The organism is Roseburia sp. MSJ-14 (assembly GCF_018918225.1).
GTDB lineage: Bacteria > Bacillota > Clostridia > Lachnospirales > Lachnospiraceae > Petralouisia.
Window position 1 is genome coordinate 1 of record NZ_JAHLQD010000032.1, and the last position, 57,671, is coordinate 57,671.

48 protein-coding genes and 1 other annotated feature (1 of these 49 running past the window's edge) are annotated in these 57,671 nt (G+C 37.6%); of the genes, 6 read left to right on the top strand and 42 right to left on the bottom strand.

Annotation, left to right across the window (positions count from 1 at the left end):
* Nucleotides 1-205 precede the first annotated feature (205 nt).
* The gene (locus tag KQI83_RS11285; protein WP_216557944.1) at nucleotides 206-1,795 is read right to left on the bottom strand and encodes a DEAD/DEAH box helicase; all 1,590 of its coding nucleotides are present in this window, start codon (nucleotides 1,793-1,795) and stop codon (nucleotides 206-208) included.
* A gap of 209 nt (nucleotides 1,796-2,004) precedes the next feature.
* Here KQI83_RS11285 and trhA point away from each other — a divergent pair, with 209 nt between their 5' ends.
* Complete coding sequence (gene trhA / locus KQI83_RS11290) at nucleotides 2,005-2,670, top strand: PAQR family membrane homeostasis protein TrhA (protein ID WP_216557947.1); 666 nt, start codon at nucleotides 2,005-2,007, stop codon at nucleotides 2,668-2,670.
* Here the strand turns inward: trhA and KQI83_RS11295 are convergent.
* The 3 genes from KQI83_RS11295 to KQI83_RS11305 all read right to left on the bottom strand — a co-directional run bounded on the left by KQI83_RS11295 (nucleotide 2,665) and on the right by KQI83_RS11305 (nucleotide 4,941).
* The gene (locus KQI83_RS11295) at nucleotides 2,665-2,937 is read right to left on the bottom strand and encodes a GIY-YIG nuclease family protein (protein WP_216558360.1); all 273 of its coding nucleotides are present in this window, start codon (nucleotides 2,935-2,937) and stop codon (nucleotides 2,665-2,667) included. The two genes, trhA and KQI83_RS11295, sit on opposite strands and share 6 nt — an antisense overlap.
* A 245-nt stretch (nucleotides 2,938-3,182) precedes the next feature.
* Nucleotides 3,183-3,950: a M23 family metallopeptidase gene (locus KQI83_RS11300; RefSeq protein WP_253295599.1), complete on the bottom strand. Its 768-nt coding sequence runs from the start codon at nucleotides 3,948-3,950 to the stop codon at nucleotides 3,183-3,185.
* A gap of 67 nt (nucleotides 3,951-4,017) precedes the next feature.
* A complete protein-coding gene (locus KQI83_RS11305; protein ID WP_216557949.1) occupies nucleotides 4,018-4,941 on the bottom strand; it encodes a SpoIID/LytB domain-containing protein in 924 nt (307 codons plus the stop codon).
* Between the two features lie 138 nt (nucleotides 4,942-5,079).
* On the opposite strand from KQI83_RS11305, the gene KQI83_RS11310 reads away from it, so the two are divergent.
* Both KQI83_RS11310 and KQI83_RS11315 read left to right on the top strand, forming a co-directional pair.
* Nucleotides 5,080-6,432 (top strand): putative DNA modification/repair radical SAM protein, encoded by a 1,353-nt coding sequence (locus KQI83_RS11310; protein ID WP_216557952.1) that lies wholly within the window; start codon nucleotides 5,080-5,082, stop codon nucleotides 6,430-6,432.
* Nucleotides 6,433-6,456: 24 nt separating this feature from the next.
* Entirely contained in the window at nucleotides 6,457-7,251 is a 795-nt protein-coding gene (locus tag KQI83_RS11315; protein ID WP_216557955.1) for a TIGR03915 family putative DNA repair protein, read from the top strand.
* On the opposite strand, the gene KQI83_RS11320 is transcribed toward KQI83_RS11315, so the two are convergent.
* The 11 genes from KQI83_RS11320 to KQI83_RS11370 form a co-directional block, all read right to left on the bottom strand.
* Nucleotides 7,246-9,333: a methyl-accepting chemotaxis protein gene (locus tag KQI83_RS11320; protein ID WP_216557958.1), complete on the bottom strand. Its 2,088-nt coding sequence runs from the start codon at nucleotides 9,331-9,333 to the stop codon at nucleotides 7,246-7,248. The two genes, KQI83_RS11315 and KQI83_RS11320, sit on opposite strands and share 6 nt — an antisense overlap.
* 72 nt (nucleotides 9,334-9,405) lie before the next feature.
* The gene (gene rsmA, locus KQI83_RS11325; RefSeq protein ID WP_216557961.1) at nucleotides 9,406-10,275 is read right to left on the bottom strand and encodes a 16S rRNA (adenine(1518)-N(6)/adenine(1519)-N(6))-dimethyltransferase RsmA; all 870 of its coding nucleotides are present in this window, start codon (nucleotides 10,273-10,275) and stop codon (nucleotides 9,406-9,408) included.
* A gap of 21 nt (nucleotides 10,276-10,296) precedes the next feature.
* A complete protein-coding gene (locus KQI83_RS11330) occupies nucleotides 10,297-11,082 on the bottom strand; it encodes a TatD family hydrolase (protein WP_216557964.1) in 786 nt (261 codons plus the stop codon).
* Nucleotides 11,072-12,733: a diguanylate cyclase gene (locus KQI83_RS11335; RefSeq protein WP_216557967.1), complete on the bottom strand. Its 1,662-nt coding sequence runs from the start codon at nucleotides 12,731-12,733 to the stop codon at nucleotides 11,072-11,074. The genes KQI83_RS11330 and KQI83_RS11335 overlap by 11 nt, the downstream gene beginning before the upstream one ends.
* Before the next feature lie 98 nt (nucleotides 12,734-12,831).
* Nucleotides 12,832-14,799: a methionine--tRNA ligase gene (gene metG, locus KQI83_RS11340; protein ID WP_216557970.1), complete on the bottom strand. Its 1,968-nt coding sequence runs from the start codon at nucleotides 14,797-14,799 to the stop codon at nucleotides 12,832-12,834.
* Nucleotides 14,800-15,200: 401 nt separating this feature from the next.
* On the bottom strand, nucleotides 15,201-16,127 hold the full coding sequence (locus KQI83_RS11345) for a calcium/sodium antiporter (protein ID WP_216557974.1): 927 nt from the start codon (nucleotides 16,125-16,127) through the stop codon (nucleotides 15,201-15,203).
* Between the two features lie 41 nt (nucleotides 16,128-16,168).
* Complete coding sequence (locus KQI83_RS11350; protein ID WP_216557977.1) at nucleotides 16,169-16,747, bottom strand: manganese efflux pump MntP; 579 nt, start codon at nucleotides 16,745-16,747, stop codon at nucleotides 16,169-16,171.
* 225 nt (nucleotides 16,748-16,972) lie between these two features.
* Entirely contained in the window at nucleotides 16,973-18,289 is a 1,317-nt protein-coding gene (locus KQI83_RS11355) for a sensor histidine kinase (RefSeq protein WP_216557980.1), read from the bottom strand.
* Nucleotides 18,290-18,300: 11 nt separating this feature from the next.
* The gene (locus tag KQI83_RS11360; RefSeq protein WP_216557983.1) at nucleotides 18,301-18,978 is read right to left on the bottom strand and encodes a response regulator transcription factor; all 678 of its coding nucleotides are present in this window, start codon (nucleotides 18,976-18,978) and stop codon (nucleotides 18,301-18,303) included.
* Between the two features lie 26 nt (nucleotides 18,979-19,004).
* A complete protein-coding gene (locus tag KQI83_RS11365; protein WP_216557986.1) occupies nucleotides 19,005-20,774 on the bottom strand; it encodes a Na/Pi cotransporter family protein in 1,770 nt (589 codons plus the stop codon).
* A 133-nt stretch (nucleotides 20,775-20,907) separates the two neighbouring features.
* Entirely contained in the window at nucleotides 20,908-22,056 is a 1,149-nt protein-coding gene (locus tag KQI83_RS11370; protein ID WP_216557989.1) for an AI-2E family transporter, read from the bottom strand.
* Between the two features lie 133 nt (nucleotides 22,057-22,189).
* Nucleotides 22,190-22,448, top strand: a binding site (T-box leader).
* Between the two features lie 188 nt (nucleotides 22,449-22,636).
* Between KQI83_RS11370 and tyrS the strand changes: the two genes are divergently transcribed.
* A complete protein-coding gene (gene tyrS, locus KQI83_RS11375; RefSeq protein WP_216557992.1) occupies nucleotides 22,637-23,854 on the top strand; it encodes a tyrosine--tRNA ligase in 1,218 nt (405 codons plus the stop codon).
* Between the two features lie 132 nt (nucleotides 23,855-23,986).
* On the opposite strand, the gene glgB is transcribed toward tyrS, so the two are convergent.
* The 16 genes from glgB to KQI83_RS11455 form a co-directional block, all read right to left on the bottom strand.
* Entirely contained in the window at nucleotides 23,987-25,879 is a 1,893-nt protein-coding gene (glgB, locus tag KQI83_RS11380; protein ID WP_216557995.1) for a 1,4-alpha-glucan branching protein GlgB, read from the bottom strand.
* A 21-nt stretch (nucleotides 25,880-25,900) separates the two neighbouring features.
* Nucleotides 25,901-28,291 carry a tetratricopeptide repeat protein gene (locus KQI83_RS11385; RefSeq protein ID WP_216557999.1) on the bottom strand — a complete coding sequence of 797 codons (2,391 nt, stop codon included), beginning with the start codon at nucleotides 28,289-28,291 and terminating at the stop codon, nucleotides 25,901-25,903.
* Between the two features lie 173 nt (nucleotides 28,292-28,464).
* On the bottom strand, nucleotides 28,465-29,811 hold the full coding sequence (locus KQI83_RS11390; RefSeq protein WP_216558002.1) for an AI-2E family transporter: 1,347 nt from the start codon (nucleotides 29,809-29,811) through the stop codon (nucleotides 28,465-28,467).
* A gap of 41 nt (nucleotides 29,812-29,852) precedes the next feature.
* Entirely contained in the window at nucleotides 29,853-32,141 is a 2,289-nt protein-coding gene (locus KQI83_RS11395; RefSeq protein ID WP_216558005.1) for a hydratase, read from the bottom strand.
* A 222-nt stretch (nucleotides 32,142-32,363) separates the two neighbouring features.
* Nucleotides 32,364-33,101: a hypothetical protein gene (locus KQI83_RS11400; RefSeq protein WP_216558008.1), complete on the bottom strand. Its 738-nt coding sequence runs from the start codon at nucleotides 33,099-33,101 to the stop codon at nucleotides 32,364-32,366.
* A 15-nt stretch (nucleotides 33,102-33,116) separates the two neighbouring features.
* A complete protein-coding gene (locus KQI83_RS11405; protein WP_216558011.1) occupies nucleotides 33,117-33,854 on the bottom strand; it encodes a hypothetical protein in 738 nt (245 codons plus the stop codon).
* Complete coding sequence (locus KQI83_RS11410) at nucleotides 33,847-35,355, bottom strand: hypothetical protein (protein WP_216558013.1); 1,509 nt, start codon at nucleotides 35,353-35,355, stop codon at nucleotides 33,847-33,849. Before KQI83_RS11410 ends, KQI83_RS11405 begins: the two co-directional genes overlap by 8 nt.
* Nucleotides 35,356-35,640, bottom strand: coding sequence for a hypothetical protein (locus KQI83_RS11415; protein ID WP_216558016.1), 285 nt, complete (start codon nucleotides 35,638-35,640; stop codon nucleotides 35,356-35,358).
* An 11-nt stretch (nucleotides 35,641-35,651) separates the two neighbouring features.
* The gene (locus tag KQI83_RS11420) at nucleotides 35,652-35,954 is read right to left on the bottom strand and encodes a hypothetical protein (protein ID WP_216558019.1); all 303 of its coding nucleotides are present in this window, start codon (nucleotides 35,952-35,954) and stop codon (nucleotides 35,652-35,654) included.
* On the bottom strand, nucleotides 35,955-36,398 hold the full coding sequence (locus tag KQI83_RS11425; protein ID WP_216558022.1) for a hypothetical protein: 444 nt from the start codon (nucleotides 36,396-36,398) through the stop codon (nucleotides 35,955-35,957).
* A 319-nt stretch (nucleotides 36,399-36,717) separates the two neighbouring features.
* Nucleotides 36,718-37,437 carry a hypothetical protein gene (locus KQI83_RS11430; RefSeq protein WP_216558025.1) on the bottom strand — a complete coding sequence of 240 codons (720 nt, stop codon included), beginning with the start codon at nucleotides 37,435-37,437 and terminating at the stop codon, nucleotides 36,718-36,720.
* A 96-nt stretch (nucleotides 37,438-37,533) separates the two neighbouring features.
* A complete protein-coding gene (locus KQI83_RS11435; RefSeq protein WP_216558028.1) occupies nucleotides 37,534-38,292 on the bottom strand; it encodes a ParA family protein in 759 nt (252 codons plus the stop codon).
* A gap of 35 nt (nucleotides 38,293-38,327) precedes the next feature.
* Nucleotides 38,328-38,582: a DUF6465 family protein gene (locus KQI83_RS11440; RefSeq protein WP_216558031.1), complete on the bottom strand. Its 255-nt coding sequence runs from the start codon at nucleotides 38,580-38,582 to the stop codon at nucleotides 38,328-38,330.
* Nucleotides 38,583-38,609: 27 nt separating this feature from the next.
* Nucleotides 38,610-41,315 carry a sensor histidine kinase gene (locus tag KQI83_RS11445; RefSeq protein WP_216558034.1) on the bottom strand — a complete coding sequence of 902 codons (2,706 nt, stop codon included), beginning with the start codon at nucleotides 41,313-41,315 and terminating at the stop codon, nucleotides 38,610-38,612.
* A gap of 12 nt (nucleotides 41,316-41,327) precedes the next feature.
* Complete coding sequence (locus KQI83_RS11450) at nucleotides 41,328-42,023, bottom strand: response regulator transcription factor (RefSeq protein ID WP_216558036.1); 696 nt, start codon at nucleotides 42,021-42,023, stop codon at nucleotides 41,328-41,330.
* Nucleotides 42,024-42,097: 74 nt separating this feature from the next.
* Entirely contained in the window at nucleotides 42,098-42,976 is an 879-nt protein-coding gene (locus KQI83_RS11455) for a hypothetical protein (RefSeq protein ID WP_216558039.1), read from the bottom strand.
* A gap of 168 nt (nucleotides 42,977-43,144) precedes the next feature.
* Between KQI83_RS11455 and KQI83_RS11460 the strand changes: the two genes are divergently transcribed.
* Nucleotides 43,145-43,624, top strand: coding sequence for a PH domain-containing protein (locus tag KQI83_RS11460; RefSeq protein WP_216558042.1), 480 nt, complete (start codon nucleotides 43,145-43,147; stop codon nucleotides 43,622-43,624).
* Nucleotides 43,611-45,101, top strand: coding sequence for a PH domain-containing protein (locus KQI83_RS11465; RefSeq protein WP_216558045.1), 1,491 nt, complete (start codon nucleotides 43,611-43,613; stop codon nucleotides 45,099-45,101). Before KQI83_RS11460 ends, KQI83_RS11465 begins: the two co-directional genes overlap by 14 nt.
* A gap of 19 nt (nucleotides 45,102-45,120) precedes the next feature.
* Here KQI83_RS11465 and KQI83_RS11470 read toward each other — a convergent pair whose 3' ends face one another.
* From KQI83_RS11470 to KQI83_RS11520, 11 genes are all read right to left on the bottom strand, one after another.
* On the bottom strand, nucleotides 45,121-47,004 hold the full coding sequence (locus tag KQI83_RS11470) for an HD-GYP domain-containing protein (protein ID WP_216558048.1): 1,884 nt from the start codon (nucleotides 47,002-47,004) through the stop codon (nucleotides 45,121-45,123).
* A gap of 209 nt (nucleotides 47,005-47,213) precedes the next feature.
* The gene (gene hydG / locus KQI83_RS11475) at nucleotides 47,214-48,632 is read right to left on the bottom strand and encodes a [FeFe] hydrogenase H-cluster radical SAM maturase HydG (protein ID WP_216558051.1); all 1,419 of its coding nucleotides are present in this window, start codon (nucleotides 48,630-48,632) and stop codon (nucleotides 47,214-47,216) included.
* A gap of 13 nt (nucleotides 48,633-48,645) precedes the next feature.
* Complete coding sequence (gene hydE, locus KQI83_RS11480; RefSeq protein ID WP_216558364.1) at nucleotides 48,646-49,701, bottom strand: [FeFe] hydrogenase H-cluster radical SAM maturase HydE; 1,056 nt, start codon at nucleotides 49,699-49,701, stop codon at nucleotides 48,646-48,648.
* A 245-nt stretch (nucleotides 49,702-49,946) separates the two neighbouring features.
* A complete protein-coding gene (locus KQI83_RS11485) occupies nucleotides 49,947-51,815 on the bottom strand; it encodes a bifunctional metallophosphatase/5'-nucleotidase (RefSeq protein ID WP_216558054.1) in 1,869 nt (622 codons plus the stop codon).
* A 306-nt stretch (nucleotides 51,816-52,121) separates the two neighbouring features.
* Nucleotides 52,122-53,291, bottom strand: a complete 1,170-nt coding sequence (locus KQI83_RS11490; protein ID WP_216558058.1) for an amidohydrolase — start codon at nucleotides 53,289-53,291, stop codon at nucleotides 52,122-52,124.
* A 427-nt stretch (nucleotides 53,292-53,718) separates the two neighbouring features.
* Nucleotides 53,719-53,925 carry a hypothetical protein gene (locus tag KQI83_RS11495; RefSeq protein ID WP_216558061.1) on the bottom strand — a complete coding sequence of 69 codons (207 nt, stop codon included), beginning with the start codon at nucleotides 53,923-53,925 and terminating at the stop codon, nucleotides 53,719-53,721.
* Nucleotides 53,926-54,093: 168 nt separating this feature from the next.
* The gene (locus tag KQI83_RS11500; RefSeq protein ID WP_216558065.1) at nucleotides 54,094-54,987 is read right to left on the bottom strand and encodes an ABC transporter ATP-binding protein; all 894 of its coding nucleotides are present in this window, start codon (nucleotides 54,985-54,987) and stop codon (nucleotides 54,094-54,096) included.
* 2 nt (nucleotides 54,988-54,989) lie between these two features.
* Nucleotides 54,990-55,664, bottom strand: coding sequence for an ABC transporter permease (locus KQI83_RS11505; protein ID WP_216558068.1), 675 nt, complete (start codon nucleotides 55,662-55,664; stop codon nucleotides 54,990-54,992).
* Nucleotides 55,642-56,322, bottom strand: a complete 681-nt coding sequence (locus KQI83_RS11510; RefSeq protein ID WP_216558071.1) for a hypothetical protein — start codon at nucleotides 56,320-56,322, stop codon at nucleotides 55,642-55,644. Before KQI83_RS11510 ends, KQI83_RS11505 begins: the two co-directional genes overlap by 23 nt.
* A 124-nt stretch (nucleotides 56,323-56,446) precedes the next feature.
* Nucleotides 56,447-57,145 (bottom strand): LytR/AlgR family response regulator transcription factor, encoded by a 699-nt coding sequence (locus KQI83_RS11515; RefSeq protein WP_216558073.1) that lies wholly within the window; start codon nucleotides 57,143-57,145, stop codon nucleotides 56,447-56,449.
* 465 nt (nucleotides 57,146-57,610) lie between these two features.
* Nucleotides 57,611-57,671: the end of a sensor histidine kinase gene (locus KQI83_RS11520; RefSeq protein ID WP_216558076.1), read on the bottom strand. 1,256 nt of this gene lie beyond the right edge of the window; only the last 61 of its 1,317 coding nucleotides appear in the window; its start codon lies off the right edge, out of view; the stop codon is at nucleotides 57,611-57,613.

Sequence of the window (57,671 nt, forward strand, 5' to 3'; positions counted from 1 at the left end):
CTTTGGTATGAAAACTATATGGTACTGGCATTTCCAGCGAACATGTGATAAACTTTGATTGTCCATTAAGGACCGCCTCCTTTGTTTTGAGATTGGCTTGCGATACCTTTCTCATTGTAGCACAGGAGGCTTTTTATCGTTATCCTACACGCTACTGCTTACTCCATTCACCCCAGCATAGCTGGGGGATTAGGTTTTTCATTTATTATTTTTGATTTGCAGGCTCAATACTGATGCTCTTACCCTTAATCTTAGCTCCTGCCAATGCTAAAAGAACCTCGCGGCCATATTCTCTCGGAACCTCTACAAAGGTATACTTATCAAACATATCGATAGCACCTACTAATTTTCCCGGCATTCCGGATTCTCCGGCAATTGCTCCTAAAATATCTCCAGGCTTTACTTTCTGTTTCTTTCCGATATTAATAAACAGACGAACCATTCCTTCTTCTGCTCCGGTATCACCAAAGTCAAAATTGTCTTTTTCGGAATTTTGTTCTTCGTTTCCACCCATTGCCATTTTCAAGAAAGCTGCTGCAATATCCATGGCTGTGTAATCGGATTCGTTTACCTGATTTTCAATCATATCAAGCATTGGTGTCAAATCTTCTTCCTCAATCACTGTGGACACCTTATCCATAATTTTTTCTAATTTTACCTGGGCTACATCCTGCATGGTTGGAATCTTCTGTGCAAGAATCTTTGTCTTACAGTAACGCTGAATATCCTTTAACTTATAGACTTCTTTTCCTTTTACAAAGGTAAAGGAACGTCCGGTTCTTCCGGCACGTCCGGTTCTTCCGATACGATGTACATAATACTCATCATCCTGTGGAACATCAAAGTTAAAAACGGCTTCTACATCATCCACATCAATTCCTCGTGCTGCCACATCGGTAGCTACCAGTATCTCTGTTTTTCCATTTCTGAAGTTATTCATTACACGGTCACGTTGCTGCTGCTTCATGTCTCCATGAAGTCCTTCTGCAAAATAACCTCTGCCTTGCAATGCAGTTACCAGCTCGTCTACCATACGCTTGGTATTACAGAATACCAAAGAAAGCTTTGGATTGTATACATCTAAAAGACGACTTAATACTTCTACTTTATCCTTACGCTTTACATCATAATAATACTGCTCGATATTTGGTACTGTCAGTTCCTTTTTTACCACCTTAATTGTTGTGGCATTCTTCTGATACTTTCTGGTAATATCTAAAATTGCCTTTGGCATAGTTGCGGAAAAGAGCACCACCTGTCGGTCTTCCTTCAGATATCCCAATACGGTCTCAATATCCTCACGGAATCCCATATTCAGCATTTCGTCTGCTTCATCCAATACAATGGTATTAATGAAATCACACTTAATGGTCTTTCTTCTCAAGTGATCCATAACACGTCCCGGAGTTCCTACGATAATCTGCGCTCCGCCCTTTAAGGAACGAATCTGCTTACTAATCTCCTGTCCTCCGTATACCGGAAGCACTTTTACTCCATGCATGTATTTCGCCAGATTACGAATCTCATCGGCTACCTGAATGGCTAATTCTCTGGTAGGGCACAATACAATCGCCTGTGTCTTTTTATTCTGCGGATCTGCCTTCATTAATAAAGGGATTCCGAAGGCAGCAGTCTTTCCGGTTCCCGTCTGTGCCTGACCAATTACATCGCCACCGGCTAACACTACCGGGATTGCCTTTCCCTGAATTGGACTCGCTTCTTCAAATCCCATTTCCTTAATTCCTCTTAATATTTGAGGAGATAAATCTAATTCATCAAATCTTACTGTTTCCATATATTTCCTTTCGTTGGCTAGTTTTAAAGCCTGTTGCTTATCATAACAGAGATTACCTTGATTGTCAAACTTCTAAAAATTTTTCAAGCGCTCCTATTGACTTTGTTTTCTATAAGTAGTAGTATTTGTTTATCGTTAATATGGTTTTTAATACTACATGTTATATTTTTCAATTCTATGCATATAATAATTCTAGAGGAGATGATTATATGAAATTTAAATTAAAAGAACCAGGTAGTTCTATTACTCATTTTATTGGTATGCTGATGGCACTTTTTGCTGCTACGCCTCTTTTGATACGAGCTTCTACCAATCCAGACAAAGTGCATGTCATATCCCTTGCTATTTTTATCATTAGCATGATTTTACTTTATGCAGCCAGTGCTACTTATCACGGATTAGATTTGTCTGAGCATACTAACCGCATTTTACGAAAACTAGACCATATGATGATTTTCGTATTAATTGCCGGCAGCTATACACCGGTATGTGTAATTGTGCTTGGGGGAAAATTAGGCTATACACTTTTAGCTCTTGTATGGGGAATTGCCCTTGCCGGAATTCTAATTAAGGGTTTTTGGATTACTTGTCCAAAATGGTTTTCTTCTGTACTTTATATTGCTATGGGTTGGATTTGCGTACTGGCATTTACTCAGATTATCAATTCCTTATCCCCACAGGCATTCGGATGGCTCCTGGCAGGCGGCATCATCTACACCATTGGCGGTATTATTTATGCATTGAAGCTACCAATCTTCAATGCAAAACACAAGAACTTCGGTTCCCACGAAATCTTCCATTTGTTCGTTATGGGTGGAAGCATCTGTCACTTTATCATGATGTACTGTTTCGTGGCAAAAATGCCGATTTTATAATCCATGTTTCTGTTGGCTTTGATACTGTTGTATCAGAGCCTCTTTTTCTTTACGGGAAAGTTTTTTTATTCCTGCTTCCCGTTGCATTGCCTCCTGCTTCGTCTCATGCACTTCAAGGTAAACTAACTTCACCGGAGTCCTTCCTCTGGTATACTTGGCACCTTGTCCACAATTATGTGCTTCTAATCGCTTTTCCATATCGTTTGTCCATCCGGTATATAAAGTTTTATCACTACATTCTAATATATACGTTACATTCTGTTTCATATCTGTTCCTTCTATGTAAAGAGACTGCCTTGCAGTCTCCTGTATGCAAAGCAGTCGTTCCCATTGTACTTCACTCAAATTCACACTACCTGTTAAAATTATACGACTGCGTTTTTTCTATCTATACTTCATTTTATGCTTTTTTCAGGCTCTTGTGCCTGTATTTTCCAGCCATCTAAATGCAGTCATATTTATCTTTTATTATACTTTCTTTTCCAAAACCTGTAAAGAATGCTTTCCTTTGGCTACTCCAAATATTCCATAGGATTTATGGGTGCTCCGTCCTTTTGTAACGCAAAATACAAATTTGCTCCTTCTACAGAAAAATATTTGGTAGGTTCACTGACATAACCAATCACATCGCCCTCTGTCACCTTGTCTCCTGTTTGAAAGGCTATTTCTTTCAACTGTCCGTATACTGCGCTGTAACCGTCTCCCATATCTATTGTAACGGTTGCGCCTGTTTCTGCATTATTTTCCACTGCCGTTACTTTTCCTGCGGCAACCGCCTCTACCGGTGTGTTCACTTCCGCCTGTATGATAACTGCAGGATTATACTTATATTGGTCTAATGTAGCAAAATACACCGTCTGATCCATACTGTAATTCATTATTACATTTCCTTGCAGTGGCCATCCGATATTTTCTGCGTCAAAGTGCGGCTCTACTTCCTGCATCACAGGTTCTTTTTCCACAACTGTTTCCGGCGCATCTAAGAAATCACTATTCTGCGCATTATTCTGCGGTTGGATTATTCCGGATACGGCTTCTGTCTGTTGTTTTGCCTCTTCTTCCAGTTTAGCCTGCTGTTCTTTTTTCTGGGTTTCCTGCTTTTCCTTTGCTACCTCTTGCTTTTCTAATAATTCCTGCTCTTTTGCCAGCTTGGCTTCTTGCTTCTTCGTCTGTTGGGAATAATAAACACCAGTCATTCCAAACGCTGCCGCTAACATAATTACCGCTGCAATGATATAAGACTTTTGTTTCCATCCTGTTGTTGTTTTTCTTCCTCTCATCCTATCACCTTCCTGTTTTTATTTTCCTTGTTAGTCTTGCCGAAAAAAACAGGTTTATGCAGTGGTTTTAATATATTTTTAATGCTAACTCTTTATAGTAGTATGTCAAAATTTCTTTATAGGTTTTTCCTTGTTTTGCCATGTCGTTTGCTCCATACTGGCTCATTCCCAGTCCATGTCCTAACCCTTTCGTAAGAATTCGTACCTGTCCTTCTACTTCTTTTATGTAAAAACAGGCTGAGTTTAATCCCACATATTGCCGGAACTGCTCGCCGGACAACGTAATGTTTCCTATTTGTATTTGTGTAACGTACCCACTATCATCTCTTCCAGTTATCTGAATCATTGCCGGGATTTCCTCCGGACTAAGCGCAAGTGCGTTGTCTGCCACCTGCAATTTTTGTGCTAACTCCTCTTTTTCCATAAAAATAACCTTTAAATAATCCTGAGATGAAATATCCGTCATACTGTCTACCGCTTTTAAATAAGGAACATCTTCTCTTCCCAATGCCGTCTGACTGTCTCTTGTCCTTCCGGCACTTACCGCATGATATGCCACTTCTGCGGGTTTTTCCTGCCAAGTCAAAATCTCTCCTTTGGTTGCAGCCACTGCCTGTTCTAATAAATGGTATTTTTCTTCAAATCCCTTTTTTTCAAAAAGTTTCAACAGTTCCTGTGCATCCATGGAATCCGGTAATTTCTTTTGTTCCCTCTGTGCTTTTACAATCATCGTTCTTGCAATCACTGCCTGCGCCTTTAAGGTTTCTTCTTCACTTTCCAATGAAATCTGTTTAACCACCACGCCTTTTACATATTCTTCTACATCTATTTCCTTTGCTTTTGCATCCGCAGATGTATCTCTCAATTTTATTTTTTCTACATCTTTTTGATTTAAGCTTGTCTCTTCTCCTTGAAATAGCAACGTCGCAATATATGGAATTGCCACTACCAATACACATATAAATAAAAATGTTTTTATTTTTTCTTTCATAGGTATCCCCCTTCTGATGTAGCTTATGTAAAACATTCAAAAAAAATACCAGTTTTTTGCCAAACAAATGTTCTTGCATTTTCTCAAAAAATATGCTATTGTTGTTTTAGAACATTTGTTCGTATCGGAGGGATTTAGATGAACTTACAAATGAACATGGATTTAATGGAGAAATTAACGATTCTTTCAGATGCCGCTAAGTATGATGTTGCCTGTACTTCCAGCGGGGTAGACCGCAAAGGCACCGGCAAGGGTATGGGAAATTCCATTGCGCCCGGCATTTGCCATACCTTTTCCGCAGACGGTCGTTGCGTTTCTCTTTTGAAAATATTATTTACAAATGAATGTATTTTTAACTGTGCCTACTGCCTGAACAATTGCAATAGCGATGTAAAACGTGCTGCATTTACTCCGGAAGAAGTCTGTACTCTTACCATGGAGTTTTATCGCCGTAATTATATCGAAGGACTTTTTCTAAGCTCCGGTATCATGGTAAGTCCCAACTATACCATGGACTTAATATACCAAACAGTTTATCAGTTAAGAACCGTTCACCACTTTAACGGTTATATTCATGTAAAGGCTATTCCCGGTGCTGACCCTGTTTTAGTGGAAAAAACCGGATTTCTTGCAGACCGTATGAGTATTAATCTGGAACTTCCTACTTCGGATGGTTTAAAACAACTTGCCCCATATAAGTCACGAAAGACAATTTTAAAACCTATGCGGCAGATTCAGAATGGAATTGCAGAAAATAAGCATGAGCTTATGGTTTATCGCAAGGCTCCTACTTTCGTTCCGGCAGGTCAGTCTACCCAGATGATTATCGGTGCTACCCCGGAAAATGATTTTCAGATTATGAGCGTTGCAGAAGGGCTTTATAAAAAATTTTCTTTAAAGCGTGTATTTTACTCTGCCTTTGTGAATGTAAACAACAATTCTAATCTTCCTGCTACCACCGGTGGACCTCCGCTTCTACGGGAACATCGACTGTATCAGGCAGACTGGTTGCTACGTTATTATAAGTTTGAAGTATCGGAATTGTTATCTGAAGAACACCCGGACTTTAATATCTTTTTAGACCCGAAATGTGACTGGGCTCTACGTCATCTGGAATATTTTCCGGTAGAAATCAATCGTGCCAGCTATCAGACCCTTTTGCGTGTTCCCGGCATTGGCTACAAGTCTGCGGAACGTATTGTAAAGGCACGTCGTATGAATAAACTCACTTTTGATGACTTAAAAAAAATCGGGGTTGTCTTAAAGAGAGCCCTTTACTTTATCACCTGTTCCGGGAAAATGATGTATAACACCAAGTTAGAAGAGAACTATATCTGCCAAAACCTTATGCGTGATAAAACACAGATTCCAAAGGATATTCGGGAATCCGGCTATCAACAGTTAAGTTTTTTTGACCAGAATATGCGGGCAGATTTTCATCTTACCGATACACAGATTATTCCGCCGGGACAACAGATTACCGTCATTTAGCAAGGAAGAAAAGGAGGACAACTTATGTATATTTTCCTTTGTGAAGATAGTATTGATGGAATTTTTACGGGAGTATATGATGCCTGGGCAAGCCGTTACGGACATCAAAATGTCTCTCTTACCACGCATACTCCTGACAATTACACACTGTTTGATGAATATATTACGGTTACTCCCGATACAGAAAAGAGTCAAAAAGTCGCAAACACGTTACGAACGCAACTGGGAGAGGAAGTATTTTCTCAGATTTGCGAAGCTGCTTCTGCTTTAGAGGAATCTTCTCATAGGCACAACTATATGCCTAAGGCAGATGCCGTTTATCGCACAATTGTTTTGGGATTATCTCTAAAAAATGGCAATCGTGTGTTAGATTATCTTGGAGAACCTTATGTAAATCGTGTGTTTCAGTTGTCTCGTGCCACAGGAAACGAAGCCCATCATCTCCTTGGCTTTCTGCGATTTCAAGAATTAGAAAATGGTGTTCTTTTCGCCCGTATTCATCCGAAAAATGACGTATTATCCTTTCTGGCAAATCATTTCTCGGATCGTTTACCGGAAGAAAACTTTATGATTTATGATGAGACACGAAAAAAGGCCGCCCTGCACCGGAAAGGTTCTTACTTTTTCCTTACCGGCACAGAGGACCTGGATGAACAACTATTGCAACGTCTCTCTCCACAAGAACTGGAATATCAGAAATTGTGGTGTGGATTTTTTGAAAGTATTGCTATTGAAGCCAGATGCAATCCCAAATTGCAAAATCAAAATATTCCGAAACGCTTTCAAAAAGATGCGGTAGAATTTTCTTCTCACCTATAACTGAAACATTTTTACAATCTCTTGCAACTTTGCAATATTTTCTTCACTGCTATCCACTAATGTATTATTCACTTGCACAATTTGGAACATTTCCTGTGTTCTCTGTGCAATATCGGTAATACCACCCGCAGCCTCACTTACTGTTTTACTTACATTTTCCACTGCATCCGCAATATCGGTAATTGCTTTTTGCAGCACCTCGATTTGACCGCCGATTTCACTCATGTCACCTTCAAATTCTGCTGCATCTTCTGTATATTGCTCTGCAACTGTATTAAAGCTACCATAGTCGCTTAATACATTTTTCTCTAAGAATTCTGAGCTTTCCTCTAAACAAGTTGCCATATTTTCTACTGCTGTATTTACTTCTCCGATAATCTCATTTATATCTGTTACCGTATTGGAAGTTTGATCAGCTAAAGAACCGATTTCACCTGCTACCACCGCGAATCCTTTTCCTGCTTCACCTGCTCTTGCCGCCTCAATGGATGCATTTAAAGCCAATAAGTTGGTTTGACTTGAAATATCCAAAATTGCTTTGGTTAATTCGTTAATTCGCTCTACCGCCTTTGCCTGCTCTATTGCCTCGTCTGACTTGCGTCGTACGTTTTCGTACATTTGGGTTGTTTTATCACTTGCACTCTGTGTCTTACCTTTTAGCTGACCAGCCCGCTCTTTTACTTCAACAGATACTTTTTGTCCTACCTCTGAACGGTTTCGGATTACTTCTGCGCGTTGACGAATATCTGCAATTGTATTATTTACGGTTTCCATGGTTGCTGCTGTCTCTTCCATTGCCGCTGCAAGCTGTTGGGTAACTGCTACATTACTCTCTCCCATTTCACTGACCTGATCTGTTGTCTGTGTCATTTGAGTAACTGTCTTACTGATATCTTCATCTGCGGTACGAATATCTTCTACCATCTTTCGAAGATTTCTTCGCATATTATGCATCGATACTGCCATTGCTGCCGTTTCGTCTTTTTTCTTATAAAGAACATCATTATTGGGATCGTGGGTAAAGTTAAACTTCGCCGTGGACTCCACAATTCCATTAATCTGCTGAATCGGTTTTGTCAATCCGCGACTAATCAAAAGACCTATGACCGCAGAAATAAGCAATGCTAAAACCGCTCCTCCGGCAATCATTTTTCCTAAGTATATTGCTTCCCCACGAAGCTCTGACAATGCAACCGTCATTACCAATAACATACCATTGTCAAGTTTTGTATAATACAAGTCTTTTTGAGCACCTTTATATGTATACTCTACAATTTTTTCTTCCTTACTCTCATCTGACAATGCTGCTTCTACCGTAGACAACCTGCTGTCTGCATCCGAAAGTTGCGTTCCCGTCTCTAAATCCTTATGATACATGACCTTTCCATCTGCATTTGCCAGAAAACTATAACCCATATCAATTGTGGAATCGTCTTTTAGTGTTTCTTCAAATTTTGAAAAATCAATGTCCATACCAACAATTCCGATGGACTCACCATTTACATAAATTGGTACAACATAAGAAATCATATATATATCAATATTTGAGTTTAAATATGGTTCCATCCATGTTGCCTTTTTATTTTCTACCGGAATATAATACCATCCGACATGTTCTACATCACTTTTATCGTACATAGAAAAATCTGTCGGTGTTACACTTTCAAATTCTTCATCATCTGAATTTCTTGTAAGAAATAAACCGCTTGTTGGTTCTGTAAAATCAGGATTATAACGAATGTATGCGGTCAGTGCTCCTTCTGTATTGGATGCCGCCTCCATTAGTACATTTTTCATTTTCTCTGTGTAGGTATCTACATACTCTTTGTTGCTTTTAAATTCCTCCGGATCTTCTAGGTCTGCGATTGCAATATTATATACTGTATCTACCGACTGGGATACTCTTTGAAGCATACCGTTAATTTTCTGACTTTGCTCCTGAGTATTTAATTCCATAATTCTTTTGGAATCTTTATAAGATGTCCTGTATACATTCTGTATGCTGATAACTCCACATACGCAAACAGAAATCAATGTACAAATTAGCACTGATATGGTAATTTTGGTCTTGATTGACTTCATATAATAGTCCCCCTTCTCCTTCGCATTTGTGCATTTTGTTGATTACTATTATAATTTTACCATATTTTTCATCTATTTCAACATATTCTTTATAATATTACTTAATTTTGCAAACTGCTCTAAGCTTAATGCTTCTCCTCGAATGCTTGCACTCACTCCCAGCTCTTGGATTGCCTGAGCAATCTTTTCCTTAGATAACGGAATATCCGATGCATTATTCAAACCATTTGCCAATGTTTTTCTGCGTTGATTAAAGGACGCACGAATGATACGAAACATCAGTTTTTCATCCTCTACCTGTACCGGTACTTCCTTATGTCTTGTGAGACGTATTACCGCACTTCCGACTTTCGGTCTTGGCATAAAACAATTTGGTGGCACATTCGCTACAATCTCCGGTTTTGCATAATATTGTACAGCTAAAGAAAGTGCCCCATATTCCTTGGTCCCCGGTCCTACTTGCATACGGTCTGCCACTTCCTTTTGTACCATGATGGTAATGCTATCAATGGGAACATGACTTTCAAACAATCCCATAATAATGGGTGTGGTTATATAATAAGGCAAATTCGCTACTACTTTAATTGGTTTTCCGCCATTTCGTTCTTCTGCTAATTTGTTAATATCCACTTTTAAAATATCATTGTTAATTACTTCTACATTATCGTAATCACTTAAGGTATCTGCCAAAATAGGAATCAGATTTTTATCAATTTCTACTGCTGCTACTTCTCTGGCATTTTCACAAAGATACTGTGTCATGGTTCCGATTCCCGGTCCGATTTCTAACACAAAATCTTCTTTTGTCACGCCTGCCGCTATAATGATGCGCTCTAAAACCCTTGTATCAATTAAAAAGTTTTGTCCGAATTTTTTTTGAAAATTAAAATTATACTTTTGCAATACCGCAATGGTATTTTGTGGATTTCCTAATGTTGCCATAACTAAACTACTCCTATTCTATTACTCCTTCTCTGCCTTTACCCCAAAGAGACGCTGTGCATTTCTTCGAGTGGCTTCTATTACTTCCTCCGGCGTAATTCCTCGAATATGTGCAATTTCTGCTGCTACATATGGTAAGTTCAAAGAGGAATTGCGTGTACCGCGGTTCGGTTCCGGTGCTAAATACGGGCAATCTGTCTCCAGCAAAATCCGTTCCATTGGTACGGTTGCTGCTACTTCTTTTACTTTTTTTGCATTCTTAAAGGTCACTACTCCGCCGATTCCAATATAGTATCCCATTTTTACATATTCCGCTGCCATTTCTTTAGAATAAGAAAAGCAATGAATTACACCGGGAATTTCTTCGGCATGAATCCCCTTCATAAGCTTTAGTGTATCTTCCGCTGCATCTCTTGAATGAATAATAACAGGCAATCCTTCCCTTTTTGCCAATTTCATCTGCCATTCAAACCATTCTCTTTGGGCTTTTTGTATTTCTTCTTCCTTATCCCAATAATAATCCAGTCCAATTTCACCTATGGCTACTATCTTTTCCAGTGTGGTTTTTTCTTCCAGCCACCTACAAGTATCATCATTCAAGTCTCCAATATCACTTGGGTGTATTCCAATTGCACCATAAATAAAATCATACTTATTCATAAGCTCTACGGTTTTCTCACAACCACAAAAATCAGAACCTACATTTATAATTGTCTCTATTCCATTTTCCTTCATAGATGTCAGCAATTCTTCTCTGTCATTATCGAACTGCGCATCATCATAATGTGCATGACTTTCAAATATCATCTTTTCTCCTACTTACCAGAACAATTGTGTCCACCAGTTCATCTTCTTTTTCATACTTCATACACACACTGTTCTTTTCACATTGCTTTGCCTGATATAGTGCACCATCTGCGGAATGCAAATAATCCCATACGCTTTTTCTTTCTTTGGGGATTGTATTATGGATTCCCTGAGAAATGGTAATAACGTGTGTCTCCGGAGAATATTGGTGCAGTATTTTCTGCTTTAATATTTCCTGTCTTAAAATTACTGCCTCATGCAAAATTTCTTCACTTGTTTTTCCATAATAAAGAATCACAAATTCATCCCCACCATAGCGGGCACAAAAAACATTTTTTTCTTTTTCCGTGAACTGACGCAATACTTTTGCTATGGTTTTTAAACATTCATCACCCTTTTGGTGGCCATATCCGTCATTATATTGTTTAAAATAATCTACATCTAAAATTTCTATTCCGAAATTCTTCCGTTCTCGATACGCTTTTTCATATAATTCTTCCGCAAACGCTTTTAAACGATACCGATTCGGTAACTCTGTAAGGGCATCTCTCTCCGCTTTTTCCCGTAATAAGGTTGTCTCTTTTCGTAATGTCTCTTCTTTCCCCTCGGCTTCCTCAAGACTAAAACGTAATTCTGCCGCCCTTCTTAGCATTACAAGATTCTCTTTATGCTGTATTTCCCTACATTCATAAAGTTCCGCACAAGCCTCTAAGTATTCCTTTCTTCTTGTAAGTCCTTTATGGTATCGGATTTTTAACCGCAAAAACTCAGCCTTCATATTCATGACCTGCATATCTTCAAGCCATTTTTCCAATTTTTCAAAAAGCTGCCGGACTTCCTCATACTTCTTTAAGTTTAACAGAAAATCCCCAAAGCTAAACACATCTTCCCAGATTTCAAGAAAAATCGGAAAAGAATCCATACACTCCATTGCTTTTCGTACATTTTCTTCACAGGCTTCTTCCATCCCCTTTGCATGACAAAGACGGGCACGAAAACTATAAATCAGTACCCAATCCGTATGATCCAGTTCTTCTTCCTGCATCCACTTTGTCATTTGTCCTTCTGATGCCTCTGCCTCTGCTGTTTTTTCAAGCTGAATATAACATTCTCCCATAATAATATAAATCATAATGAGATTTTGTCTTGCTCTCTGATTTTCTGTGAATTTTAGAAGTAACTGTTCTGATTTTGAAAAATAGTATATTGCCTGATCAAATTCCTCTAAACGCATATAAAGCTGTCCCATATTATTATATATCATGGCAACCTCATATTCACATTCATACGTTTTTCCTATTTTTACTCCTTGCAGATACTGATCCAATGCAACCGTTATATTTCCCTGATCTGCCGCACTGATTCCCATCAAATTATAGGAACGTGCCAAAATAGACCATTGGGCAGATTCTTTCTGATATTCCACTCCAATCTGCAAATATTTAGAAAACTGCTTATAATCATTTAAAACAAAATATATATTGGCAAGATGATAGTATCCAAATCCTAATAACTTAGCATCCTGCATTTTCTCGCCTTTTTCAATTAACTCATCACAAAGCACTTTTCCCTTCTCCGAGTCTGTCATTGCCTTTATTGGAATATCATCTGTAAGTTTTCTAATCTCAGTTGAGTATCCGGAAAAATCCATGGACTACAATCCTTTCTTTACAGAAAAACGTATTTAAGAAGAACTGTGCATCCTCGCACAACCTCTTAAATACGTCTTATGTTTTCAATTATCCCTTATTAACAAATCTCTGCTCCAGATGGCATGCTCTTCTCCGGTACTACTAAAGCAAGCTGTCCGTTTTCATCTTCTGCGCAAAGCAGCATTCCTTCGGATAATACTCCTGCAAGTTTTGCCGGCTTCAAGTTAACCAAAACCATTACTTTCTTTCCTACCATTTCTTCCGGTGTATAGTACTTACGGATTCCAGATACAATTTGTTTTACCTGACTTCCGATACGCACCTGGGAACAAAGTAATTTCTTAGATTTCGCAACGGCTTCACATGCAATAATTTCTCCCACCTGGAATTGCATCTTCATAAAATCATCATACTCTATTTCCGGCTTAGATTCAATATCTATTCCATTTTCTTCTGTCTTTTCTTCCGGCTCTTCTTTTTTCGGATGCAACTGTGCTACCTTTTCCATTACTTCTTCTAATTTCATACGCTCAAATAAAATTTCCGGCTCTGCTGTCACTTTTGTTCCACTAACATAATGTCCGAATGTATTTAAGCCTTCGTATGGGATTTCTTTTGCATTTAACTGGCTTAAAATCTTTTCTGCGGTCTGTGGCATAAAGCTCTTTAACAAAGTAGCTCCGATGGAGATACTTTCTACCAAATTATATAAAACAGTGGCAAGACGTGGTTTATCTGCCTCTTCCTTTGCTAAAATCCATGGCGTTGTTTCATCAATGTATTTGTTACAACGTTTAAATAAGTTAAAGATTTCTGTCATTGCATCTGCAACACGAAGTTCTCCCATCTTAGCTTCTACTTTTGCAACGGTTCCTGTTACAACTGCTTTCAAATCATCATCTACGGAATCTGTAACTCCTGCATCTTTTACTACTCCGTCAAAATATTTATTGCTCATGGAAATTGTTCTGTTTACCAAATTTCCAAGAGTGTTTGCCAAATCGGAATTTCTTCTTTCGGTTATTAACTCCCAGGAAATAACACCGTCATTGTCGAATGGCATCTCATGAAGCAGGAAGTAACGAATGGCATCTACACCAAACATATCTACTAATTCATCTGCATAAAGCACATTTCCCTTGGACTTACTCATCTTACCATCGCCCTGTAACAGCCATGGATGTCCAAATACCTGCTTTGGTAATGGTAAATCCAATGCCATTAAGAAGATTGGCCAATAAATGGTATGGAAACGAATAATATCTTTTCCGATCAAATGAAGGTCTGCCGGCCAGTTCTTTTTGAATAAATCAGATGAATTACCGTCCACATCATATCCAATCTTGGTAATATAGTTTGTCAACGCATCCAGCCATACATAAACCACATGCTTTGGATCAAAGTCTACCGGAATTCCCCAGCTAAAGGAGGTTCTGGATACACACAAATCCTGAAGTCCCGGTAACAGGAAGTTATTCATCATTTCATTTTTACGAGATACCGGCTGTATAAAATCCGGATGTGTATTGATATGCTCGATTAAACGGTCTGCATATTTGCTCATTTTAAAGAAGTATGCTTCTTCCTTTGCAGGCTGTACTTCACGTCCACAATCCGGACATTTTCCGTCTACTAACTGTGACTCTGTCCAGAAAGATTCACAAGGGGTACAGTACAATCCTTCATAAGAACCTTTATAAATGTCACCCTGCTCATAAAGCTTTTTAAAAATCTTTGCAACCTGTGTTTCATGGTCTTTATCAGTGGTACGAATAAAGTTGTCATAGGAAGCTCCCATCAAGTCCCATACTTCCTTTACCTGACCTGCTACATGGTCTACATATTCTTTTGGTGTAATTCCCTGTTCTTCTGCCTTTAACTGAATCTTCTGACCATGTTCATCGGTTCCTGTCTGGAAATATACATCATAGCCTTCCTGACGTTTGTATCTGGCAATCGCATCCGCCAATACAATCTCATAAGTATTTCCAATATGAGGTTTTCCTGAAGTATAGGCAATGGCTGTTGTCATATAGTACTTTCCTTTGTTACATTTTGTACACATAAATTTTTCCTCCTAAAATAACTATATTTTATATCATAGGGAAATCATAACTTTCACACTTTCGTGCAACATGGTATTTCCTATGATATAAAAACCCGTCTTCCATATCTCTATAGAAGACGGGCGATAATTGTCCGTGATACCACTTCTTTTCATCTGCATCTCACAACACAGACCTCAGTAAGTACTTTCATACTCTTCGCTATAACAGGCGACCCTGTCACTATCTAGCCTACCGGTTCGATAATGCCACTCCAAAGCCATCTTCCACACACTCTCTTGCATCCCTTCTCAGCTACCGGGATTCTCTTTGCCATTCCTTTGCATGTACTCTCTTTTTCTCGGTGTTTATCTACCTAAAAAATTTAGCACAGAACTTCCGCTAAGTCAAGTTTTACTTACTAACGCATACAGATATATACCACATATGCTATATAAATTGCAATCATAATTATTCCGTGTACACGATTTAATTTTTTCTTCGTCCACGCAAAAATCCATACCAAAACACTAACTGCAATTAAGATAACATCATCAATTAAGTTTTCATTTAGCATTGTCATTGGACTGACGGCTGCTGCAACACCTAACACTAACAATATATTAAAAATGTTCGAACCGATCACATTTCCAAGTGCCATGTCGGTTTCACCTTTTTTCGCAGCTACAAGAGAAGTTACCAATTCCGGCAAAGAGGTTCCGAATGCCACAATGGTAAGACCTATTAACGTCTGGCTCAAACCAAAGTCTGATGCAATGGCGGATGCAGAATCTACAACTAAGTCTCCACCAATTATAATCGCAATGATCCCGCCAATAATATATATCAGACATTTCCAACCCGAAAGAGTTTCAATCTCCTCTACTTCTGTATTATTTCTCGCTTTTTTTGCTTCCCAGACCATCCACAATAAAAATCCGGCAAAAATCACAAGTAAAATAACACCTTCTATACGATTGAGACTCATTCCCAAATATCCCATTCCCAATAAAAGTATTGCCGCAAGAATAGATAATGGGAATTCCTGCTTTAAGGTGGATGCTTTTACTGCCAATGGTGTAAATAATGCACATGCTCCACAGACAATCATTAGGTTAAAAATGTTAGAACCAATCACGTTACTAATTGCCATTGTATTGCTTCCTTTTACTGATGCTGCAATACTAACTGCACATTCCGGTGCGCTTGTTCCCATGGCTACAATTGTCATACCGATAATCATGGTTGGTACACGAAGTTTTTTTGCTACGCTGGCACTACCATCTACAAAAAAATCTGCGCCCTTTATCAACAGTACAAATCCAACTACCAGTAAAATATAATCCATCTCTTTTCCTCTTTTCTTTTGTTATTTATAGTATTTCCAAATTAGAAATTCAATATGCCTAAGTGTTCCAGTAAAATTTTTAATCCAATGAGAATCAAAATGATTCCCCCTGCAAGTTCTGCCTTGTTCTTATATTTACTTCCAAATATGTTTCCAACAAATACCCCTATGATGGAAATCACAAATGTAGTTATTCCTATGATTGTAATTGCCGGAACAATCTGAACCTGTAAAAATGCAAAGGTAATTCCAACTGCTAATGCGTCAATACTTGTTGCAACAGCCAGTAAAAAGAGTTCCTTGACATTTAACTTTTGTGGACATTCCTCTCCTTTTTCTTCCTCATCCTTTTCCATCGATTCTCTTACCATGTTTCCACCGATTAAAGCCAACAAGACAAAAGCAATCCAATGATCTACCGAAGTAATATAGACCTCAAACTGTTTTCCCAGTAGCCAGCCGATAAATGGCATTAATGCCTGAAATCCGCCGAAGAACAATGCAATTACAAAGCAATGAACCTTATTTATCTTTTTCATATTCAGTCCTTTGCAAATTGCAACTGCAAATGCATCCATGGATAAACCAATTCCGATTAACAGTAATTCAACTATTCCCATTTCTTTTCTCCTTTGCTAAACGATTAGAAATACACGCTACTCGCGTACATACTAAAAGACCCATGTATGCCTGTTACAAGCATACATGAGTCTCATTCTTTAAGATTTGCCAGGTCTTTACGGCTTGCGCCTAACCAGGATGTTGACAAATCACGTTTCCACGCGAATTACTCCCTCACGAAGTCTTTTCATACTATAACAGCTTTTGATAATATTTGTCAACTACTAAAATAAAATTTTTATCTCCGTCCCCTTTCCCGGTTCGCTTTCCAATGTCATTTCTGCATTATGCTGAGCTACAATGTGTTTTACAATCGCTAATCCAAGTCCGGTTCCACCACTTTGTTTTGAACGGCTCTTATCCACCCGATAAAAACGTTCAAACACTCTTTCCTGATGTTCTTTTGGAATACCTATTCCGGTATCTTTTACGGATAATAGTACTCTTCCATTGACAGGTTTTACCGTTACTGTAACACTTCCACCACGGTTATTATAGCGCACCGCATTGCTGCATAAATTATATAACAATTCGTCCATCAGGTTATGGTTTGCCACTACGATACAATGCTCGCCTTCCAGTTTTAGGGTCACATCCTGTTTTGCTGCCTGTACATCTATCATGTCCAGACATCCTTGAGCAACATTGTATATATCTACCTGTTCAAAATCAAATTCCAAATCTTCGCAATCCAATTCCGACAGTTTTATAATATCATTAATTAACGTCAACAATCGGTCGGAACTATGATGAATTTCTTCTGCAAAACGCTTGGTATCTTTCTCATCTGCCATACCGCTTCCTATCAACTCTGCATATCCGGAAATGGCTGTCAGTGGTGTTTTCAGTTCATGTGACACATTTGCGGTAAATTCCTGCCGCATTTTAGCACTATTTAAAATATTAATGTGCTGTTCTTTAATTGTTTGAATAAACGGTTTTATTTCATCATAAATATTATCTTGATTTACTCCATCCAGGTTTGTCGCTAGCTTTTCAATTGGCGCCAGCAGACGTTTTGTTAAAATATGAGACAAAAATACGCACAGGAGTACCACCAATACAGACAATATCAACACGATAGATATGGTATTTAGCATAATCCGGAAAATATTTTCCGAATCTTTTCCGATACGCAATATCTGTCCGTTATCTAATTCTTCTGCATAATACAGTGTATGTAGGGAACTGGTTGCCGACCAACGTACTGCCGTTCCCTCGCCCTTTTCCATAGCCTCTTTTATTTCGGGACGGTTTTTATGATTTTCCATGCTACTTGCATCTGCTGTACTATCATAAATAACTTTTCCGCTCTTTCCCACCAGGGTAATCCGAAGTCCATCCTGATCTAAACGTTTTTGATTTTCCGGTTTTTCCCAAAAACCCTGGTCAAGAGGCTGAATCACATGTGCATATGCCTTAATATCATCAAACACCTGATTTTTAAATATGTTATAAAACAGTAACATAGAAGTGATGGCGGTAATAATTACCGCAAATGCCGATACTGCCATAAACTGTATATTTATTTTTCTTTTCATCTGCTCGCTTCCTATAATGAATCTATCATATATCCAACATTTCGCACGGTTTTAATTGCACTTCCTGCTGTTCCCAGCTTCTGTCGCAACGTTTTAATATGCATATCTACGGTACGGCTTTCTCCTTCATACTCGAATCCCCATACCTGATCCATAATTTTATCTCTGGTAAGCACAATTCCCCGATTCAGCAAAAGCATCTTTAACAGTTCAAATTCCTTATATGTCAATTCACAACTGTTTCCGTTTACTTTTACGCTTCGTTTGTCCATATCAATTACAATTTCACCATTGGTAAGGATTGGGGTTTCTGCAATATCTTCTGTTCTTCTTAACAGTGCCTTCACTCTGGATATTAGTTCCATAACGCCAAATGGTTTTGTCATGTAATCGTCAGCTCCTAAGTCCAGTCCCTTAACCTTGTCAAGTTCCGTGGTCTTGGCTGTTACCATGATAATCGGCACTTTCTTGGTCGCCTTTTGATTACGCAACTCGGTCAAAATATCCAGTCCATCCTCATTTGGCAACATGATATCCAGCAAAATAAGATTTGGTACATGCTTTTCAATTGCCTTATGCAATTCCTTTCCACATTCAAACTCTTGTACCTCAAAACCACTGTTTTTTAAAGCATAACGTTCTATTTCTCGGATGTTTACATCATCCTCTACGATATATATCAACGACACGGAATCTCCTCCTCCTGCTTTCCCCTCTAGGAAAGTTGATATTTTTCCTGGTAGGCTTCCTGCATTTTTTCAAATTGTTCTCTACTTTCTTCTGTAAGTGTATTCATGTACTCGTGTGCTTCTATGGAATTATCCTCCATTTGAATCATATATACTGCCAGATTAGAACAATGGTCTGCTACTCTTTCGTAGTTTGCCGCTACATCTGCCAGTACCAGTCCTAAATCAATGGTACATTTTCCTTTTCTAAGCCGCTTGATGTGACGTTTCTTCACTTCTTTATTAAGACTGTCAATCACTTCCTCCAAAGGTTCTACTGACTGTGCCAATTCCATATCATTTTTCACAAAAGCCTGTACAGAACGATTTAAAATATCCTCTACTGCTTTTCCGAACACTTCCATCTCATCTTGTGCCTTTTTCGAAAATTCAATTTCCTTTTTCTTCATTTTTCCGGCAATCTCCGTGAGATTTACGGCATGATCTGCAATTCGTTCAAAATCATTGATGCTATGCATTAACGTAGACACCATCTGACTTTCACGATATGCAAGATTTTGGCTATTTATCTGAGTAAGATATGCGCCCAACTTATCATCAAACTTATCAATCAGCGCTTCCTGCTTTTCCACTTTTTCCGCTACTTCCTGTGAATATTCTAAAAAAAGACTTTTTGCGGAAATAAATGTGTCTCTTGTAAGTTCTGCCATCTGCTTTGTTACTGTTACACATTGTTCAATAGCAAAGTTCGGAGTTGCTAAAAATCTGCTGTCCAAGATTTTAAGTTCTTCGTCCTCTCCGCTTTTTTCCATTTCAGATTCATCCACCGGAATAGTGAGATATGCCAGTTTCTCCAGTCCTTTCGTAAATGGCAATAACACTATGGTTGCAAATATATTAAAAATACTATGAATTGCAGCAATTCCGGCAACACCTACGGTTTCATTGGTAAAGCTAAACTGAAATACTGCATTCAATACACTATACAATATTAAAAATACCACAGAACCGATAATATTGAAATATAAATGTACAAATGCGGTACGTTTTGCACCTCTATTTCCACCTACTGCGGAAATCATAGCAGTCACACATGTTCCAATATTCTGTCCCATAATAATTGGTATTACAGACCCATAAGTAAACGCTCCTGTTACAGACAATGCCTGTAAAATACCCACAGAAGCAGATGAACTTTGTATTATCGCTGTTAAAACAGCTCCTACTAAAACACCCAGCAATGGGTTACTAAATTTTGTAAGGATTCCTGTAAATTCCGGCACATCTGCGAGAGGCTTTACTGCACTGCTCATGGCATCCATCCCAAACATCAATATAGCAAATCCAATCAGAATCTCACCAACATCTTTTTTACGGTCACTTTTATTACTCATAATTAAAATAATTCCAATCACCGCAAGAATTGGTGAAAAGGATGTAGGCTTTAGCATACTGATAAAAAAGTTATTACTTTCAATTCCGGTAAGACTCAACAACCATGAAGTTGCTGTTGTACCGATATTGGCACCCATTATAATTCCAATCGCCTGTGACAGCTTCATAATTCCTGAGTTTACAAATCCCACCAGCATAACCGTAGTTGCAGATGATGACTGTATGACTGCCGTCACTCCTGCACCTAATAATACTGCTTTTAGCGGATTCGAAGTAAGCTTCTCAAGAATACGCTCCAGTTTTCCACCGGAAACTTTTTCCAAGCCGCCGCCCATTACGTTCATTCCGTACAAAAACAAAGCCAACCCGCCAAGTAATGACAGAAATCCAAAAATATTCATTTTTCATCCTCCTAAGTGATTCCTTTATCTTTTATCCCAACTGCCAATGAGTAGAGTTTCCCCATTAGCATCCTTATTGTATACTGTTTCTGTAAATCAAATACATAATCTATGTAAAGTCTGTGTAAAATCTTTACACTTTCTTTACATCCAGACGATAATTTATCCATTCACGCAATAAGGAATATAAGACAGACACCAAAGGAATGAATATAAGCATTCCCATAACTCCCATAAGTTTGCCACCTACCGTTACTGCAAACAATACCCAGATGGATGGTAATCCTACGGAATTACCAACTACATGTGGATAAATTAAATTTCCTTCCACTTGTTGTAAAATCAAAAATAGAATCACAAAGAATACTGCCTGCATGGGATTTACCATTAATATCAAAACTGCTCCCACAAAACATCCGATAAATGCTCCTACAATAGGAATCAATGCAGTAAACGCAATCAGAACTCCTACCAGAAGCGCATATGGCAGACGGAAAATTATCATTGTGATAAAAAACATCGTACCCAAAATCAATGCTTCTAAACACTGTCCTGTAATAAAACGAGAAAATGTTTTATAGGATAGACTGCTGATGGTAAGTATTTTTTCCACAATTTTTTTTTGAAAAATGGCAGTTATCAACTTTTTGCTCTGTCTTGCCAGATTTTCTTTTTGAATCAAAATGTATAATGCAAAAATGAAAGAAATAAAAAATGTCATCACACCATTTACCACCATCATTGTTGCCGACATAGTATAAGACAGTACACTTCCTGCACCATTCCATGCAAAATCTTTTATGGTATTAATCCAATTCTTCCAATCAAAATCCATATTTTTAATATAATCTACGATTTCCTCTTGATTTTGAAAGGTCTGCTCTAACCAAATCTGAATCTTAGGCAACGACTTACTCATACTTACACCAATGCTATTTATGGTGGCACCTAATTGAGGAACTACCACACCGATTACAATTCCAATAATCAAAAACACCAGAAAAATAGCAAGTACCATACTGATAGGACGCATAACTTTTTCCCTTATCTTTTCCCCTCGTTTTGTTTTTATTTTTATCTTTTGCAGCTGTTTCTCTATGGCAGACATCGGAATATTTAATATAAATGCTATAGCACCTCCTACAACAAACGGAAATACAATTTCCCATAAAAATACGAGATAATTTCCCACCGCTTTAAAATTAAGCAGTACCGCCATGAGAACCAGTGTAAATGTAATAATTCCTAATATTTTTTTTACATTCTTCTTGTTAAATTCCATATCCTCTTCCTTTCTCTGTATTTTAAATACTAATATTTTATCACAAAGAAGTTTTCCACACTACCCTCAGGTCAAAACTTTTCTCTTGACAAGTCTTTCTTCTTGTGTTTATACTAAGCATAGTTTTATATACAAAAAAGCATTGATTGGAAAAAGTAACAATCAGGAAATCCAACAGAAAGTTGCCGGTTGATGAGAGGCATAGGAAGAACTTTTTGCGAATACGTCCAGGAGCTTCACACCGAACAGAGGAAATGATTTTACTAAGTAGGCTGTGACGGAATTGCAACCGTTATGATGCAAAAGTGCTGATTGGCACTTAATGAGACAGATTATGTGAGTAATCTGTAAACAAAGGTGGTACCACGTAAGTTTTAGCTTTCGTCCTTTTTTAGGGCGGAAGCTTTTTTTACGCGAATAGCGATGAAAATGCTGTGCTTGCACTGGCATTTGAAGAGCACCGCGATAACTTGAGAAATTCGCAAAGCGTGTTTCTCATAGTTGCGCGTTAAAGCAGAGAAAAAACTCAAAAACTCAAAAATTTCACAAACAAAAATGACCATTCAGGAGGAACAAAAATATGACATTATATGATGAATTAGTTGCCAGAGGACTTATCGCTCAGGTAACAGATGAAGATGAAATCAAAGACCTTATAAACAACGGAAAGGCTGTATTTTACATTGGTTTTGACCCAACCGCAGACAGCCTTCATGTAGGACACTTCATGACTTTATGCTTAATGAAACGTTTGCAGATGGCCGGTAACAAACCAATCGCCTTAATCGGTGGCGGTACTGCTATGATTGGTGACCCATCCGGAAGAACTGATATGCGTCAGATGATGACACCGGAAACCATTCAGCATAACGTAGACTGCTTTAAGAAACAGATGAGCCGTTTCATTGATTTTTCTGATGGAAAAGCCTTACTGGTAAACAATGCAGACTGGCTCATGAACTTAAACTATGTAGAAGTATTGCGTGAAGTTGGTCCACATTTTTCCGTAAACCGTATGCTGACTCACGAATGCTACAAGCAAAGAATGGAACGTGGTCTTACCTTCCTTGAATTCAACTACATGATTATGCAAAGCTATGACTTCTACGAATTATTCCAGAAATACGGCTGTAATATGCAGTTCGGTGGCGATGATCAGTGGGCAAATATGTTAGGTGGTACAGAATTAATCCGTCGTAAACTGGGAAAAGATGCATATGCCATGACTATCACTCTGTTATTAAATTCCGAAGGAAAGAAAATGGGAAAAACCCAGTCCGGTGCTGTATGGCTTGACCCTGAAAAAACTTCTCCTTTTGATTTCTACCAGTACTGGAGAAATGTTGCGGATGCAGATGTATTAAAATTTATTCGTATGCTTACTTTCCTTCCATTGGAAGAAGTTGATAAAATGGATACTTGGGAAGGTGCTCAGTTAAATACTGCCAAAGAAATCCTTGCCTTTGAATTAACCAAATTAGTTCATGGGGAAGAAGAAGCAAAGAAAGCACAGGAAGGTGCTCGCGCTCTGTTTTCCAGTGGAAACGCTGCAAATATGCCAACTGCCACTTTAACAGATGCCGACTTTATGGATGGCTCTATCGACATTTTAGGTGTCTTGGTTGCTTCCGGTCTTGCTGCTTCTCGTTCCGAAGCACGTCGTGCCGTAGAACAGGGTGGCGTTTCCGTTGATGGAGAAAAAGTTACTGACATTCGTGCTGCCTTTACTCCTGATGATTTTAAAGAGGCAAAAGTTGTAAAAAAAGGAAAGAAGAACTTCAGAAAGGTAGAAATGTAAGACTTTCTATCTATTTCGGTTATTACATTAAAATACAATTATTACAAACGGAGAGCTGCCGCACAAATACGACAGCTCTCTTTTTGTCTCATAGAAGATACCATGTTACCTTAATACGAAAGCACATGATTTTTAATATTCAAATATGGCAACTCCATATCCAGATAATGGATAAGCAAAAGAATATGGTCGATTATCACAGTCCTGTGCGACTGCCCGATAAGTAAGCGGACGTGTTTCTCCACTTCCTCCATACTTCTTTTCATCACTGTTAAAAATCAGTTTATACTGTTTTTTCATCGGAACACCTACCCGATAATCTTCTCTTGCCACAGGTGTAAAGTTGCATACAAACAGCAAGTTCTTCTTGCCATTTTTACTCTTTCTTACAAAACTGAAAATACTACGATATGCATCGTCTGCATTAATCCACTCAAAATTATTCCAATCTGTATCTGCTTCATACATTGCCGGATATTTTTTATAGATATGTAATAAATCTTTCACAAACGTTTGAAGCTGTTTATGACTGTCTTCCTCTAACAGAAACCAATCCAGTTCCCGTTCCTCACTCCATTCACGAAGCTGACCGAACTCCTGTCCCATAAACAACAGCTTTTTGCCCGGATGTCCCATCATAAAAGCATAGCCTGCCTTTAAGTTAGAAAACTTCTCTTCACCAAGTCCCGGCATTTTATTCAACATGGAACACTTCAAATGAACAACTTCGTCATGAGACAGCACCAAAATATAATGCTCACTACCGTTATAGCTCATACCAAAAGTCATTTTGTTATGATTATCTTTTCTGAAATATGGGTCTAACTTCATATAGTCTAAGAAGTCATGCATCCAACCCATGTTCCACTTATAACTAAAGTTTAGTCCGTCTTCCTCTACTTTTCCTGTTACTTTCGGCCATGCGGTAGATTCTTCCGCTATCATAACAGTTCCCGGATTACGTCCAAGAATCAGTGTATTAATATGCTTAAAGAATTCTATTGCTTCTAAGTTCTTATTTCCACCATACTTATTTGCAATCCATTGCCCATCTTTTTTACCATAATCAAGGTACAGCATAGATGCCACCGCATCTACACGCAAACCGTCTACATGATAATGCTCTATCCACATCAAAGCACTTCCTATCAGGAAGTTTTTTACCTCATTCTTGCCATAGTCAAAAATCTTTGTTCCCCAATCCGGATGTTCACCCTTCTTAGGGTCTGCATACTCGTATAAACAAGTGCCGTCAAACTCTGCAAGTCCGTGGGCATCTTTTGGAAAATGCGCCGGTACCCAATCCAAAATGACACCAATATTATTTTTATGCAAATAATCTACGAAATAGGCAAAATCCGCTGGTGTTCCGTAACGAGAGGTGGGGGCATAATATCCTGTTACCTGATATCCCCAGGAACCGTCATATGGATATTCAGAAATTCCCATTAACTCTACATGTGTATATCCCATCTCTTTTACATATGCAGTCAGTCGTTTCGCTAATTCCCGATAGCTGTAAAATCCCTCGTCTTCTCTACCGGGATGACGCATCCAAGACCCCGGATGCACTTCATAGATTGACATTGGCTGACTATGTACATCCTTTGTGGCTTTCCGCTTTTCCATCCACTTGGCATCTGTCCACTTAAAATGTGTAATATCCGTTACAACAGATGCTGTTCCCGGTCGAAGTTCTGCATAATTGGCATAAGGGTCTGCCTTATACAACCGTCTGCCATCCCGTGTTTCAATATAAAATTTATACATATCACCTTCTGCCGCTTCTGGTATAAATGTCTCGTAAACGCCCATCGGTTCTAAACGTTCCATCTCATTGGCATCTTCCTGCCAGTTATTGAAACTTCCAATCACACTCACCTTTGCTGCATTTGGTGCCCATACTGCAAAATATACGCCCTTTTTCCCCTTTTCTTCCGTAGGATGTGCTCCTAACTTTCGATAAATTTCATAATGTGTTGCCTGCCCCAAATAATACATATCTAGTTCTGAAAATCTGCCCATAGTACCCACTCCTTGTTTCTTTTAATTTTGAAAATCCTTCTCCCGTAGATATAGATAACCTTCCGGACTGTACCGCTTACCACCAAACAGCTTTTTCAATCCACCGCGTTCTGCATGGTCAATTGCATCATCTACAATTTCTTTTACTTCTGTCAACGTTGTTGCTTCATCTAACTTTTGTATATTACTGATGCAGTTGTATAATGCAAGAATCCCCATATCATCAATCTCACATTCCTGCTCTATTGCATATGCCTTTGCAAACTCTACAAGTTCATCACTGGTAAATACCGGTATTTTTATTCTTTCTGTAAACTTTCGTGTAAAGTTTACATCTCTTGCTAATACTTTTTCTATTCCTACTCTGGTATCTTCCATAATGATGGTTAAACCTTTGGTATTCTGTTCCATCAACAGGGATAACTTTGTCACTGTTTCCTGTGATAAATCTCCTGCCTTTTCAATAATCAGATAGCCGCCTGCTATCTTTTTCAACAACTGAGATAAATCTTTTTGATTCAGGGATGATGCTGCTATCTTTCCTATTTTAGCTCCTGCATGACCACCACTTTTTTGTACTGCTTTGATAATGTCCGTAGCCAACACTGTTTTTCCACTTCCACGACCACCCATAATAACAATATTTCCGGTGGCTGATGTATTGGCATTTCCACGTCTATGAAGGGTTCCCTCTAAGACCTGACACAACTGTTGTTCCATTCCGGTAACCGGAACAAAATAGGAAAATATTTCTTTTTGTTCTTCGTTTAACCTGGTAATAGGTTCTTCTTCTATCTTAGCAAGCTCAATTTCTTCCTTCGGAAATTCTACTTCGTTCTTCAGAAGACTTTCTAAATATTCTTCGGAAGAAGACTCTTTTGGTTCTTCCTCTTCTTGTTCTACTTCCTGCCGTGTCTCCTGCTCCAATGCCTGCTGTACCTCTGCCAAATCAATGGTTGGCTGTGGCACTTTTTCCTGCGGCTCTTCTATATCTTCCATTGCATCTGTTTCCGGTAATTCGCCTTCTGATAACGCTGCATCTGCTATTTCTTCTGCTGGGCTTTCTTCTAACATTGCCTCTTCTGATGATTCATCCCCTTGTGGCAATGGGGCTTCTTCCGGCATCTTCGCTTCTTCCGGTAACTCTATCTCAGGCAACCGACCTGTTCCCTGTAAATACTTTTCTGCCATTAATTCTTGTGGGGAAACTCCTGCATCTAATTTTGGCATTACATCTGTCAGACGTTCCATGATTCCTTCCGCCTTTTGCAATGCTTTTGCCTTTGCAGACTCCAGTTTGCGCTGTCTTGCAGTTTCCATTGCTACTTCTGCTGCCCGCTTGGTTCTTTCCCACTCTGACAATATATCCTGAATACTCATCTGTCCATTTACCTGTGGTTCCTGATTTGCACCACCCGGTACAAACAGACTAATCTGTCCATCCCGATCTTCTGCCAACATTTCTTTAAAATCCAACTTCAAAGAACCGTCAATTTCTTCATCACTTTCGATATGACCGAATTTCTCTTCTATCTCCTTTGTTTCTTCCTCTTCATCCGGCATTTGTAAATACGGAATTTCTTCTACCATCTTGTTGATGCTATCCATAGTATCTGTTACCGTTTTCTGGGAATTTGCATCCATAATCTGCTGCATACTCTTTGCAAGCTCTGCCTGTAAATTTACAGTATTAAACTTTCCGGTATTGGCTGTTACCTTTGGAATCTTAACCGGTTCTCGTACAATCTCTCCGGATTCTAATTCATCTGTCGGACGAACTTCTACAACACCTTCTTTACGTTGTTTAAACTGACGATATTTATCTTCCTGAAGCTTATTAAGTGGCTGATAAAGCATTTTAAGTTCCAATGCTTTTTCTACATATTTTCCATCACCAAACCAAAGAATCAACTCATCGCAAACTGCAACGCAGCGTTCGCTGTTTCCTGCCTTATGATATAAATACGCTAATTCAAATGCCCATTCTTCTGTATATTCTCGTTCCTTAAATTCTTCTAGAATATCAATTAATTCACCTAAGGATGCTCCGCCTACCTTGGCAATCTCATAGCGCAGCACATAACGTAAATTGTCATAAGGGGCGATCTCTAAAAATTCGTCATAATATTCTTTTGCTTCATCCACATTCCCCATTTTTAATGCTACCAATGCAAGACGATAAATAATATTTCTTCCTACGGAAGAGCGGTCATATGCCATCAAAAGAATTTCTTTGCTATCTTCATAACGTTTATTTTTATCATAAATTTCACCCACCATACAAAGGGTAGATGCACTCTTTACTTTACGCCAGTTAATGGTATCTGCTATTTCTACAGCAGTTTTATAATCCTTCTCTGCTACAAGATTTTTTAATTGTTCCAGTTTTAATTTGTATTCGTATTTGTCCACCTTAATGTCACCTCAAACTCTATGAAAGGTATAGTTCTCCTAATTATCATTTTATTGAATTTAGTGTAACATATGAAGCATACTTATGTCAAAAAATATGCCTAAAAAAATATCTTGCAAACTACCATATCTTTGAATGGTTTCGTCTGCAAGATACTATATTTGGTTAAATATTACTCTTCTGTTTTGTCCTGTTCCTTGTCTTTTTCTACTTTTCCAGCTTTCTTGGTCTTTTCCTTTTTCTCCTGCTTTTCCCAGTGTTCAAATTCATGCTTTTCAATATTAAGCCGACGGACTTGTATATACGCTCCGGTTTCTTTCGGAAGTTTCTTCTTTTCTAACACATAATTCACAATATTTCGAATAATATAATAAATCACTGCAAATACGGGAACTCCGATAATCATTCCCGGAACTCCAAAAAGTCCTCCGCCTACTAAAATTGCAAACACCACCCAAAAAGAGGTAAGCCCTGTAGAGTCACCTAAAATCTTAGGTCCGATAATATTTCCATCTAACTGTTGCAAGACTAAAATAAAGATAAGGAAATACAGTCCCGACAGTGGATTTGCTAACGTAATCAATATGGTACTTGGCACTGCACCTAAATATGGCCCAAAAAACGGTATTACATTGGTAACACCAACGATTACACTAACCAGCAATGTATATGGCATTTTCAAAATAGATAATCCCACAAAACAAAGTATTCCGATAATAACGGAATCTAAAATTTTTCCGGAAATAAATCCACCGAAAATCTCATTGCTTTTGTGTACTGTATGAACAATTACATTGGCTTTTTTGGGTGGGAATATCGCATATATCAGTTTCTTTGATTGTCCGATAAAGCTTTCTTTACTCATTAGTACATAAATAGATATAATAATACCAATGATTATATTAAACAGTACTTTCACTACATTTATAACACCTGTTGTAAGGGAAGTAAGAATATTCTTTGTCTGTGGCAGAAACTCGGTTTTCGCCCAATTTTCAAAGAACTTGGTTCCCTGCTTTAACATCTGTTCCAGCTTATCTGCCACTTTGCTATTTTCATCCACATGAGTACTTGCCCAATCGATGAAACCATTTACCTGTTTTGGCAAATCCACAATCATTCGCTCAATACTTCTGTATAATTCCGGAATCACCATTTTTAGTAAAATGCTTAAAATTAATCCCACAAAAATCAGTGCGCCAAAGATACTGATTCCTCTACTGAGTTTTCCTGCCTTCTTCTGATTCTTAATATTCTTTTCCAATACCGGAAGCAAATACTTTTCTTCAAATTTTACAATCGGGTTTAACAGATACGCCAATATAAGTCCAATGGTAATCGGCTGCAAAATATTGGATAATTTATTCCACAATTCTGTCAATCCCGTATATCGATATATCAGGAAAAATACCGAGATACTTGCTATAATTACAATAAAAGCGGTAAGCCCTATCGCTAAATAGGGCCTAATATTCCAATTTGCTTTTTGTTTTTCTGTTTTTTTATTATTTTCTTCCAAAATGATTCCTCTTTTCTTTTCATTTTGAAATGCACCGGAGTCTATCCTCTGTAGTAATTAATCAGGCATCCCTTTAAAATAATGGTACGCTCGTCTTCTGTTAATTCACCCATATTTAATGTGAACTCTTTCAGAGTATTATCTTTTACCACATACGCTGTAAACTCTGTCTTACGTTCTTCTACTGCCTTACGAACTTCCGGTATAAAGATATAATCTCCGTTTGTAAATGGTAATTCTCCTTCCTTAATTAAGAATGGAAGCATACCCCAGTTAATAAGGTTAGAACGATAACGTTTGGTTGCATATTCATTGGCAATGTTTGCCCATCCGCCTAATACCTTCTGACAGGATGCAGCCTGCTCTCTTGCAGAACCATCACCTGGTTTTACTGCAAAAATAGTACTTCCGAATCCGATATTTCCCTTTCCTGCTTCTGGGAATTTCTCGTTTACAGTTGCCATAACTTCTTTTAATTCCGGCACTTCTTCTAACGGACATTTTCCTGCTTCTACTGCTTTCTGCGCTTTCTGAATCTCTTTTGCTCTTCCAACATAAGCAGGATCCTTTCTAGAAAGGGTAAACTCTGCCAATCCCAACGGATTAGAACGATAAGAAGAAGTCTCTCCGGAAGGAATCAATTCATCGGTTGTAGTTACCGGGTCGTGAATTTCTGAAACCACCTTTAATACCATATTTTCCGGTAATGCACTCATTGCCGGCCAATCCTTGATATTTGGTCCAAATTTAATTTCCTGATTTGGATCTGCAATACCCTTGCTATCAAATACACGGTTTGCATAAATATTGCTGTCAAAGTGATATTTTGGCTTGCTATAGTTTACATCTATATCTGTTGCAGGAGTTAAATATCCCTTATTTGCTGCGGTTGCTGCAATAGAACGTGCATCCATTAATGCTACAGATGCAATCTGTCCACTCTGAAGCTTAGAACCTTCACGGTTCGGGAAGTTTCTGGTAGAGTGACGAATAGAGAATCCGTTGTTGCTTGGTGTATCTCCGGCACCAAAACATGGTCCACAGAATGCTGTCTTTAAAATTGCTCCTGTTTCCATTAAGGTTGCTGCTGCACCATTTTTTACTAATTCCATGTAAATTGGCATACTTGCCGGATATACACTTAAGGTAAACTCGTCTGCTCCAATGCTTGCACCTTTCAAAATATCTGCTGCATCACAAATATTTTCAAATCCACCGCCGGCACATCCTGCGATAATTCCCTGATCTACATATAATTTTCCATTTCTTACTTTATCTTTTAAAGTAAAGTCTACTGCTCCGTCTAAGCTTACTAATGCTTTCTTTTCGCAATCGTCTAAAATATCCATTAAGTTCGCATTTAATTCTTCAATGGTATAGGTATTGCTTGGATGGAATGGCATAGCAATCATTGGTTTTACTTTGCTTAAGTCAATTTCAATCATTCCGTCATAGTATGCTACCTGTCCAGGATTCAGTTCTTTATAATCTGCTGTTCTTCCATGAATGTCATAGAAATCACGAATGGTATCGTCTGTTCTCCAGATAGATGATAAACAGGTTGTCTCTGTTGTCATAACATCTACACCGATACGGAAGTCTGCACTCAGGTTCGATACACCAGGTCCTACAAATTCCATAACTTTATTATTTACATAACCATTTGCAAATACTTCTCCGATAATTGCAAGAGCAACGTCCTGAGGGCCTACTCCTTTTTCCGGTTTTCCTGTCATGTATACACCAACAACTTTTGGCATATTAATATCATAAGTCTTATTCAATAACTGTTTTACTAATTCAGGACCACCTTCTCCCATTGCCATGGTTCCTAATGCACCATAACGGGTATGAGAATCTGAACCTAAAATCATTTTTCCGCCACCTGCAAGCATTTCTCTTGCAAACTGATGGATAACCGCCTGATGAGGTGGCACATAGACTCCACCATATTTCTTTGCACAAGTCAGACCAAACATGTGATCATCTTCGTTGATGGTTCCACCAACAGCACAAAGAGAGTTGTGACAGTTTGTTAATACATATGGTACCGGGAATTTTTCCAATCCGGATGCTCTGGCTGTCTGAATAATTCCAACAAATGTAATATCATGAGATGTTAATTTGTCAAACTTAATTTTCAGCTTATCCATATTTCCAGATGTATTGTGGTCTGCAAGGATACCATATGCAATGGTGTTTTTCGCTGCTTCTTCCTTTGAGATACTCTTTCCAACGGCTGCATTCAGTGCCGCTGCTGCCTGTGCATTATCTTCCACCAAAGTGGTGCCATTTACCAGATATACACCGCCATCATGCAATTTAATCATAATATGTCCTCCTGTTTGGTATTAGTGACTTCTATATTCATGGCTACCATATCTGTCTGATATTTTATCATATGCGTTTTTATTCATGATATCTGCCACTTTTTCCTATTAACGTATTATACTGTTCTATTAGCGGAATTGCAAGGCAAAATACGTTTTTTCTAATATGTAAATAACGGTAATGTTTATTTTCAGTAATTATACTATGTGTGTTGAATTATCTTATTCGGTAACTACTCTAGCTTCCGGAAATGCCTTTTGTAACTTGCTGATTTCTTTTTCATTTTGAGCAAGTGGGGTGTCCGTTAATAGTAATTCATTTATATTCTTCAGACTTAACAAATCTTCTGCACTATCTATATCACTATGCCACAAAGCAATACTTTGCAATTTACTGCACTTCTCTAATACAGAGTAATCCTTAACATTTGCATAAGCAATGGTTATACTCTTTATATTTTTCCCATACTTTAAAAAATCAATATTGGGTATATTGAATGTATCATTTACATTCGAAAAACTAAACTCCTCTATTTTTCTCGCACTTTTTAGGATTGTTTCCAAATCCTTCTGTATCCTCTCTATTTTTTCCCCACCCAACGGAGGATAATACCTCTCATCTGTTTCTGTTACTTCATACAATTCAAAACCTACCTTTCCTCGTGGAACTGATGAATTTACCCACAGTTTTTTTAAATTTTTACACTTTGCAACATCTATAATAGTTTCAAATTCTCCAACCGGTCCTATCTCCAATTCCTCTATTGTCTCTAAATCTCTATATGTGACATCATGAGAGTCCTTATCTTTTCCCAACTCCAAACAAATCACCTGACGCATTTTATCATCTGCAAAGTGTACTCTTCTTCCTTTGTAAAGCCAGTTCCCAGCAAAGGCTATTGCTACTATAATTACGATGTATACAAATATCTTTATCTTGTTTTGTTTGATTTTTTCCATCTTTTACGCCTCATTTTATTCCGTTATTATCCATGCGTCTGGAAATGCCTTTTGTAACTTGCTGATTTCTTCCTCATTCTCTGCTAACGGTGTACCTGTTAGCCAAAACTTTTTTACATTTTTCAATTTTAATAATGTATCTGCACTTTCTATATTGCTATGCCACAAGTCCACACTTTCCAATTTACTGCAATTTTCCAATACTGAATAGTCTTTTATATTTGAGTAAGAAATATCAATGTCTTTTATATTTTTTCCATACTTTAAAAAGTCAATATCTGGTATATCAAAAGTGTCATTTATATTTGAAAAACCAAACACCTCTATTTTTCTTGCACTTTTTAAGATTTTTTCCAAATCCTTCTGCATTCTCTCCATTTTTTTCTTACTTAGTGGTGGGTAATATCGTTTCCCTGTCTCTGTTATCTCATACAGTTCAAAACAGGTCTTTCCCCTGCCTATTGACCTATTTACTCTTAAAGTTTTTAAATTTTTACACTTTGCAACATCTATAATAGTTTCAAATTCTCCAACCGGTCCTATCTCCAATTCCTCTATTGTCTCTAAATCCCGATATGTCACATCATGAGAATTCTTATCTTTTCCCAACTCTAAACATATCACCTGGCGCATTTTATCGTCTGCAAAGTGTACTCTTCTTCCTTTGTAAAGCCAGTTTCCAACACACACAATTACAACTGCAACTATTATACACCCTATTACTTTTATTCTGTTTCTTTTTACTTTACTCATTTTCCAACTCCTTATAAATATTTATTATGTCTTGGCTATATCCATCTAATCTATCATTATCTCCTGCCTTTATATCCAGCATATTAAATATCTCGCACACTTCATTTGGATGTGCCATTAAATACTCCACCGTCAATTCTCCTCCCGGCAGTTTACTATACCCACATCCAACTGCCTCTTCAGCCCCACTCCCATTCTGCATATACTCATTAAATGCTTTTACCCAGTTTTGTGTTGTTTCACTTGGATACAGAGAATATGCATGTAAATTAGCATTTCCGTTGATATCAGAAGACACATAGGTCATTTGGAACATATCTGCCAGAATTCCTACGCCTGCTATTTCCTGACATGCTCCAATTGGATTATTTGCAGCATCTATTCCAGCTGAAATAATACTCTGAACCGCGCCTGCCACACCACTTCCCGGTATTTCTCCTATAAATGCAGACAGCACCTGTGAAACTGTTTCTTGAGAAACAGATTGTAAGACCGTATCATTTCCAATATATGCCGCCATATACCGAAAGCTTTCATCCTTAGCCTCATTTTCCCCTGCCTGCCCCCTCGCAGGTGAAGATATTGAAATAACTGTGGGTTGCTGTTCTATCCATACCTGATTTTTACCCGGATATCTGAAAAATTGCAGCCGTAACAATCCCTCACTGGTATAAGAAACCTCTATCAGCCTTTGGGATGTAACTTTTCTGTCTCCTTGCATATTTTCCGTTGTAGCAATATCCAAAGCTTCACTATATGGTAGAAATGTCTGCATTAATTGATTGATACGAATTGCATTCTTTCTCATACTTTCGTCAATATCTACTCCTTGCATACACGATGCCTCCAAAATCATCATTACGGCATTTGCCGCATCCGCAAGTTTCTTTAGCTTTTCACTCGCGTTATAAGATACAGTAGTAACTGTAATTCCTCCTTCGCTCCGAGTTTCCACCGCTGAATAGTCATAACACAGATTCAACATATCTTCTAAAAGTTCTGCATCCCCACTTCGAACTAAAAGTTCTGCCAATTGCATATACTCCTCCTGTGTGATTTCATTGGCAGGCTTTTGTAATATTTCTCTCCATCTCATTTGCAATAAAATATTTGCTTCCTGTGAAACAGAGGTAAAAAAAGCGGTACTATCAAACTCCGTTATAAAATTCTTATTTCCTATTTCTTCTGTCAATCTCTTTACGACTGTATCAAATGCCTGCACTGTGTCCACCTGTGCCTGAAGGATTCTCCCATATCGCTTATCTACCCCTTCTACATTTAAAAAAATCTGTTTCAATTTTTCTACCGTATAATCATTCAAATCGGAAATATCTGTCATATACTGTTCTATATTTCCCAAATCATCTTCTAAATCTATACCGCCAAACGCATCTTGGGCATGTAATGGAATATCTGTGAAAAAATCCAAAAACGGCTCTGTTGAAATTCCACTCTCCAATGCATCATATACTTCTGTTGTAAATACTCTTTTTCTTCCCATTTATACAATCCTCTCTAAGCGATTTCCCGCTTTTTTATCTGCGTTCTGTACCGTTTCTTTTGTTCCCTCCAAAAATGTTACAGTAGCTTCTATCAATTTTTTCATACTATCCTTACTGCTACTTACCTTTGCCTCTATTTCTTCCATTTTTTCATAAGTAGTTCCGGCACCTCCTTCTTCTTTTCCTTTTGTCAAATTGATTTCCTCTAACTTTTCCTCTAATCCATTCAATTTCAATACTGCTTCTTCTATTTTCTCATTCCTTACACCAACTGTAGTTATCACTGCTGCCCCTCCTAATATATTTCCATATCTGCTGTATCTATTTCTGCTACATACTGCTCCATCTGGCTTGCCAACTGTGTTGACCAATTAAGCATGGTGTCTTTCAGCAACGCTTCTGCCAAATCTGCAAACTGACCTAATTTTTGTGCTGTTTTTCCACTCAGACCACCTTCGTCCACAACTCCTTTTAAAATACTGACATACTCCGTTATGACCTCATTCATCCTCTCTCCTGCCACCAAATAATCCTGCTTTACCTGTGCGGTATAATTATCATCAATTACTACAATATCTTTCGCTAATATGCCTTCCATTTATATTCCTCCCACTTTTCTGTTTAATTGCGCTATTTTACTATGATAGTCTGCAATTTGTCTTCTTAACTCTTCCAACCTCTGTATGTTATCATTGATTGCAGTTGTCATTTTTTCAGCTACTTCTTCCATACTTCTTCGACTCCCTGTAGCCCTCTGCCCATCTAAGAATTCATACATACGACTTTGATAGCCATACAGGAATTTTACATTTTTTACATATAATTCCATATTACGCGTATTTCCACGTTTTCTCTCCTTAGCACTTTCAACTTGAATACACATATTATCATAGCGTTTTTTGGCTTCTTGCTGTCGTTCCAACTTTTGATTTATTCTTCCAATTTCTTGATTTAAATCATCTATGGTATTTTCACAATTTCTTATCTGAACACATATTGTCTGACGTTGTGCCTCTCTTTGTTCTACCTGTGTCTGACGCATTGCGTACCTCCTCTATTTTATTTACTCTTACGGGAATAATTTTGTAGAATTACAAAATCGTGAATAAATATACAATCATTAGATACCCTTTATTCCCTCATTTATTAGGATAGCATTTTTCCTATTTTATGTCAATTTTATATGATTTCCTTTTACTTCTTATGCCAATACACACCCTTAGCGGAACATTTTTATATCATAAGAAAATCTGTACTTTTATACAATATAGCAACGTCTTTCTCATGACAAAAAAATCTCCTGCATACCTGCTTTCACATTGTATGCAAGAGAATTTTCCTAAGTTCTACGCATATTTTTATTAGAGCGCAGTTACAGAATTTAAAAACTCCTGTACTGCTGTTGGGTCTGTATATGTCATTGTAAATACTAACATATAATTTCCAACTTTATGTGCATAATATTCCTGGGTCATTTGACCTGCACTTAATGAAACCACTTTAAAGTCCATGCCGCCTAATGTTGCATCTGTAACTTCCGGCTCACCTACATCGATTCCGGCACTTTTATATGCTGTCTTTAAATTGGTTGTCATTGCCTGTGCATACTCATCTGCCGTCAGCTCTCTTCCTGCTGTAACCTCTGTATCTTCCATTACAATCTGGATATTAGTTGTCTGGTCTGCTGTTACTGCAATAACATCATAAATGGTTCCGGAAAGACTGTTTTCAATGGTATCACTGTCGTATGCTTCTTCCATAATATCAGAACCATTTCCTACTACTTCCTGAATCTCTTCATCGCTATACATCGTACAGCCCTCTGGAAATGTTGCCTGAAATCCCATGCTTTCGTTTGTGTAAACATTTCCATCAAAAGTTCCACGTTCTGCGGTTACTGTATCTTCCTCTGTATCTTCCGCTTCGTCAACGTCTTCACTTTCTAAATCTTTTTCATCCTTATCCTTTTGCTGCTCTGTCTTGGATGTTTCTTTTGTGTCTTTCTTGTTGTCATTTCCACATGCTGTCACTGAAAATACCATAGTCAGTGCTAACATGCATGCAATTACTCTCTTTTTCATCTTTTTTCCTCTTTTTATATTTTAGTCCTGTCTAACCAGAACTCTTATATTGTAACCTTCCTATGTTTAGATGTCAAATCCATCCGATGAATCCCTTTATTTTCCTATGAGCTCCTCTGCAAATGCCTGATAGTCCTGCATACTGGTACAATTTGGTGCATAGTCACTCAGTAACTGCTTAGCTCTTTGCGCCTCTTTGGTTTTGATACACTCACGAATTGCTGTTTTAAATACCTTTGTTCCCAACTCCTGCGCCTGCTGTTCTAATTCCTTTTCCACTATTTTTTCCAGATTGGAACGTCCGGAAAACTTCACCAGCAGCAGTCCTGCAATCTTAAGTGCCGGATTCTGTCTTCTTTGTACTGCTTTGATTGTATTATACAACTGCTGCAAGCCCTGCATAGAGTATGCATCTGCCATTACCGGAATAATAACTTCATCGGCTGCAATCAGACAATTGTATAAAATCACATTCAATGACGGTGCTGTATCTATTACAATATAATCATATCCGCCCAGTTCTTCTATGGCATCCTTTAAGCGATATAATCCTTCCACGTCACCATCTAACATCTTTTCTGCCTTACTGAGCAATGGGTCTGATGCCACAATATCTCCGTTTGGCATATGTTGAATTGCATCCTCCAATGGCAACATATCCGAATCTACCATAACATCATATAGGGTTGCCTGATCTTCAATTTTCGCCTGATAGGTTGCACTACTGTTTCCCTGTGGGTCGGCATCAATTAAAAGGGTCTTTCCTTTTTTTCCTAAAATTCCCGCTAACGTAGTTGCTGTGGTTGTCTTACCAATTCCGCCCTTCTGATTTGCTACTACATATGTAACTGTCATTGTATCTTCTCCTCCACTTCTTCCTGCTTATCTTTTTAAAATGCAATTTTTCCTTCCACTTCTCCGTTTACCACATAGAATACCGCTGATTCTTCCGGTTTGATATAAACATTTACTTCGTTAATTTCTTCATCGGTAACTCCCTGACGCAAAATATCTCTTCGCACCAAGTCCAGTAAATTTTGTTCTAAACGTTCTCTTCCCTGATACTGAATTACTACATTTTTTCTTGCAGTTGCAAAGCCTCCTGCCTTCTTTTCTGCCCTTTCAACGCTGCTTTTTAATGCCATTTTTCATCCTCCTCCAACTGTATCTGTTTATTCTTCTGTTTTCTCCGGTTCCCTGCTAAATCCTATGGTAACCTTAAACAAATCCCCATCCAAATATATCTCAAATTCACCACCCATAAGCTTGGTGAGATTTTTGGCAATGGAAAGTCCCAAGCCACTTCCTTCTGTACTTCTTGACACATCTCCACGAATAAAACGCTCTGTTAATTCGTCTGCCTGTATATTCAGTGCATTCTGTGAAATATTTTTAATGGAAAGGGTAACCCAATCTTCTTCCACTTCCATATCCACATATACACGGGTATTTGCCATAGCATATTTTGCCACATTATTGTATAAGTTTTCAACCACACGCCAGATTCGTCTGCCGTCTGCCATAATCACTACCGGCTCTCTTGGAAGTTTTGTCACGGCTGTAAGTCCCTTCGCCTCGAACTTCTCGTTGAACTCTCCGCCTGTCTGATATACCAGTTCCACAAAATTAATACGCTCCATCTGCAAAGTAATGTTTCCAGAGCTTATCTTAGATGCCTCTAACAAATCCTCTGTCAGTTGCTTCAATCGCTGGGACTTTGCTTCTAACACGTTAATGTAATTCTGCGCCCTCTCATTTGGTATATCCTCTCGTTTCAGCAAGTCTACATAGTTAATAATAGAGGTAAGTGGCGTTTTTATATCATGGGATACATTGGTAATCAAGTCTGCCTTTAAACGTTCATTTTTCATACTGTCATCCACCGCATGAAACAATCCGTCTCCAATGGCATTTACTGATTCTGCAAATTTCTTATTATCCCCTTGTAACTGGGTAGTGTCTATTTTAAATTCAAGGTTTCCATCCGAAATATTTTTAATTCCTTCCAACACTTTATTGCGTTGTACGCCTTCTCTTACAATAAACACGCCTTCTACAAGACTCATTCCTACAAACCAAAGAATCCCCAATATCTGGTATCTTCGATTCCACTCCGTCAAAAGCGGAATCATTATGAGACACCCTACAAAATGGATTGCAAACCAGATAATCATTTTAGTCATCGGTCTACGCGCATGAAAAACAATTCCGACTCCACGCACTATCCAGTGAGCAATACTCTGATTCCACAGTATTCCGGCACGAATTCTTCTTACAAAGCTCAAATAAAACAACATGAACAATGCCGAGCTAAAGAATCCCAAAACCCCTGACATAATGAGCATTCCCGCCAGTTCCGACGGACCGAATCTATAAAGCACCTCTCCAAACATAATAATGGTTGCTATCGTTGAAATGGCTGCTCCTAAAAATACCAGTTCTGTAGGAATTTTATCAAACCAGCAAGTGAGATTTTCTTCTCCGTTTTCCCCGCCTTTTCCGGCTACAGTACTTAAATAAATAAAACATATCAGCCATCCAAGTCCGCTTACCACCATCGCCACTGTTCCGATATATATCCATGGATACAATCGGCTATATTCCTGCTGTGCCTCATAAAAACTATCCTGTTGTGCAAAAGAAGTGTTTACACAGATAAACAAAACATTTCCCTTTCCTCCATACGTCTGCTCGATTCCATTATAAAAGGCATCTTCCATTCCTTTTACATTGGTTTCCAGACGCATGTCAGATTCCTGATAGAAAAAGTATTTTCCCATCTGTTTTCCATATGCAATTAAATCGTCTGCACTTTTCTCTCCCAGATTGGTATATACTTGTTCATCGCTTCCACGTTTTATCCAATATGCTACATTGCTTCCTTCTTTTCCCAGATTATAGCGATTTAAGCACTTCTTATAATTATTTACCTCTTGTCCGATATTTTCAAGTGTATATTCTAATGCCTCATATGATTTTTGCATTTGAGCTTCTGTACAATTCCCCTGAATATAGTCACTCCAAATGCCTCTTTCATCCACAGAAAGGTAACTTTCATTTACAAAATTATAATTGGATTTGTATCCCTGCTGCTGCATTCCCATATCTTTTAACAATAATATGAGTTCTTCGCTATTCAGGTCATACAACCCACCTTCTATCACTCTTTGAATGACACTTTGCAGTAATTCTTCGTCTACTCCCCCTTCATCTACTGTCTCTTCATCTCCAGCTGTTTCTGTTAGTGTTACTGTAACCTCACCGTCTGTGGTAGTCTCTACTCCCGGAATTTGATAAGAACCGCCATAATAATGCTCTACATTTGCTACTATAAGTTCTTGAAGTTCCAGGCTCATATCCCCAAGACTTCCAATGATTTTTTCCTCATTATAAACAGATTTCCCCTCACGGGTCACCGTCTGTTTCTGATGAATTTCATCGTCAATGTAATAGCTGGATTGAAAATTATATTGAGAATAGGTATAATTTCTTGCCCATTCTACCAAATCTCCCAAATAATAGCGTCTTATGTCGCTACCATCATCTACCGTTTTATCCTCAGGGCCATCCGCTACTCTTCCCTGACTACTATAATATTTTTGAATATCAATTTGCTTTTCTGTGTCATAATTTCCATCTGTTTCAAACTTCTTACGAAGTTCTACAAAGTTAAAAATTTCCTCGGCTGATTGCTGAAACAGCGAGGAAAAATATGCCGACGTTGAAAAAGACTTATTTTTGATATCACCAAAATCCAGAATATTTTTCCGAAAAAGTGTTGTTACCAACAATATAGATACCACCAGTACTACAAAGAAAATCTGTTGAACAACCACCATAGTTGCTTTTAATCCGGTAGAATATCGTATCTTTTTCATTACGTCACTCCTTTATTTTGACTTTTCTATCTTATATCCCACTCCCCACACTACTTTTAAGTATCGTGGTTCCTTGGGATTGATTTCTATTTTTTCTCTGATATGGCGAATATGTACTGCCACGGTATTATCCGCTCCAATCGCATCTTCATTCCATATATTTTCATATATCTGATTGATGGAAAATACCTTTCCCTGATTTTTTACCAACAATAACAAAATATTGTATTCAATGGGGGTAAGTTTCACCAACTCATCATCCACAGTCACTTCTTTTAAATCATCGTTCATGACTAATCCACCTACCTGATAGATTTTCTGACTGCTTTCCGCTACGTTGCCCAACTGGGTATATCTTCGCAACTGAGACTTTACTCTTGCCACTAATTCCAGCGGATTAAATGGTTTTGTCACATAATCATCCGCTCCGATATTCAATCCTAAAATCTTGTCTGCATCTTCTGACTTGGCTGATAAAATAATAATGGGAATACTGCTTTCTTCTCGAATCTTCAGTGTTGCCCGAATTCCGTCTAACTTCGGCATCATTACGTCAATAATTAACAGATGTACCTCCTGTTCTTTTAATACCTCCAATGCCTGCTCGCCATCATATGCCTTTAGGATGTTATACCCTTCCTGTTGCAAGTATATCTCTATTGCGTCTACGATTTCTTTATCATCATCACACACTAAAATGTTTTTCATATTCATTACCTCATATTGTAACAACTAGTTTTTAATTTCCTAATTGGAAATTTATTAAGATTTCCGAAAGGTTCCTACTTTTTACCAAAGGAAAAACGTTTTCCGCTATTTTCTTCCTTGACCGGTTTCTTTTTAAAATACGCTGCATCTAAGTTAACCTTTACTTCCGGTGCTGTATGGACTTTAGGGTTCTCTTCTTTACCACCATACAATTCACTGCTCATTGCCGCTCTTCTTCGCAGGCTCTCTGCAAATTCCTTACCGGTCACCTTAGAAAGGCTTTCCGAAATCTCATCTTCTTCTAAAGTTTCTGCCAAATATCCGTTTTCATCGTAATGCTTTCCGGTCTGATCGAAATAAGCCTTATTGACCTTAATTTCCGGTTGAATGGCAGAATAAGACTTTCCTTCGTTTTGAATTCTTTTTCCTTTTGTCTTTTCTATCTTTTCACGCAATTCTTTTTCACGCTGCTGATTGTTTTCTTCAATCAATTTCAGATATTTCTGTGTATCTGCAAAATCCTGCAATTGCTCTCTTAATTCAGATTGATTCTGTCGTATCTGGTCTTTTTCATCGGTCAGCTCTTCACTCATTTTTCGGAAAATCCGTTGTACAGACTTATTGGCATCTTCCATAATGTTTTGAATCCTGCTTAATGCATCGTCTGTGTACATAATGGATGCTGCATAAATATCATCCGCATGTCGATTGGCTCTTCCTACAATCTCTTCACCGCGTTTCTGACTGCGACGCTCTGACAATTCATGTTTCTGACTGGTCACCTCATATTCATCCATCACTTCATAAACCGCCACATTCAGTTGTTCTAGAAGTTCAAATACTTTTTGCTTTTCTATTACAACCATAGAATCATTTGGTCCATATGTCTGGCTTTTCGAAAAAAGCACATGTATCTCTTTTAAAATTCTTTCTATTTTATCTTGTACGCTCATATTTAGGTTTCCCCTATCTGTTTCTTGTTCTCATTTATTATAGGGGATTTATTTTTATGTTGCAATAGCTGATTTATTTAGGTTAAGTTAAGAAAAAAGAGATTTATTCTTAAGATTTTTTTTATATAATGACAATATAAAACTAAAAGAAGGAAGTGTGGAGTTTTTATGGAACTAAAACAACTAAACCAAAAAGCCCTATATTGTATGTATGTCACTACTTTTTGCATGACTGTAGTAGCCCTTGCCGTTATAACAGCCATCTTGTATTTTACCTCTTTGTTTTCCAAGCCTATCGTTCCTATCTTGTTTGGAATCCTTTTTATCTTTTCCTTATCAGATTTACTTATCTGTCCTTTTTTCCGCTATCGGCGATATCGTTATGGCTTAGACAAAGATTGTATTTACATACGTGAGGGATTCTTATGGACAGAAGAAACCATTGTTCCTTTAGAACGTCTTCACAAAATTGCTCTGTCCCAAGGACCTATTGACCGCTTCTTCGGGCTTACAAAAGTCATTGTTACAACTGCCGGTGGAGACGCAGAAATTAATTTTCTGGAATACACAGTCGCACAATCCATTACAGAATCTTTGAAACATAAAATAAACCACATTGCATTGGAGGAGAAACATGGAAAACAATAAAATACGCTGTCATTTTAGTATTATTTTTGAAAAAGCCGGAAGTTTTCTGGTTTTTTGGTTTATCCTTGCCTGGAACTGGATAGATGATATTATTGAGCTTTTTACCTCACCTGATTTTAATCAAAAAGCTTTTCAGCATCTTCTTCCTATTTGCGTGGGGCTTATTTTACTTTTGGTTTTCATTTTAGGCTATCAATTTCTAGTGTGGCGCAAAACCTTTATTTATTTAGAGGGAGACACTTTTGTCGTTGAACGCAGTACTTTGAATCGGAAAAAAAATTCCCTTTCCATCTCTAGTATTGCAAATATTAACTTGGAACAGAATCTCTTTGAACGATTGATTGGAACATCCCGTTTCAAATTAGACACAGACAGCTTTTCCACTGCTGATTCTACAGATGTTTCCATTGTACTTTCTACCCCAAAAGCTACTGCCTTAAAGGAATCTCTATTATCTTTGATGAATAATACCACCCACAAAGTTGATACCTCCGCCTCCTCCGCACAGACCACACCGGAACATTCCTACGTTTCCACAAAAGACGTTCTTTCTCACTGCTTTTTCAGCCTTCCCAGTGCAACCATATTCTTCTTTTTAATACTAGTGATTGGCTTGCCGCTTGCTGTACACTTTGGATACCTCTCTTTGGGAAATCCTGCATCCGGAAATAATTCTGAATTTTATAAGAGTATATTTGCAATTGCAATATTTGTAATTACCTATGTATATTCCTTTTTAAAACGTTTGCTGTCCTTTTATCATTTTTGCTGTTGCCGACAAGGCAATGAACTTATGATTCAGTATGGATTTTTCCGTAAACAGGAGTTTACTATTCCATTAGAACGCATCAATGCAGTTCAGCTACTACAGCCACCACTTGCCCGTCTTACCGGGCGTATGCAGGCACAACTTATATGTGTTGGTATCGGCGATGATGATACAGAAAAGCCACAGCTTACCCTTTCCATGAAAAAAGATTTGTTTTTTGCACATTTACAGGAAATTTTACCCGAGTTTTCCACAGAAAGTATAAAAAACGTTCATAATCTTCCTAACAATACCGGAATTGCCTACTTTTTTTCCTGTTTATCCTTTTTCTTGCTTTTTCAGGCGTTTTTTTGGATTACACTTTCTGTATTAGACATAAAAAGTTCCGGCACACAATTTCTTTGGATTTGTTATGGTGTTAGTAATGTCTTTATTATTTTATATCAACTGCTCCATTATCACACCATGGGAACTGTACTGGAAGAGAAACGCTTAACCATTCATAATGGTGTTTTCCAGAAACAAATATATATAATTCCTTACCGGAAAATTCAATTTTTTACATTTCACCAGAATCCCCTCTGCGGTTTTTTGCAAATTGCGCGTGGGGAAATACACCTTCTTGCCCCTTTGACAAATAGTACAATCTCTTTACCTTATATTAACTCAAAAGATATGAATCTATTAAAAGTAAAACTGCTGGATTAATCTCTTAAATCCAGCAGTTCTACTTCTCTTTGATTTTTCTCTCTGCAAACCTATGATATGTTTGATAATATGCTTCTTCTCGTTCTTTTGTTGTAATATATTCTAAGCTCTGAATTAGATTTTCATCCGCAAGAATAAAGTCCACAATTTCAGGCGAATATTTTATTCCTTTTTCCTTTTCCATCTCTACTAACACCATACGCACATTTTTATCATTCATGTAATTTCTTCCCAGATTATCCGTTGCTGCATCTAAGCAATCGCATATTGTTATCAAATCTATGGCAAATTTATCTTTGCATTTTCGATTATCAAACGCTTCCGGATATCCACCCTTTCCGTTATAGAACTTATGATGTCCCAAAATAATGTTATTATATTTTTTCAGGCTCTGATAGGACTCTGCCCCTTTCAGACCGTACTCCGGATGCTTTTTTATCGTTGCAAATTCCTGATCTGTCAACTTGCGTAACTGCATATTAATAGTCGTGCTCATCAACAGCTTTCCCCTATCATGATGCAATGCTCCTTTTCGCAAAAATGTAAGTACTCCTTTTTTACGCTTTTGTACTTCCTCCGGTGTTTGGATTCCTAAGATTCCTATCATATACTCCGGTTTTTTATCTATTATTCTTCCGGCTACCTCCACTGCAAGTTTTGCCACGTCTCTTACATGAATCTCGGTACTTCCCTGTCTTGAAAGTAATACGCTTTCATACAATTCCATTGCTTCGTCCTGATTATAATGAGGGAGCAATTCCATGATTTCATACACGATAGTCCGATCTACATACGCCTTGTTTCCGGTGCGTGGAAAACTGGTATAATACCACTCCACATCCTCTTTCAATGCTTCTATCCATGGAAAATCATATTTCTTTGCCCCATCAAATAGTTCTGGCAAAAATAATGGCATCATTTGTACCATATTATTGTAATTATAATTGTAGCCTCCGCTTTTTTCATTTTTTATTTTTTTCCATAGTTCTTGACAATAGTATTCATACAGCTTTTCAAAATAGTCTTTTTCTCCTATTTCTCCCTGCCGTTGTTTATGTTTCCAATAATTATAATATTCTCGTGCAGACAATCGCTCTTTTATCTTTTCTTTTTCCTGATAATATTGTGTTTCGATTTCCCGTGCCGTTTCGGCAGCCCGCTCATTGCCCGGCTTCAATAATTCATAGCAAATTTCGTCTTTGATATATTCTAATACCATTGGAATACTTATATTTTCTTTCCAAATCTCGTTATCTTTTTCTCTTTGATAAACCTCATAGGCTTCCATCAGGTGAGACATATGTATGGTATTATAATTCTTTTTACAAGAGACTTCGGTGTCCCAGTTAGACCGATTAAATAATGCTGCCAAAATCGCCTTTTTTACATGTGTATCCGTAATTTCTTCATATTGATTCCGATAGGAAACCACCTTTTGATAACATTGGTATACCTCCTGACGTATCTGCGGGTCATTTATGTAACCATCGAAATACCCAAGATAGAAATAACTTAAAATCTGTTTTTCCCGATTGTTTTGTTCTGTATAATATACTACCAGTTTTTTTAATATTTCTACTGTCAAAAGACTGTCAAAAATCATTTGTCTTGCCATTTTTATAATTTCATCTAAAAAAGTATCTGCCAGTTCATCGTTAAAATCCCGATGTCCCTCTCCTTCTGTTAAAAAGGGCATTATGTTCTCATTAATATCTTTATTATTGCTTTCAAAAACCGCTCTTTGAAACTGGCACTTTTCCTTTAACAGCAGGAACCACTTTTCTTTTTGTTCCGGTTTCATGTACAAAAAATACAGGATGCTTTCATAATGATCCTGTTTTCTTATAATTTCCTTACACTTCTTATAAAATTTTCGTATTTGCTCTGCACTAATTTCCTGCATAGTAAAGAAACTCCATTTTCCTTGCACAATTCCGTTTGTCATAATCTGGTACATTGATATATTATACCACGTTTTGCCTTTTGTAAATTATTATTCGAAAAAAGACGATTACAATTCACCAACAGCATAGTTTTTTAACATAAACGTAGCAGGTATTTCCTATCTTACACCTGCCACGTTCTGACTTTTATAACTTTTTCTAAATAACTCTAAAATCTAAAGTCACGTTCTCCATTATGAATATTCTTCAGATATTGGATAACTCTTTCCTTTACTTTTGGATTAGTGATTACATCCAGTTCTTTTTCAATCAACTTATCACCCACTTCTTTCGTTGCCGGAGATGCATAATCTTCTAAATATTCTTTTAATGTCATAAGTGCATTTGGATGACAGCAGTTGACAATCTGACCACTCTTTAACAAGGACATAAAGCGATCTCCGGTTCTTCCCTCTCGATAACATGCGGTACAAAAACTTGGCACATATCCCATATCCATTAACCATTTTACCACTTCATCTAAGGTACGGGTATCGCTTACATCAAATTGTGCGGAGTTTTCTTCCTCCGGTTCCTCTTCTGCATAACCTCCTACACTGGTTCTGGAACCTCCACTAATTTGAGACACACCAAGATGAAGTACCTTTTCTCGACAGACTTTCGATTCACGAGTTGATATAATCATTCCTGTATATGGCACTGCAATTCGAATACATGCTACAATTTTCTGAAATGTCTCATCGGAAATACCATTATCAAACACATTTGGATCAATATCATCTGCACGACGCACTCTTGGAACACTAATGGTATGAGGACCAACGCCCTTGTATGCCTCTAAATGTTCTGCATGCATTAAAATTCCAACGAAGTCATAACGATAGTTATTCAGCCCAAATAATACACCAAGTCCCACATCATCAATTCCACCTTCCATTGCACGATCCATGGCTTCGGTATGATATGCATAATCATGTTTTGGTCCGGTTGGATGAAGTTTCTCATAGGATTCTTTGTTATAAGTTTCCTGAAACAGTATGTATGTTCCGATTCCGGCTTCCTTTAGCTTATGGTAATTTTCCACGGTAGTTGCCGCAATGTTGACATTTACACGGCGGATTGCTCCGTTTTTATGCTTAATTCCATAAATGGTGTGAATACACTCTAAGATATACTCAATTGGGTTATTTACCGGATCTTCTCCCGCCTCCAATGCCAAACGTTTATGTCCCATATCCTGCAATGCTGTTACTTCTTTTACAATTTCTTCCTGTGTTAATTTTTTGCGGGCTATATGCTTATTTTTCGCATGATATGGACAATATTCACAACCATTAATACAATAATTAGACAAATATAATGGCGCAAACATAACGATACGATTTCCGTAGAAATCCTTTTTTATCTGTTCTGCTAATGCATAAATTTCCTGATTTTTATCTTCCAATTCACAGTCTAAAAGCACCATGGCTTCTTTATGAGAAACACCTTTTCTCTTTCTTGCCTTTTCAAGAATCTGATCTATCAATTCTCGATCGTTTTTATTTTTTTCCGCATACGCTAAGCAATCTAAAATTTCCTGATTGTCAATAAATTCTTCCGCCTTTGGCGACATTACATTATACATTTCTTTTCCTCCATTATTTGTTTTTATTATAGTCGGGATAATCTCCCCGATCTGTTACTAATTCATATCCTATGCCTTCCATTCTTCGATTCAGGCACATTCGACATTCTGCCGCTTCATCTCCGGTACAGATTTTATTGTCATAAAGTTCGTATTTCTTCCGCACCGTGGTAGGAGAAAGATTGGGCATTACCACGTTAGCTCCCGCCCGAATTCCTTTTTCTCTCCCCAAAGGGTCTATAGTTCCAAGTGCTGTGGTAGATGGCAGTAATAACTTCGGTTGCATCAATCGCAATAGTCCTATCATAAAAAGTGTCAATTCTACCGTTCCGCCTTTTTCTTTTGCAAATGGTGTTTCATGATGGGGCACAAAAGGTCCGATTCCTACCATATGGGGTTGCAATTCATGGATAAACATCATATCCTCTGCCAACTGCTCCGGTGTTTGCCCGGGACTTCCCACCATAAATCCGGTTCCTGTCTGATACCCGATTTCTTTCAGATTTCTAAGGCACTGCTTCCGATTTTCCGGTGATAATTCCGGTGGATGAAGCTTGCGGTAATGATTGTTTTCTGCGGTTTCATGACGTAGCAGATAGCGGTCTGCACCTGCTTCAAATAATCGTTTGTAGCTTTCAAAACTACGTTCCCCAATGGAAAGTGTCAGGGCACAATCCGGATAACACTCCTTAATGGAACTTACGATGTCTTCCAATTTTTCCTGCGTAAACCATCCATCTTCGCCACCTTGTAATACAAAGGTACGAAACCCCAGCGTATAACCTGTCTTACAACACTCCAGTATCTGTTCTTTGGTAAGACGGTATCTTTCTGCCTTTCGGTTACTTCTGCGAATTCCACAGTAATAACAATCGTTCTTACAGTAATTGGTAAACTCAATCAGTCCTCTGCTATATACCTGATTTCCAAAATACTTATGTTGCCAGTATCTTGCCTTTTCAAATAAATATGCAGTTGATTCTTCATCTCTTCCGGCTATAAGCCTTATCCATTCTTCCCTGGTAAGTTGATGCTGCTTTTCTAACTTATCAATTAGTTCTAATATCATAAAAGCCCTATACCAAAGGGTATAAGGGCTTACATACAATAATCTACACCGCCAGAATAACTTCTGCCGATTCTCTCTTATGTCTGCACCTTCCCCCTCAGGTTCTCCTTCCTGGTCTGGTTTGCTTCTTTTTTCATTCTTGTTTGTGGTAAGAATCATTCTATCCACTCACTAAGCTTATCGTAACACGGTTTTCCACAAAATACAACTCATGTATCGAAACAAGTGCATAACTGATACACTCCTTAGGACTTTTTTCTGCGTTTATGTTTTATGAACTTTATAACGAATATTCCCATGGTCAAAAAGAACAACATGACACCTGCTGCAATACTTGCCATAGCAATTGCAATTTTATTCGGTTTTCTTATAATTGCCCGCATACTTTTATCATTGTCAATGATTTTTCGATTGTGGGTGGTTTTGTAATATTCCGGAATCTGAGACTTTCCATTTACTTTTTCAAAAGAATTCAGATAATCTGCTACGCATATCCATGCTTTTAATTCTTGTCCATTACGATATACAATATAATCTTCCAGTTTTTCTATGGGAATTTTATTTCCCTTTGCATCTTTTGGTGTCACCGATAAAATTCCAACAGACTGCCCCGACACGGTTCCAAACATCTGTCCGCTATATAAATCTGCCACCACGCAATATAACTTATCATTTTGTAAATCCCTGGTTTTTCCCGTCATATCCTGCAAATCTACCTCAGTTACCTTATTTAAAATAAGTCGGTGAGGATTCAAGGTATAGGCTATTCCGCTGGAATAAAGCTGCGCCGTTGTCATGATAGGCGATACGGATGCATCTACTTCTGCCATAGTCTTTAATTCTGCTCCGGTCAGATAAATACTCACCAGAGGATATCCCGGTATTCCATCCGGTCCGATTCCTAAAGATAATGTTCGAAATGCATCTGCTACTGTAATATCGGTATCTTTATGAAAGGTATCACGAATACAACCACTGGGTACCACCGCTACCACCGCCGGTGTATGATCTCCTGTATCACTATTATTTACCGCATATAAATAAGAATCTGCCAAAAGATTTCCCAACGTTTCTTCTTTTAAAACACTTCCCAATCCATTTATTTTCGTAAACTGCCATGGATTGTGGGTTAGCACCTGATTCTTGGTATACCCGAACTGTTTTAAATATTCCCGGTCGATATTTTCTCCCAGTTTTTTTACTTTTTCTTCTGTTTTTACATCTAATGCATATGTATCATCCATAAGCACAAGTGCATAATCTTTTACTTTCCAGCGATGGTCTTCCTGCTGCATAAGTTTTACCGCACCAACTCTTGCACCATATTCTCCGGTAGATACAATGGCTGTATGGGCGTGTATAATCGGCTTATTTAATATACTGTGCGTATGACCGCTGATAATCAAATCCAATTCCGGAACTGCCTTTGCCAACAGTTCATCCTCTGACTTACTTTCTTCCTCCCATGTTCCACTATGAGAAAGACAGATAATCATATCAACTGCTTCTGTTTTTTTGATTCTTTCTACTGTTTCTTTTACAGCCTCTATGGGGTCTTGAAAGGTTAACGCACAAGTAGGGGCACAAGCCAATGCATCTTTTCCAAATACACCGATAACTGCTATTTTAAGTTCTCCCTTTTTTAAAATTACATACTTGCGTATTCCACATTCTTTAAACGCCTTTTGTAAAAGTGCACCTGCCTCTTTCTTTTCCCCTTTTAATGTTGCTTCCCAATCTACATTGCAAAGTGCTATGTCCGGCAGTTTTTCCCCGCTGTTCCTTGCCGTAGTCAGCATATTTACTAGCCCCTGGCTTCGATAATCAAATTCATGGTTCCCTAAGGTGGTGACATCTGCTCCCAAAAAGCCAAGCATTCGAAGCTCTGCCGCTTGTGTCTCATATACAGTTTGATACAAAGTTCCCATCGAAAAATCTCCACCGTCCAGAAACAGCAGATTTTCGTCCTCTGCCCGTCTCTTTTCTAAATATGTCTTTATTCGTGCAAATCCCCCTACCTTTTCCTTTCCTGCTTCCTCCATATAAAAAGGTTCCAAGTGGGAATGAAGGTCATGGGTAAAAACAATATTTATTTCTTTGGTATTTTTCTCCATTTTAAAACTCCTTTACCAATTCTTCATAATTTCTTTCGACTTTTTTATTTTTCTTTTAGAAATTGTCCACAGTTTGCACACATTTCTTTTTTATACTAAATATATCAAATGAAGTTGATAACAACACAGCGCGCATCGTTATTGGCTTCGCCAAAAAATTATTGTAATTGTCTTTATGGCAATTGCAAATTATTCTATAGATTGTTGGTGCCACCGCCCAAGATGTGGCACCCCATGAAACATTTCATAAATTTACTCCCCCAAAGCGTTGTCGCAAGGCAGCGCTTTCCTTCCATTTATGTCCTTTTATTTTCCGGAATACCTTATTACTCCATCTATAATGACAAAATCAAGTTTTGTCTCTGAAATCATCGGATTTCCTTTTGCAATTACAAAATCTGCATCTTTTCCGATTTCAATAGAACCTACTCTGTCAGAAACTCCAATATGTTTTGCTGCATTAATGGTTATTGCCTTTAACGCATCAAATTCATCCATTCCGTTTTTTACAGCCAGTCCTGCACATAAGGATAAATACTGTTCCGGTATCACCGGTGAATCGGTAATAATTGACACCTGACATCCTGCCTTTGCCAAAACGCCCGGTGTAGTAAAGCTTTTATTTTTTAATTCAAATTTTGTAGCATGTCCAAAAGATGGGCCTACTGCAACCGGAAATCCCTCTTTTGCTAAGTCATCTGCAATAAGTACACCATCAGTACAATGGTCTATGGTAAGTCCAAGATGGTATTCCTTGGCAATTCGAATTGCTGTATAAATATCATTTGCCTGATGTGCATGCGCCTTTAATGGCATTTTTCCTTCTATTACCGGAATTAATGCTTCGAGCTTTGGATCATAGGCAGGCTTTTTGAAAATATCATCCCCTGCGGCCTTTTTCTTTTCCATATATTCTATGGTCTTATCCAACATAATACGAAGTTTGGATGCCGTACTCATTCGAGAGTAGTTATCCTTGTCTTTGTAACAACGTTTTGGATTCTCTCCAAAGGCACATTTCATTGCCACCTTTTCTCGAATTACCATATCATCTATTCGTTTTCCTGTGGTCTTGTACGCAGTAAATGTTCCTCCAAGTACGTTAGAACTTCCCGGTCCTGCTGCCACACAGGTAACTCCCCCTTCCATTGCCAAACGTATGCTTTCGTCCTGCGGATTCAAGCCATCAATCGCTGACAACTGTGGGGTCAAAGAATCTGTCATTTCATTATAGTCTGCTCCTTCAAATCCAATCGCATATCCGTCTAATCCCAAATGACAATGTGCTTCTACAAATCCCGGATACACATTCATATCAGATGCATCCAATATCTGTGCCTCGTTTATGATTTTTCCTTCTAATACAGGCGCAATCTGTATGATTTTTCCGTTTTCCACCAAAATATCCGCCACATAAGGTTCTTCGTGAATGGCATCATACACATTTCCCTGTTTAATTAATAACATTTCTTTCATGCCAAAAGCCTCCATTACCGTTATCTTTTTTGTATAGTATACCACATTTTTAATAGATTATTGTATAGTCTGGGAAAAGTGGAGATATAAACTTTGTAAAATATTTTTGATGCGGATGACTTAATGGCAAATACCTTGGGGGGTTTGTTGATTATCAGTTAGTTTGGCTTTGTAAGGGATGGCTTCCAAAATTAGGAAGCTTTGATATTCTTTAAGAAAACGCAGAGTGTATCATAAAATAACTAATTTTTAACTATGACTATAGGGGCAGTCCTACTAAGCAATTAGCAGGACTGCCCCTTTTATATTGAAATAGAAAATTTTTCTGTCAGCTATTTACTTTTTTTAGATTTCTGTTAAAATAATATTGATATATGTTTTTAGAATTCAAAACATGCTTTTACAGTTTGTTTTGGGTTCTATTTTTTTATGCTAATCCTAAGAGACTTGCAATTTTCTTGATTACGGTTTCTCCTAATTCTAACAATTTATCGTACACAGCTTCTACTCCTCTTGATACTGCTTCTACTAATGCAGAAGATGCGATCTGCTCAATTGCCCACTTAACGGCATTTGGTAACTTTCTCCAATTCTTTACAAGGTATTTTGCTATTTTCTTTGCTAATGCTTTCATACTTTATATTCTCCTTTCGATTTAAGATAGCCAACCAACTTTTTTCTATTATCAACCTGAATTATGAATCAAACTTGTTTTTGATTTTTTGTATGATAACACCTATTCCCACCAAAATGGCAAATGTAATTACCCAAATAAGTATTTCCCTTACCATCAAACAACACCTCACTTCAAAAATATTTCTTCCAATGTTGGTTTCTGCGGAATAACAGAACGAATTTTTACCTGGTTCTCCACTAACCTTTTAACCATTTCCTCTATTTCTTCTTCTTTTAGATATGGAACCAAAAATCTATTTCCCTCTGTCTCTATTCTTTTATCAGATAATAGCTTTCGTACTTCCTCCTGCTGCATATCCCGCTCATTTACTGCAATCAATACTCTTTTTTGATTGTATTTGTCAATTATATCTTCTAAGGTTCCACAAACTGCAAATTGTCCATCCTTTAGAAATCCTACCTTATTGCAAAGTTTCTCTATTTCCTGTAGATTATGAGAGGTTATAAATATAGTCGTTCCCTCTTTGTTTCGTTTCCAAAACAGACTTTGCAGTCTTAATATAGATTCCGGATCTACGCCGGAAGTAGGCTCATCTAAAAAAATCAATTTGGGATTCCCTATTAACGCCTGAGCTATACATATCTTCTTTTTCATTCCAAAGGAAAAATGCTTTATTTTTAAACGTTTTCCCACCTCTAATCCAACTTCTTCTAACCGTTTTGTAATCTCCTGTCGATTGAGTTTGACTCCTTTTAAAGCTGCCATATACGCTATAAACTCATATGCATTCATATCTCCATACAATGTGGACACATCCGGCATAACTCCTATTTCTCTTTTTGCCGAATCCAATTCTAAGGAGTCACGATTTAGAATTTTAAAGCTTCCGCTATCCAGATGATAAAGCCCCACTAAAATGTTAATCAGTGTGGACTTTCCTGCTCCATTTCTTCCCACCAGACCAAAAAAATCTCCCTCTTCCACCGTAAAACTTAAATCATGTATGACTTCATGATTATGAAATCTTTTTGTTAATTCTGTCGTTTCAATTACCGACATACTTATAACTCCTTTCTCTTAATGATAATAAGAGCAATTATTACCCAAATTATAGCTATCAAATCAGGAATTAGCATAAATGCTCCTCCCTTTAGTATGTAAAAATACGGAAAAATATATTTTGTAAATCCCAAAATATGTTTTTCATCCAGTGTAATCCAAATCCCGATTCCCGGTATTGCAATTCCCAAAAACACCCCCAGAAAATTGCTCATAGATGTTTTATTAACCGCTGTTGATAGCAATAGCACAAGCCCCACAAAATATATCATGGTACTTAATGTCATAAAATAAACCTCTCCATCCTGTTGGTTACTCATAATTGATATCAGAATGTAGCTTACGGTTATGCTGACAAGCCAAAACAGCAGATTTCCTATGAACTTTCCCAGTAAAAAGCTCTTTCGTGAAATCTTAGTAACAATCAGCCGTCCTGTTCTTTGTTCTATTTCCCGGTTAATGGTATTGTGGGACAAAATTGATGCAAACAAATATCCCAAGACAAACACCAGCAATCTTAAACTGGAATATGCAGCAGCTTTCCCTGTATTCAAATGGGAACTTTTTATTAAAAAATTTGAAATATAAAAACTAAACAGCACAAATACCAATATTACAATTACCGCTTTGACGCTTTTTATCAAATTTAAAAATTCATTTTTCGCCACACTTATCATAGCTTGTCCTCTCTTTTCTTATTAAATTATATACTGACTCCAAATAAACCGTTGTGTACTCCTTTTCTACACGCTTTTCTATTTTTCCCTGTAAAATAACCTTTCGTATGAATAAACTATACAAACTAGAAATACTCCAGTAAATCACAATCCCTGCTACTACTGTTCGAGAGGTTCGATACAATAATACTACCAAAATAATACTGATGATTATTTGCATTACTTCTTCTACTTTAGAACCCTTTTGAAAGTTTATGATTTCACCCAAAACCAATACCGCAAGGTATATATATGACAACAGGCTTGTCCTGTCTACTTCATTTATTTTAAACCAAAACTCCTGTGTATTGTTTAATGCCGATATTGCTTTCAAAAACATTAATATTACCGTAAACTCAATGCCATAGATAAAGCAGGAGTAACTTAGTTTTTTTACATTTAAATACTGATACATTTCTTTTTTACTCTTTTTTCTTTCCGCTCTCTTTTGTATTCCTCTGGTATATTTTCTAACCATGGTTTTTACACAACTATTTTCGTATCGAATTATGTATATAGGCAAACATGCACTTTTTATAAAAATAGTTCCAATTCCAATTCCAAAAACAGGATTAATCACCCTACAAATCCATTGCAAAAAAAATTGTATCGGATTCACAATGCTCCCCCTTTCTACTTTTTGGTAAAGTATCTACATTTCATGCTTCAAACATATCATAACGAATATTTTCCTTCAACCAAAACCCCCTGAATGCTCTCCATAACCCCGTGAATGCACTTTTCTACGCATGACATGCTTTATATTCCCTATATTTCATGTCAAACATCTTTTTTCTTCTTTGTGATACTCTTTTCTCTTTATGATTAATGGTAATAATCCCCTTTTCGTACTTATCTATTTTTGTTATATTTACAATACACTGCCTGCTAATACGGTAAAATCTTTCTTTATTTAATGCTTTTTCCATATTTTCTAAGGAACTTTCTTTCCGAAACACGCCCTCTTTTAGTATAAACTCCACGGAGCTATTTATTGCTTCTATATAAAAAATATCCCGTTCATATATATTATATTTTATCCGCTCCTTATAGACTTCTATTCTTTCCCCCACACCTAACGCATGAATTGCTTCTTTCAAAGCCTTCTGAACCTCCTGTTTTTCTATAGGTTTTGTAACAAATCGAAAAGCATTGATGCAAAAAGCTTCTTTATATCGATGGTCACATCTTGTCTCCATAATAATTTTACAGTCACTTCCCCATTTTCGCATTCTTTCCCCTATTTCAAATCCATTTAGTCCAGGCATTACCACATCCAAAAACAAAATATCTAATGCTTCTTTCCGCTTCAGCAAATCCAGCCCGTTTTGGAACAAGCAAATTCTTGCTTCTATTTTTAACTGCTTTAACCCTTCCAATATTATGTTTTTCAATTTTTTCAGTACAATTATTTCATCATCGCAAATTCCAATTTCTAACATTATCTTAACTCTCCTTCCCGCGCTTTTCTTTTATTGTATTTTAAGTAAATTTATTTGTACATGCTCTTTGAGGAAAGTTTTGATTATTTTTTATTTGTACTTTAACTTAACATAATATTTCCTACTGCATAAAAAAGTGCCCTGCTGTAAAACTTTTGTTTTACAACAGAGCATTTTTTCTTACCCTATATTTTTAAGTCTCCCGCTACTTTCCCATACCTCACACTTCGCCAACTCTATTATGAACTATTCCCTCATTCTGCAATTATCCTCTTGCTACCATTTACAAAATAGCACAGTTTTTGCTCTTATTCAAGAATAACCCCATAAACGTTGACTTACCCCCGTGAACGTTGACTTTTTATTAGCCAAACAGTCTTTTCCAAAATTCTTCCCACCAACCATATGAACTTAATAACATATTTCTTTCTCCTTTCCTACTTATAACTTATGACATTATATTTTCTATATACTACGCCTTAACGGCAATGTCACCACAGCCTGAAAGCAAGCATCCGCTGCTTTC

Excerpts from the sequence above, each read along its gene's own strand:
- trhA (WP_216557947.1), top strand. The coding sequence starts at position 2,005 with ATGAAATTTAAATTAAAAGAACCAGGTAGTTCTATTACTCATTTTATT.
- metG (WP_216557970.1), bottom strand. The coding sequence starts at position 14,799 with ATGTGTACAAAATGTAACAAAGGAAAGTACTATATGACAACAGCCATT.
- KQI83_RS11315 (WP_216557955.1), top strand. The coding sequence starts at position 6,457 with ATGTATATTTTCCTTTGTGAAGATAGTATTGATGGAATTTTTACGGGA.
- KQI83_RS11355 (WP_216557980.1), bottom strand. The coding sequence starts at position 18,289 with ATGAAAAGAAAAATAAATATACAGTTTATGGCAGTATCGGCATTTGCG.
- KQI83_RS11460 (WP_216558042.1), top strand. The coding sequence starts at position 43,145 with ATGGAACTAAAACAACTAAACCAAAAAGCCCTATATTGTATGTATGTC.
- tyrS (WP_216557992.1), top strand. The coding sequence starts at position 22,637 with ATGACATTATATGATGAATTAGTTGCCAGAGGACTTATCGCTCAGGTA.
- KQI83_RS11445 (WP_216558034.1), bottom strand. The coding sequence starts at position 41,315 with ATGAAAAAGATACGATATTCTACCGGATTAAAAGCAACTATGGTGGTT.
- KQI83_RS11310 (WP_216557952.1), top strand. The coding sequence starts at position 5,080 with ATGAACTTACAAATGAACATGGATTTAATGGAGAAATTAACGATTCTT.
- KQI83_RS11305 (WP_216557949.1), bottom strand. The coding sequence starts at position 4,941 with ATGAAAGAAAAAATAAAAACATTTTTATTTATATGTGTATTGGTAGTG.
- KQI83_RS11455 (WP_216558039.1), bottom strand. The coding sequence starts at position 42,976 with ATGAGCGTACAAGATAAAATAGAAAGAATTTTAAAAGAGATACATGTG.
- KQI83_RS11495 (WP_216558061.1), bottom strand. The coding sequence starts at position 53,925 with ATGAAAGCATTAGCAAAGAAAATAGCAAAATACCTTGTAAAGAATTGG.
- hydE (WP_216558364.1), bottom strand. The coding sequence starts at position 49,701 with ATGATATTAGAACTAATTGATAAGTTAGAAAAGCAGCATCAACTTACC.
- KQI83_RS11320 (WP_216557958.1), bottom strand. The coding sequence starts at position 9,333 with ATGAAGTCAATCAAGACCAAAATTACCATATCAGTGCTAATTTGTACA.
- KQI83_RS11490 (WP_216558058.1), bottom strand. The coding sequence starts at position 53,291 with ATGAAAGAAATGTTATTAATTAAACAGGGAAATGTGTATGATGCCATT.
- KQI83_RS11420 (WP_216558019.1), bottom strand. The coding sequence starts at position 35,954 with ATGGAAGGCATATTAGCGAAAGATATTGTAGTAATTGATGATAATTAT.
- KQI83_RS11345 (WP_216557974.1), bottom strand. The coding sequence starts at position 16,127 with ATGGATTATATTTTACTGGTAGTTGGATTTGTACTGTTGATAAAGGGC.
- KQI83_RS11440 (WP_216558031.1), bottom strand. The coding sequence starts at position 38,582 with ATGGCATTAAAAAGCAGCGTTGAAAGGGCAGAAAAGAAGGCAGGAGGC.
- KQI83_RS11470 (WP_216558048.1), bottom strand. The coding sequence starts at position 47,004 with ATGCAGGAAATTAGTGCAGAGCAAATACGAAAATTTTATAAGAAGTGT.
- KQI83_RS11405 (WP_216558011.1), bottom strand. The coding sequence starts at position 33,854 with ATGAGTAAAGTAAAAAGAAACAGAATAAAAGTAATAGGGTGTATAATA.
- KQI83_RS11430 (WP_216558025.1), bottom strand. The coding sequence starts at position 37,437 with ATGAAAAAGAGAGTAATTGCATGCATGTTAGCACTGACTATGGTATTT.
- KQI83_RS11295 (WP_216558360.1), bottom strand. The coding sequence starts at position 2,937 with ATGAAACAGAATGTAACGTATATATTAGAATGTAGTGATAAAACTTTA.
- glgB (WP_216557995.1), bottom strand. The coding sequence starts at position 25,879 with ATGGGCAGATTTTCAGAACTAGATATGTATTATTTGGGGCAGGCAACA.
- KQI83_RS11435 (WP_216558028.1), bottom strand. The coding sequence starts at position 38,292 with ATGACAGTTACATATGTAGTAGCAAATCAGAAGGGCGGAATTGGTAAG.
- hydG (WP_216558051.1), bottom strand. The coding sequence starts at position 48,632 with ATGTATAATGTAATGTCGCCAAAGGCGGAAGAATTTATTGACAATCAG.
- KQI83_RS11410 (WP_216558013.1), bottom strand. The coding sequence starts at position 35,355 with ATGGGAAGAAAAAGAGTATTTACAACAGAAGTATATGATGCATTGGAG.
- KQI83_RS11300 (WP_253295599.1), bottom strand. The coding sequence starts at position 3,950 with ATGAGAGGAAGAAAAACAACAACAGGATGGAAACAAAAGTCTTATATC.
- KQI83_RS11395 (WP_216558005.1), bottom strand. The coding sequence starts at position 32,141 with ATGATTAAATTGCATGATGGCGGTGTATATCTGGTAAATGGCACCACT.
- KQI83_RS11515 (WP_216558073.1), bottom strand. The coding sequence starts at position 57,145 with ATGTTAGAAATTGGAATTTGCGATGATGAAATAATTGTACTGAAAAAA.
- KQI83_RS11505 (WP_216558068.1), bottom strand. The coding sequence starts at position 55,664 with ATGATAAGTGTGGCGAAAAATGAATTTTTAAATTTGATAAAAAGCGTC.
- KQI83_RS11350 (WP_216557977.1), bottom strand. The coding sequence starts at position 16,747 with ATGGGAATAGTTGAATTACTGTTAATCGGAATTGGTTTATCCATGGAT.
- rsmA (WP_216557961.1), bottom strand. The coding sequence starts at position 10,275 with ATGGCAACATTAGGAAATCCACAAAATACCATTGCGGTATTGCAAAAG.
- KQI83_RS11370 (WP_216557989.1), bottom strand. The coding sequence starts at position 22,056 with ATGGAATTTAACAAGAAGAATGTAAAAAAAATATTAGGAATTATTACA.
- KQI83_RS11365 (WP_216557986.1), bottom strand. The coding sequence starts at position 20,774 with ATGAATATTTTTGGATTTCTGTCATTACTTGGCGGGTTGGCTTTGTTT.
- KQI83_RS11330 (WP_216557964.1), bottom strand. The coding sequence starts at position 11,082 with ATGATATTTGAAAGTCATGCACATTATGATGATGCGCAGTTCGATAAT.
- KQI83_RS11285 (WP_216557944.1), bottom strand. The coding sequence starts at position 1,795 with ATGGAAACAGTAAGATTTGATGAATTAGATTTATCTCCTCAAATATTA.
- KQI83_RS11425 (WP_216558022.1), bottom strand. The coding sequence starts at position 36,398 with ATGCGTCAGACACAGGTAGAACAAAGAGAGGCACAACGTCAGACAATA.
- KQI83_RS11335 (WP_216557967.1), bottom strand. The coding sequence starts at position 12,733 with ATGGATTTTTCCGGATACTCAACTGAGATTAGAAAACTTACAGATGAT.
- KQI83_RS11465 (WP_216558045.1), top strand. The coding sequence starts at position 43,611 with ATGGAAAACAATAAAATACGCTGTCATTTTAGTATTATTTTTGAAAAA.
- KQI83_RS11500 (WP_216558065.1), bottom strand. The coding sequence starts at position 54,987 with ATGTCGGTAATTGAAACGACAGAATTAACAAAAAGATTTCATAATCAT.
- KQI83_RS11485 (WP_216558054.1), bottom strand. The coding sequence starts at position 51,815 with ATGGAGAAAAATACCAAAGAAATAAATATTGTTTTTACCCATGACCTT.
- KQI83_RS11400 (WP_216558008.1), bottom strand. The coding sequence starts at position 33,101 with ATGGAAAAAATCAAACAAAACAAGATAAAGATATTTGTATACATCGTA.
- KQI83_RS11450 (WP_216558036.1), bottom strand. The coding sequence starts at position 42,023 with ATGAAAAACATTTTAGTGTGTGATGATGATAAAGAAATCGTAGACGCA.